Genomic DNA, 42,445 nt, shown 5'->3' on the forward strand with positions numbered 1-42,445 from the left:
TATGTTCTTTTTCACATTTATTCACAAATTTCATATTGTATTTTATCCTTTTGTCAAAATTTTATTTTTTAATTCAGTAACTTTTAGACTAAAAATTTCATTAGTTTGTATTAGCTCATTTATCTTTTTAATATTATGACTAACAGCACTGTGATCTTTCATACCAAAATAGTTTGCGATTTGTGGCATTGAGTTTGTTGTAAGCATCTTTGCAAGATATATGATTATTCGTCTTGCTTCTACGATATTTGTAACTCTTGATTTGCTTTTTATATCACTTTGTTTGATATTTAGCTCTTTACTAACTATTTCAACGATAGTATCGAAATTTATATTTTCACGTTTTTCTTTGATAAGATCTTTTAATATACTTTTTGCAAGATCAAGTGTGATCTCTTCTTTCATAAGAGTTTTAAATACGTTTAAATTTATGATAGCTCCCTCGATCTCACGGATATTATCTCCCATGTTTGTAGCTATGTAGTTTATAACCTCCTTATTTAGATCGATTTTATCAAATTCGCATTTTTTGATGATGATGGCTATCTTTGTATCAAGTTCAGGTGGCGTAATATCAGCCATAAAAGCCTTATCAAATCTTGAAATCATCCTATCTTCAAAGCCTTTTAGTGTCTTTGGAGGTCTATCTGAAGTCATAACTATTTGACCATTTTTTGCTAAAAGTTCATTATATGTGTTGAAAAATTCCTCTTGGATTTTATCAGTTTTACCAAGAAACTGCACATCGTCTATTAGTAAAACATCGCAGTTTCTATATTTTTCACGAAATTTTGGCATTGAGTGGTTATTTATATGACTGGTAAAATCTATCATAAATTGTTCGCTAGTTACGCAAATAACGGTTTTTCCTTTATTTAGGCAGTGATTTCCGACTGACTGAAGTAAGTGAGTCTTGCCAAGTCCCGTCGTGCCATATATAAAAAGTGGATTATAAAGTACGCCAGGCTTTTCAGCGGCTGCTTTTGCGCTTAAAAATGCGTATTGATTTGAAGCTCCACAGACAAAATTTTCAAATGTGTAGCTTGGATTTAAAATGCTACTTTGTGTTTTTATTTGCTTAACATTTATTTGATTTTGTTTTGATATCTTGCTACTTTTAGTAGATGAAATTTCTATATTTGGTTTTATGCCTGTTCTAACTTCATATAGATGAGCGATTTTATCAGCATATCTTGTATTTATAAATTTAGCCATCAACTCATTTGGTGCAGTAAATACGATAATATGATCGTCTGAAGCCTTTTCGTTAAATTTTAATTGCTTGATATAACTTTGGTATTCTTCAGGTGAAATTTGTGTTGAAAGATTTTCTAAAATTTCGTCTGCTATCAAATTTTTATGCCTTAAATTTCGAGAATTTTTATAGTGATACTATCTTAATTTTAATAAAACCTTTGTTAAACTCTGACAAACTTTTTCACATCGTGAAAAAGTCGTGAAAAAGTATTGAAAAGATAGTGATGAAAATTTTAGGAATCGACCCAGGTACTAAGAATTGTGGTTATGCAATACTTGAAAAAAATAAATTTAAAACTACTCTTCTTGAAGCAGGACTCATAAAAATAAAACCAAACACACTTCAATATCAGATTACCGAGCTTTGCGAGGGGCTTGATCTCATCTTTAAAAATTATAAATTTGACGAGGTCGCGATCGAAGACATATTTTTTGCTTACAACCCAAAAACGGTTTTAAAACTCGCTCAGTTTCGCGGAGCGCTCAGTCTTAAAATTTTACAGCTTCATGGTGATTTTGCTGAGTATACGCCACTTCAGGTGAAAAAAACTGTCACTGGCAAAGCCAAAGCTGATAAAGAGCAAGTGGCATTTATGGTGAAGAAAATTTTAGGTATAAACAAAGAGATAAAACCGCTTGATATCACCGATGCGATAGCGATCGCACTAACTCATGCGAATAATTTAAGAGTAAGCTAAATTTTGATAGGAAAAAAATGGCAATAGTAAAAGCATTACTAATCGGCGAGGTGAAAAACTATGGCTCGCAAAGTGCAACTGATAAGTTAAATACACCATGGAGTTCAGCTATATTTAAAGTAGCTCAAAATGGCGAAATTTTTGCAAATGAACTTGGCTTTATGTGTGATAACGTCGCTGATACGAAGCACCATGGAGGCCCAGAAAAAGCTATATTTGCAAATTCGTTTGCAAACTATGCCGAGTGGGAGAGTTTTTTAGGATTAAAAAATATGGCTTATGGTGCGATGGGGGAAAATTTATGCATTGACGGTCTTGATGAGAGTAGTGTCTGTGTAGGTGATATCCATAAAATAGGCTCACTAGTGCTTCAAGTCTCGCAGCCAAGAAAGCCTTGTTTTAAGCTCTCAAAAAGATGGGGCAATGAAAATATGGCTACTCACATCTTTGAAACCGGCTTAACAGGCTGGTATTACCGTGTCATCACTCCAGGATCGTGCAAGGCAGGTGATATCATAGAGATAGTCAAAAAGGATGAAGTTAGTATGAGTATTTTGGAGGTAAATAGGCTGTTTTACGCGCCAAATGAGAATTTAAAACTATTAGAAAAATTTAATGCTCTCACTACTATCACAAACGGCTGGCATGGTGATATAAAAAGACGCCTCCAAGGTATTTATAATACGGAATATATGAGAAATTTATAATAGTAAGTAAAAGTTTTGTTATTTTAATACCCACAAATACTCAAATATTATTAGGCTCGTGTAAATTTACATGAGCCTTTAAAATTTTAAACATTTTTTTCGCTAGAATTACCAAAAATTTAAAGGAGAATATATGCCACTACTTGATAGTTTTTGTGTAGATCATGTGAAAATGCAAGCCCCAGGAGTAAGACTAGCAAAAAGTATGAAAACGCCAAAAGGCGATGATATAAGCGTTTTTGATTTGAGATTTTGCAAGCCAAATGAAGAAATTTTGCCAGAAAAGGGCACTCACACTTTAGAGCATCTTTTTGCTGGCTTTATGAGAAACCACCTAAACGGCAACGGCGTAGAGATCATAGACATTTCGCCGATGGGTTGCAGAACTGGCTTTTATATGAGTGTGATCGGCACACCTAGTGAAGAAGCCGTAAAAAAAGCATGGCTTGCTTCGATGAAAGATATCTTAGAGGTCAAAGATCAAGATAATATCCCAGAGCTAAATAAATTTCAATGTGGCACTTACAAGATGCACTCACTTGATGAAGCGCACGCCATAGCAAAGAAAATTCTTGATCATAGCCTAGTCATCATAAATAACGATGAGATCAAGCTTGACGTTGATGCTATGGGACTAAAAAAGCACTGATTTGAAGCCAGTAAAACAAGAAAATAAAGCCTATCTAAAAGAGCAAATTTTAACCTATCTTGGTAACAAACGCTCTCTTTTAGGCTTTATAGATCTAGGCGTAAAATACGCAAAAGATGAGCTTAAAAAAGAGAAGCTTAGCTGCTGTGACCTCTTTAGTGGAAGCGGTGTGGTGGCTAGGTTTTTAAAACAAAATAGCGAATTTCTAGTCGCAAACGACTTGGAACTTTACAGCTTCATCACAAACTCATGCTATTTGCAAAACGCCACAAACGAGCTAAAAAATGAGATAAATTTCTGGCAAAAAAAGCTTGAAAAAGAGATAAAAAATAACCTTTCTGAGGGCTTTATAACAAGGCTTTACGCCCCACAAGATGATGAAAATATCGCTTTTGGCGAGCGGGTCTTTTACACAAGAAAAAATGCCAAATTCATCGATACTGCAAGAAGGCTCATAGATGAGCTAATGCCAGAGGAGATGAAAAAATTTTTCATAGCTCCGCTTCTTTATAATGCAAGCGTACATGCAAATACGAGTGGAATTTTTAAAGGTTTTCATAAAAATAAAGATGGCATCGGTCAGTTTGGCGGCAGGGGACAAAACGCCATCTCAAGGATCACTTCTGATATAAATTTGACTAAGCCAATTTTCTCAAATTTTAACGTGCCTTTTGAGGTCTATCAAAAGGATGCAAATTTGCTGGCAAAAGAGCTTGATGGGCTTGATCTAGTCTATCTTGATCCGCCATATAATCAGCACCCATACGGCTCAAACTATTTCATGCTAAATCTCATCGCAAGCAACACTGAGCCAAGTAAAATTTCAAAAATTTCAGGCATTGCAAAAGACTGGAACAGATCGGTTTTTAATAAAAAATCATCAGCAAGCGAGGCATTTTTCGAGTTGATAGCAAATTTAAAGGCGAAATTTGTGCTAATCTCGTTTAACTCAGAGGGCTTTATTAACCAAGATGAATTTGATAAAAATTTAAACAAAATGGGCAAGGTTCATCTGCTTCGTAAAAAATACAACGCCTACCGTGGTAGCAGAAATTTAAAAGCTAGAAACATCCACGTAGACGAGCTTCTTTACGTTTTACAAAAGTAAATTTAGCGCTCGTTTCATCACTTCTAAATTACAAACCACACTAACTCAAATGTTAGTTTTGCTCATCATCTGGCAAGCACTTTTCAAAGATAAATTTATGCTCTTTGGGCAAGGCATCGTAGATAGCATTTGCTAAATTTCTGATCTCCCAAAGGGCTGATTTTGAGCTTCTAAGAGAGATGAAATTTTGCAAGCTTCTAGCGTTTATGCTCCATGTAAGCTCGGTTTTATAGCACTCTGGCAAGCAGTATTTGACTATATCAAGGCTTTTTGTAGTTGAGGCTAAAATTTCACGCAAATTTTCAAGTGCTTTTATGCTTGCGTTATCAACTAGTTCGTCATTTGTTAGTACAATAAATTTCGCTGCACGCTCAAACTGCCCTACTTCAAATTTTTCCTCTTTTTTTAGCTCTTTTAGTGTGTAGCGAGTTGATTTGACACTTAGACTTGCCAAGCGGTGACGAGCTAGCTCTTGAAGTAGCGCGCGAGAGATGCCTTGGATGTAGAAGTTATAGTATAGGTGCTCTAAGGTCGAGGCATGCTTAAATTTATTGCCTACTCTATCTATTAGCTCAACATCTTTTTCGCCGCCGTTATCACCTTTTTCAAAGCTTTGCCAGCATGTGCGGATAGCGTGAGAGCAGATATTTAGTGGAGTGTGATTTAGTAGTGTTACTTGCATTTTTTCTCTTTTGTAAAATTTTTTAACATTTTACAAAAAGAAGGCTGATTTTATTTGTAAATTTAAAGCATAAATTTCAAAGGGAGACAAACGCTCCCTTTTGTAAAAGTCTTAGTTATTATTGTTTTAATTGAAGAAGTGTATTTAACATCTCATCGCTTGTTGTGATCGTTTTTGAGTTTGCTTGGAAACCTCTTTGTATGACGATAAGATCTGTTAGCGCACGGCTTAGATCGACGTTACTAGCTTCAAGTTTTGAAGCTGCGATCGTTCCTTTATCGCCTGTGCCAGCTGCACCGATGACTGCTTCGCCTGAGTTTGCAGTTTGTGAAAAGACATTTCCGCCCTCGCTTTGAAGACCCTCGTTATTTGTAAAGGTAGCAAGTGCTACTTTAGCTAGGCCAAAGCTTTGACCATTTGAAAATGAGCCTATTATCGTTCCAGTCTCATCTATTTTTATGCCGTTTAATGTGCCGCCTGTGTAGCCATCTTGTGAGATTGACTCAGTTGATGAGTCTTTATCAAAGCTTGTTAAGCCGTTAAAGTCAGTTCCAAGACCAAAATTTAAGCTAATGTTTTGGCCACTTTGTGAGCCGTTGTTAGCTGAAAATGTTATCGTTGCTGGATGAAAACTTGCAAGTGAGCCATTTGCGTTAAATCTAGCTGTTCCAGTTATAACATTATCTGGGCCTTCACCTGTGTAGTTTATCTTAGCTGGCTCTGGCACTTGTATAACCATGCTCCACTCTGTACCACCATCTGTTGTAGTGCCTGTCTTTGTCCATTTGATACTAACTGTGTGTTTTGAACCAAGTGAGTCAAAAATTTCTGCCGTTGAGCCGTGGCTTGACATCATCATCTTGCCACTTGCTCTTAGAGCTTGGCCTGGGCTTAATGCGCCATCAAGTGCTTTCATAATAGTTGTAAGTCTAACATTTTCATTTATAGCTGAATTATTTGTACCTTGAGCTGGCTTTGTAAGACCAGTTGTTGTCATATAAAGTGCATGATCTGCTACTTCATTTGATGGATTTTCTAGTTGAAATTGACCTAGCTTATTTACAGTAATCTTTGTGCCATCATTTAAATCATCAGCAAGTTTTTTAAGTGCTGCAATACCAGCTGCGTGCTTTTGATCCGGAGTACCAGCTGCAGCATTATAAGCATTATTATAAGCTGTTTGGCATGTTGTATCAGTTATAGCTGCTCCACCAGCACCCGGAGTTATATTATGAGTTTCTGTTGCTTGTTTTATAGCATTAGGTACAGCTGAGTTTACTCTTATTTGACCGTCGCCATTGTAGTCAACGTAACTCCTTGCATCTTTTTGCATAGCAGCACGAAGATCTTCTGTTGTAGTTACTTGTCTTTCTTTCGCATCATTATATTCGTGAACTGCTGTTGTTTGTGAACTCGTATAGACATATTGATAAGCTGTGATGATATCTCGATTTTTTAAACCGGCATCTGCTAGAGGTACTCCCATTGCTGTTGTTGCTGCTACTAATTCATCACCAGTATTGACAGTTAAGTGAATATTTTTTGTCTCTTTTGTAGTACCTGAATTATTTCTATTTATAAGTGTTAGTTTATTACCTTCTGAAATTTCAGCTCTAACACCAGTTTTATTATACTGAGCATTGATAGCAGCAGCAACATCACTTATGTTTGTTACATCTCCGGTTATATTTACACCATTTAATGTTATATTTAATTTTTTTGCAGTTCCATTAGTAAGTGAACCAACATTATTTGGTGATCTACTTCCTATTTCAAATTTTTCAGTTTTGGCATTTGCATAGCTCACCCAGATACCTTGCCCATCTCTTAGAGCAAGACCATTTCCAAGCTCGTCAAATGTAACGCCAAGATCGACGCCACGCTCTGTTAAGCTTTGCTCTTTTCTTGAGTTTGTATAAAACTGATCATTATTTACATCATTTTCGTTATGGACTTCGTTTGGATCTAAAATTCCGTCATTGTTATAGTCACGTCCGCCAGCAACAGAGTCTAGTGAATAAATAGGCGTGCTTCTTTGTCCTATGGTATTGCCTGAGTCAAGGTTGCCTTTTATCTTTACTTCTGTTGTTGCTCTTGCAGGAGTAGTAAGACCCTCTTTGATCACGATATTTTTTATCGGTCCAGTTGAGTCGATAGTGCCAGTCTCTTCATCTCTTGTCCAGCCTTGAACGATATAGCCACTATTGTTTACAAAATTTCCAGCTTTATCACGGACAAAGTCACCATTTCTTGTATAGTATCTTGTAGTTCCGCCATCTGGAGATACGACAAAGAAACCATTTCCTTGAAGTGCAAGGTCTGTTTGCTTATCAGTAGATGTTAGTGTACCTTGTGAAAAAATTCTCGTAGTTGAGTTTATAGTCGTTCCTAGACCTATTTGCATAGCATTTTGACCGCCTAGCTGACCTTGTGGAGCGGTAGCAACTCTTGGAGTTTGGCTTAGTATATCAGCAAAATTTGCACGGTTGTATTTATAACCATAAGTATTAACGTTTGCGATATTATTGCCTTCTACGTCCATGGCTATCTGGTGGGCTTGCAGGCCTGAAACACCAGACCAAAGTGATCTCATCATTGACTTATCCTTTTTGCATTTTAAATTTTTATATTTTTCAAAAGCAAAAGATGTTCCAAAAATTTATATTGATAAAAAGTAGAAGAAATAAAAAGAAATTTGGCGTAATTAACGCCAAATTTTATCCAAGTATCATTGCACCTACGACACCACCGATGATAAGTGGGATATTGAAAAATACAAATGTAGGCACACAAGTATCATATATGTGGTTGTGTTCACCATCAGCATTTAGACCGCTTGTTGGCCCAAGTGTGCTATCGCTTGCAGGACTTCCAGCATCTCCTAGAGCCGCAGCTATACCAACTAACAAGATGATGGCTGGTACGCCAAAACCAAGACTAACGCATAGTGGCACGTAGATAGAAGCTAAAATAGGTATTGTACCAAAGCTAGTGCCTATGCCCATCGTGACTAAAAGACCGATAAGAAGCATCAAAAATGCCCCACCTATCTTGCCGCCAGATACCAAGCTAGCGTATTTTACAAGCTCATCAATACCGCCACTCTCTCTTAAAATGGCGCCATATCCCGCAGCAACTAGCATGATAAAAGCGATAAATCCCATCATAGCAAGGCCATTGTCCATGATCTTATCTACTTTTTTATACTCGATACCACCAAAAACGACCATAACCAAAAGTCCAAGTAGTGCGCCAAGAGGTAGCAGCTCAGTATAAATTTGCACACCAAAAGCCACAACTGCACCAGCCAAAACCGCCCACTCTTTTTTAGTCATCTCAAGGCTTTTTGCACGCTCGATCTCATCAAGCTCTTCTTTTTCAAATTTTGAAGTTTTATAAACTCTTTTTTTACCATAAAAAAGTATGGCAAGGATAAGTCCAATAAGCATAGAAGCGCCACCTATCCACATAACAGAAGATATATCAGAAATAGATGTGGTTATGCCGTTATTTGCTAGCTCTTTTTTTAAGATATTGTGAAAAAGCAGACCAAAGCCAACGCTAAGGCTTACATAAGGTGCTTGAAGACCAAATGTCAAAGCACAAGCCACGGCACGTCTATCTATTCCCATTTTGTTCATAATAGCAAGAAGCGGCGGGATCAAAATAGGTATAAAAGCTATGTGAACAGGGATTAAATTTTGAGATAAGCACGCTATAAATGCAATAGTTAGTATAAAAATTACTTTATTTGAGCTAAGGAATTTACTCAAAGCATTTATCAAGATAGCAGTTAAATTTGTATTTGCGATGGCAGCTGCTAGAGCACCAAGCAAAATATAACTAAGTGATGTTTCAAGATTGCCTTGCATACCGCTTATAAGGCTTTGTGTAGTCTCTTTTAGGGCTGTAAAGAGGCTATCTATCCCATCTGCAATGCCACTTTCAAATCCACTAAATCCATGCTTATACATTACTCCCGCAACAAGAGCAGAGATAAGGATAGAAAGCAAAATGTTAAAACGCAATAGACAAAGTATCGTCATTACCAAAATGCTAAAAACAACAGGGTTAAATATAAGCATGAGCGTCCTTTTTGTGAGTGTTGAGAGATTATACAAATGTGTGGCTTATTAAATTTTAAAAAGAGTGGCTTAAGTGGGCTTGTGTTAAGATTTTGAGTAAATTTTAAAAGGAAAAAACGATGGATTTAGAGAAAATTTATAAAGAGGCTGGGGCATATTTAGAGGGACATTTTTTACTAAGCAGTGGCAATCACTCGCAGTTTTATCTCCAAAGTGCAAAGGTGCTTGAAGACCCAGCTTTGGCTGGAAAGCTAGCTGATGAGCTTGCCCGTGTGATAGAGAAATTTGGCATTAAATTTGATAGCGTTTGCTCGCCTGCACTTGGAGGAATTTTAGCTGGCTATGAGCTAGCTCGCGCAGCAAAGAAGCGTTTTATCTTTACAGAGCGAGTTGAAAAGGTAATGAGCTTAAGACGCGGATTTGAGGTGAAAAAAGGCGAGAAATTTATCGTTTGTGAAGATATCATCACGACTGGCGGCTCGGCACTTGAAGCAGCGCACGTGATAGAGAGCCTTGGCGGTGAGGTAGTTGGCTTTGCAGCACTTGCGAATCGTGGCTTTTGTAAGGTTACAAATTTAGACAATGAGGCCAAGCCAAATGCAAAACTGCCAAGCGATAAGCCATTTTTTGCTTTAGGAAATTTTGAGTTTGAAATTTATGAGCCTGAGCATTGCCCACTTTGTAAAAATGGAAGCAAAGCGATCAAACCTGGAAGCAGAGGCAACTAAAATTTATACTATAAATATAGCTATCTTTCTTTTTAAAAATTGATTGATAGCTAAAATTTTTAGAAAAATCCAAAAATAGTATTCATAGAAAATTTTAATAAAGGCTTCAAATCATTTCAACAAAAATTTATAGTTTAATTTTTAAAAGTAATCTGTTTTTTATATTGGTATGAATTATTTTTTAGATAATCTTATTTTTTAAGCTACCAAGTGATAATATCTGCTCAAAAAGCGAGATGAAGCTATGCAAGAATATGATATTTTAGACGTTTTATCAAATAAAAAGGTCCTTTGCCTTGAAGATGAAGAGGCGATTTTAAAAAATATTTGTGCGTCTTTGGAACTATTTTTTGCCGAGGTAAATGGCGTAACAGATGGCTATGATGCACTTGAGCTAGCGATGAGCGATACTTATGATGTTTTGGTGCTTGATATAAGCGTGCCAAACATCGATGGCCTAGAGATCGCTAAAAAAGTAAGAACTATAAATCAAAAAATTCCTATCGTGATCTTATCAAGCCACGTCGAGCAAGAGTATTTGTGGAGAGCAGTTGAGCTAAAGATCACAAGGTATCTTGCAAAGCCATATGATAAAAAGTCATTTATAAAAGCCCTAGAAGACGTTGCTTTAGAGCTTGTTGGACGTAAGCCGACTCTTAGACTAAATGATGAATTAGAATACGATTTTGGTAAAAAAGTACTTTATATAAATGGTGAAATTTCTCATCTAAGTAAGAGCGAAAGCAGGCTTTTGGAGTATTTTTTAAACAACAAAAATCAAACTATAACTTATGAACAAATTTTTGATTATATTTGGGAGTATGAGCAGCCAAGCAAAGAGGCGATAAAGACGATCGTAAAAGAGCTTAGAAGGAAGCTTGGCAAAGATGTGATTAAAAATTTATACGGCGTAGGTTACCTTTGTGAAATATAAATTTCAGCTAATCGTTAGTGTTTTTATCTTTGTTTATCTCTTAATATCCGCACTTGTTTTAAATTTTTATAATAATCTTGCAATGAAAGATGCCAAAAAAGAGGCATATTATGTGCTTGAGAGTATAAATTCTGTAAGAGAGTACATCGCAGGCGTTCAGCGTCCATTGATAGAGCAGCTAAAGCATGATGGCATTATAAAAGAGGACTTTTTTGACGAGAGATTGCTTTCATCTTCATATATAAGCCGTGAAATTTATAATATCCAAAAGAAAAAATATAATCTTGACTTTGACTACAAACTAGTCGCCATGGCACCTTTAAATAAAGCTCATGAGCCAAATGAATTTGAAGCGCAGGTGTTAAGAGGCTTTAAAGAGAATAAATTTAGTGAGTTTTCAAAGATTATAAAAGATGAAAATGGCTCACAATTTTTTGTAGGACTTCCTATAAAAAGTCAAAATACATCTTGCCTAGCCTGTCACAATAGCGAAAGTGCTCCAAAACAGATGTTGGATCGTTATGAAATTTCAAATGGAAAAATTTCTGAAGCAAGTGAGATGATGGCAATGCTATCTTTTAAAATCCCACTACGTGCCATTTTCTCTTACCATTTAAAAGAGGTTGTCATCATAATGAGCGCGATAGCCTTTGTATTTGGGATATTTTTGCTACTTGTTTATAAGATGCATAGGCGCGGAGAAGAGAGCAAAAGACAGACTGAACAGCTAATGATACATCAAAGCCGCCTAGCTTCAATGGGCGAGATGATAGGCAATATCTCACATCAGTGGAAGCAGCCTTTAGCTCAAATCAGCTCAGCTTTAATAAATTTAGAACTCTATCAGGAGCGAAAAAAGCTCGATGAAGCAAAAATTTATGAGTTTATAGAAGAGACTAGCAAGCAGATAAATTTTATGTCTGAAACGGTTGATGATTTTAAAAACTTTTTTAAGCCAAATACTTTAAAAAGGGAGTTTAGCGTAGAGGAAGTAGTAAATCAGACTATAAAAATTCTAAACGCCTCACTTAAGAAATATCAAATCGAAATAGAGATCGATATAAGAGAAAATTTTACGATTTTTGCAAATTTTAATGAAATAATTCAAATCCTAATAAACATTATAAATAATGCAAAAGATGCATTTAAACAAAGCTATGTAAAGCCAAGAGTAATAAAAATTTATACCTTTGTAAAAGATAATCGTAAAAATTTATGTATAGAAAATAATGCAGGCGCCATAAAGACTTCGTTTTTAAATGTTATCTTTGAGCCACACTTTAGCACAAAAGAGTCTGGCAGTGGGCTTGGTCTATATATGAGCCGGCTAATCGCTAACAAAAATAACGCGCTAATCTTTGCTAGAAATGTAGATGAAAATAGTATTACATTTACAATTAGTTTCGAAAATTTATAATTTATTAAAATTCCCCCTTTTCTACCCTTTTTTGGTGTTAGTATTATCAGTATGAAATCATTTTGATTTTAGGATAAAAAATTTAAAGGAGGGCACATGAGAAATCTACAAAAAGCCTTAGCTGGTTTGCTCATGGGTGTTAGCATCTTCGCTTCACAAGCCTGTTGCGAAGAGCATAATATGCAGATGTCCGATAAAGCACGTGATGTTATCGCAAATCCTAAAGGCACACTGCAAAGTAGAGGTGTTATCTCCTTGCAAGACTACGTTGTAGAAGAGCAAGAGATGTATAACTGGTTATTTAAAAACCACCCTATTTTTACAAAGTATGGTGGTAAAACCGTCGGTAAAATGGTCGTTCACGACCGTGGCTTAGAGTGGCTTGCCGAGGGACATGGCTTTGATATGTCAAAGCTTAGTAAAAGAGATGGCGGTAAGGGCTATAGCTCTATGATGTATAGAATTCCAGCCACTTCATCACTTCAGTTTCCTAACAAATTTGTAGGACCAGAAAAGTGCGGTGAGTGTCACCCAGCCCAGTATGAAGTGTGGAGCAGATCTCGCCACGCAACTACTATGCGTTTCCCTGGTGAGCACCCAGAGGTTAATAACAACCTAACTGAGCCAGTATTTGACAAAGATACCGCTTCTATCCTTCCAAAAGGTATCACTCCAGATGTTATCTACGCAACCGTTGGTCACTTAAGAACTAAGATGGGCTACGTTGATGCGTGGCTACTTCGTGGTACTTACTACGTTGAGGGTGGTTTGCTAAGAGATGGTACAGGTCAGATCGTAGCTGGTGGTAACCAATGGCAAAGAACATGGGCGTTAAATTTAGACGACGCTACTGTTAAGAAAATCAAAGAGCTTGTCCCAGAATTTCCTGGCACTCTTGAAGAGTATGGCGACAATGGCGGATATGTTAGAGGCCTAGCTTCATACGCTGCAAAACATAAAAAATCAATGTTTTTCCAAGCAAACTCATCATATTGTGAAGTTTGTCACCCAGTTAAATTTGATTTCAAATCAAAAGCAGAATTTTATGCAGCACTTGGTAATGCTAAAGAGCTTCAAAAACACACTATCTCAAAAGGCGTAAGCTGTGAGGAGTGCCACGGAGCTGGCGGTCACCTTGATGGGGCTACAAATTTTAGAACATCAAACTGCGAACGCTGCCACCAAAGATTTAACTTTAGCCCAGATCTAGCTCGTGCTAATCCTCTTAATAACGGTAAGCTTGATCTCTCACTTAGCTCTAAATTTAAATCAATGGGACCAGGATGTGGTTCTGAAGGTTCACAATCATACTTTACAGCTCACTATGACAAAGGTATGAGATGTGTTACTTGCCACGATCCACACGACAATACAGGTCCAGTTGTAGGCGATAAGAGCGTAACTGGTATGAACTATAACTCAGAGCAAGGCTATCTAAGCTCATTCTATACTAAACCAAAAATTAGAAAAGAGTGTAAAGATTGCCACGAGACTCAAGCATATATCGCATCTAAAGCAGATACTCACAAAGACAATACTTGTGCATCTTGCCACATGCCATTTATGATGAGTTGTGAGAATTTCTACGCTGTTCAGTTCCAAGACAACGCTGGCTTTGATACTCAAAGAAGATCTCACATCTGGAAGATTATGGTTGATCCAAAAGAGAAATCTCTAGTACCAGGCGATGCTGCTAAAGGTCCAAGAGATGCTAAAGATTGGCACTTTGAGAGAGATAAAAATGGCCATAACTACGTTGACTTGATGTGGGCGTGTGCTAGAACATCTTGGGCTGATAAGGATATGAAAGATACCAAAGGCTGCCACAGCCCAGTACTATCTGAGCTAAAACCAACACTTCACTTCAAAAACCAAAAACAAGTTTATGATGAAGTTATGGGATGGCAAACTCCAGTTAAGAATGAATTCTCTGAAGTTAAAATTGGTATTGAAGGACTTTACTCACTACTTGAGACTAAAAAACTTGATGCAAGTGATAAAGTAAGAGTTTATGAGCTTATCCAAAATGCTCAAGAGATCATCGATATGGTTGAAAAAGATGGTTCGTGGGGTATGCACGGATTTAAATTTACTAAACAAAAACTCGATGCATCAAAAGAGTATATAAAAGAAGCTCAAAGAATTTTGAATAAAAATTTATAGCATTTAGGGGCTAGTTTTAGCCCCTTTAATCTTAAGGGTTTGATATGAAAAATAAGGTTTTAAAATTTACGCTACTTCTTAGCTTAAGTGCTTCTAGTTTACTTGCAAATGTAGATTCAAATGAGTCTTATGCTATGGGAGCAACAAGTGGTGGATATGTTTTAAAAGGGTTACTTGAACAAAAACAAATAGGCATTAGCTACGATGCTGAGGCCGTTATCAAAGGTTTTAGTGATGCACTAAAAGGAGAGCTAAAACTAAGCGATGATGAGATAGCAAAGCTACTAAACAAAAGAACTGAAAATTTAGACAAGATAGTAAAAGAAAAAGAAGCTGCCATACTTAAAGAGAATTTAAAGCAGGGCAAGGCTTTTATGGATAAAAATGCAAAAAATAAAAATGTAAAAACGACAAAATCAAAATTACAATATGAAATTTTAAAATCAAGCAAAAAAGGAGCAACTCCAAAACAAGAAAGTATCATCATAGCAAACTACAAAGCTAGCTTTATCGATGGTAAGGTCTTTGATGAGACAAAAGAGGCTCCAGCTCATCTTTCTATGCTAAATTTGATCCCAGGTCTTGAAGAGGGCTTAATGCTCATGAAAGAGGGCGATAAGTTTAAATTTGTTATCCCGCCAGAACTTGCGTATGGCGATAGCGGCATGGAGGGCATACCTGGAGGCGAGACTATCGTTTTTGAGATAGAGCTTGTTAAGGTCTTAAAGCCAGGTGAGTTAGCCGAGGCTGCAAAGAAAATTCATGAGAAAGAACTAAATGAGGGCATCAAAAAGCCTCATTAAGATAAAAAATGGAGTTAAAAATGCAAAATCAAAAAAATAGAAGAGCCTTTTTAAAAAGCATGGTAGTTGTGGCTGCTGGTGCTGGTGCGGCAAGTAGTGGTTTTGCTTTTAAGAGTGAAGAAAGTGTAAAAAAACCACACTTTGGTATGATATTTGACCAAAATAAATGTGTTGGCTGTACGGACTGCGAGATAGCTTGCAGAAAGGTAAATTTAGTCCCAAAAGGACAGATGAGACTTTTTATAGAAGATAAGACTAATCCTAAAAATTTACTCGATAAAAGATTTGTAAGAGTATCTTGTCAGCAGTGCGTCGATGCGCCTTGTGTAGCTGTTTGTCCGACCAAGGCTTGTCATAAAGACGAAAAAACTGGTATACAAACTACAAATATAGATGATTGTATCGCCTGTAAATACTGCATCGTAGCCTGTCCATATGATGTGAGATATATCGATAAGGTTACGCGCTCAGCTCAAAGCTGTAACTTTTGTGTAGATACAAATTTAAAGGATGAAAAAGAGCCAGCTTGCGTAGAAGCTTGTAGATATGAGGCGATCGTTTTTGGTGATCTTAACGATGAAAATTCGCACATCAGTAAGCTACTAGCCGTAAAAGATAGCATAAGGCTAAGAGCAGAGCTTGGCACAAAACCAAGCCTTAGATATATTCCTAAAGTAAAAATGGGGGTGTAAGATGGATGGTGCATTAAATTTTACTGCAACATTTTCGCATGGAGTAGAGTGGGGCTGGCCGATCGCTGTTTATCTTTTGCTAGCTGGTATGAGTGGTGGAGCGCTAATCGCTGCTATACTTTTAAAACACTATAAAAAGCAAGAGAGCTTTAGCCCATTTTTCAAGGCTGCTTCGCTTTTAGCATTTGTTAGCATCATGCTTGGTATGGTTTGCTTGATAGCTGATCTTGAAAAGCCGCTTTTATTTTGGAAAATTTTGATTAATTATAATTTCACATCAGTTATGTCTATCGGTGTTGCTGGACTTTGCGTATTTATACCGCTTAGCTTTTTGATGTGCCTTTATGCATTTAATGATGAGATTTCAAATTTCTTAGCCAAAAGTTTAAAATCCTTTAGCGCTCTTTTTGCACTAATAATGAAAATTTTAATACCACTTTATCCATTTTTAAGTCGTATTTGTCTTATTTTTGCTGTAATAATTTGTGCTTATACTGGATTTTTGATCTCAGTTTTGATTAGATTCCCACTCTTAAACACAGCTGTGCTTCCAGCTTTATTTATAGCTTCAGGACTAAGTGCTGGTATAAGTGGCAGTAGCTTGGTCGCAGCAGCTTTATTTAAAGAAGATCCACATTCAAGCGACCTTCATTCGCTTCATAGCGTAGAATTTAGCGTTTTGGGAGCTGAAATTTTACTCATTTTAATGCTTTTTGTATCGCTTTTACTTGGTTCAAGTTATCAGCAAAATGCAGCTGTTGCTTTTTATAGTGGCGTTTGGGCAAATTTCTTTTGGCTTGGTGTTGTGCTAGTTGGCTTTATTGTGCCTTTTGTTTTAAATTTTGCATTTGGCAAAAAAGTAGCTAGTCTAAAATTTAGCTTTTATATCAGTTCATTAGCGGCCGTTATCGGTGTTTTACTGCTTAGGGTGTTTATACTTTATGCGGGACAAACTTATAGCATTTAAGGTAGAGGCGAGCGATGAGAATTTTAAATATCTACCGCTTGTCTTTGATATTATTATTTATTCTTGCTTTTGGTGCAGGGCTTGCGACTTTTTTAGAAAATTTTTATGACACACAAACGGCTAGAGTGCTTGTTTATGAAGCGCTTTGGTACGAGTGTGTTATGTTTGCTTGCACTATTTGTTTAGCCATTAGTATTGTAAAAACCAAGATGTATAAAAAATTTGGCGCATTTTTGATACATCTTGCTTTTATCGTTATCTTCATCGGGGCTGCACTTACAAGGTATTTTGGCGAAGAGGGCGTTATGCATCTTAGAGCTCTGCAAAGCTCAAATATAATGCAAAGCATTAAGCCTTATCTTAGAGTCGAAATGCTTGGGGAAAATTTTAGTTATCCATTAAAATTAAGCTTATTTGGTAAAAACGACTTTGAGTTTAAAAATTTCATAGTTGGCAAAGAATTTATAATTAACTTACTTGAGTATAAAAAAGACGAGAAAAATGCTCCAGCTACGCTTAGTTTAGAAATAAGCTTTAACGGCGAAAAAAAGAGTGTTAAGCTAAAAGGCGGAGCTGGATATGAGCTAGAGCCTAGTGTGCTAAGTTTTGGTGGGCAAGAGGTAAAATTTTACTTTAGCTCAAAGGCTTTAATTTTGCCATTTTCATTAAAGCTTGACGAGTTTATTTTAGAGCGATATGCAGGGCTAAATACTCCATCATCTTATACAAGTAAAGTAAGTATCGCTGGCAACAAGTACGACATCTCGCTAAATAATCCACTAACGATTGATGGCTATAAAATTTTTCAGTCTTCATACGATCCTGACGAGCTTGGAAGCGCTTTTGAGATCAGCCGTGATCCTGGCAAAATCCCAACTTACATAGGATATTTTTTGCTTTGCCTTGGCTTTGTGGCAAATTTATTTAGCAAAAATAGCCGATTTTTTAGGCTGCTAAATTTTATAAAAGGTTCCCAAATCGCATTTTTGGCTATCTTGCTTTTAAATGCTACTCCAAATTTTGCTAATGAAAATAATAAAAATTTAGACGCTCATGCAAGCAAATTTGCCAAAATTTTGACTCAGGCTGATAGCAGAATCGCTCCAGCTGGCTCTTACTCAAGAGCTGTGATAAGTAAAATTTCAACCAAAACTACGCTATTTGGGCTTAGTAGCGAGGAGCTAATGCTCTCTTTTGCCATTTCGCCAAAAGAGTGGATGGATAAAAGAGTAGTAAAGATCACAAGTGAGCGTGTGGGCGAGCTTTTGGGAGTTAATGAGAAATTTGCTAGTTTTAACGATGTCTTTAACGAAAATGGCGAGTATAAGCTGGCTAAATTTGTAGAAGTTGCAAATGAAAAATCCGCCTCAAAAAGAGATAAATTTGACAACGACGTGATCAAATTTGACGAGAGATTAAATGTCTTGTATCTTGCACTAAAGGGAGAAATTTTAAAATTTATACCAGCTAAAAATGGCGATAAATTAACGTGGCTAGGCGTAAATGAAGCCTTTGGCTCAAGTGAGATTTCAAGCGAGCTTAAAAGCGTTTTAGGCGCTTATATAGAAAATTTAAGCCTTTGCGTAAAAAGTGGTGAGTGCAAAGAGGCTGATAGGAGCTTGGAGAAAATTTCAAGCTATCAAAGAAGCACTTTAGGCTCTCTTGCACCAAGCGAGGCAAAGGTGGAGCTTGAAGTGCTTTATAACCAAATGGAAATTTTTAAATTTCTTATATATTTTTACATGATTCTTGGGCTAGTTTCGCTTGCTCTTGGCTTTTATAGGCTATTTTCTGGAAAGAAATTTAGATTTGAAAATGCATTAAGCCTTGCATTTTATTTTGGCTTTGCGGTGCATTTGTTAAATTTAGCTCTTCGTGCTTATATCTCAGGGCATGCGCCTTGGAGCGATGCTTATGAGAGCTTAGTGTATATCTCGCTTGCAAGTGTATTAGCTGGAGTTTTATTTTTTAAACATCAAAGCTTTGCTCTTGGAGCCGCTTCACTTTTTGCAAGTGTGAGCTTGCTTGTAGCTCATCTAAATTTTATAAATCCACAAATAACAAATCTAGTCCCAGTTTTAAAGTCATTTTGGCTTAGCGTGCACGTAAGTGTCATAACGGCAAGCTATGGCTTTTTAGGCTTTAGCTTTGTGCTTGGGCTTCTTGGGCTTCTTTTAATGGCTATAAAAAATAAAAAAAATGAGCAAAAGCTCAGCGAGCAGATAAGATACCTCGCCGCAACTAATGAGCTAAGCCTCATCATAGGACTTAGCTTGCTCACTATTGGAAATTTCCTTGGCGGCGTCTGGGCGAATGAGAGCTGGGGTAGATACTGGGGCTGGGATAGCAAAGAGAGCTGGTCTTACATTACGATAATTATTTATGCTATTGTGCTTCATTTAAGATTCATCCCAAGATTAAAAAATATTTTTACCTTTTTAGTAGCTAGCGTACTCTCTTTTGGTTCAGTTATTTTTACCTATTTTGGTGTAAATTTCTATCTAAGTGGACTTCACTCATACGCAAATGGTGATGGATTTAGCGTTTCAAATTTGCTTTATTTGATTTTAATGCTCTTGGCTTTGCTAATCGCCTTTGCTTATAGAGGTAAGGATATAAAAGAGATTTAGGAGATATGATGAAAAAGAGTTTGGCTTTATTGTTTGCTTGTTTGGGACTATTGAATGCTGGCTATATCAAAGAGGCTTTAAGCGCAAAAGACGATCACAATAAGCTAGCACAAATTTATGAAGATGCTTGTGATAAAGAGAAAAAGGCATCAGGCTGCTACAATCTAGCTGTGCTTTACAGCAGGGGCGACGGCAACGTCAAAAAGGACGAAGCAAAGGCAGCAATGCTTTATGAAAAAGCTTGTGATCAAAACTTCTCTATGGCTTGCAGCAACCTTGGCTACGTCTATGAAAAAGGCAAAGGTGTGGAAAAAGACCTAGCAAAAGCAGTTAAATTTTATGAAAAAGCATGTAGCGACAACGAGGGTTGCACGGAGCTAGGCTTGCTTTATGCAAATGGCACCGGCGTGACAAAGGATATTAAAAAGGCAAAAGAGCTTTATGAAAAGGCTTGCAAAGCAGGGGACGGCATAGGATGTAGTAATCTTGGCTATCTATATGCGCAAGGTGAAGGTGTAGAAAAAGACTATGCAAAAGCCAAAGCAAACTACGAAATGGCTTGTTCAAACGAAGCTGGCATAGGGTGTGATAATCTTGGCTTTTTATATGTTTATGCACAAGGCGTTGATCAAAACCTTACAAAAGCGACAAAACTTTATGAGCAAGCGTGTATATATGGATATGAAAAGGGCTGCAACAACTACGCTATTATGCTAGCTGAAGGCAAAGGCGTAAAAGAAGATGTAGAAAAAGCACGTGAAATTTTCACTAGAAGCTGCAAAAATGGCTTAAAAGAAGCGTGTGAGAATTTAGAAATTTTAGGAAAGCATTGATGCTTGATAAAGTTAGCCCAGTGGCATTTAAAGCTTATAAATATAAAAATACTAAAGGAGATAATATGATTTTACGTTCTATCTTGGGTTCAGCACTGCTAGCGACCCTACTCTTTGGTGCTTCGGCAAATGAACAAGCCGTCAAAATGAAACCGATGTTTCAAAGCGTGGATCCTAGCAAAGCTACACTAGTAGGAAGTGGCGAGGGCAAGGAGTACTGCGCCGTTTGTGGAATGAATTTGGTTAAATTTTATAAGACCAATCACGTATATAACGGCAAGCAAGTAGCATCACTCCACTGCTTATACGAGCTAACAGAAGGCAAGATCCCAAGCGACGCGCAGGTTGTCGATACTAAAAATCTAAATTTAATCGACGTAAATAAAGCTTTTTATGTCGTTGGTAGTAGTGTTAAAGGCACAATGACTAGAAATAGCAAATACGCCTTTTCAACCGAGGCTGACGCAAAAGAATTTCAAGCAGAAAATGGCGGCGAGATAATGAATTTTGCTAAAGCTTACGAGATCGCTGGACAAGACTTCGCAGGTGATAATAAAATGATTAAAGCTAAGCGTGAGGACGGCGTTTACGCACATGGTAAAGAATTTTATGAAGCAAACTGCGAAAAAACAGATCCAAAAAGCTTTAAAGCCATCTCTGAGCTAAAAGCTCATCTTAAACAAGTATGTGACTCAAAAGAGGCCAGCAAAGCCCCAGAGTATGATAAACACCTACAAGCTGCTGCTTTGTACCTATGGGATGCTCCGGCAAATTTAGGCGCTAGCAACCAAATCTCAAAACCTAAACAAGAAATAAAAAAACCTGAGAGAATAGTCGTACCAAAGGGCACAAGATGTGCGGTATGTGGCATGCTTGTCAAAAATTCTCCATGGGCAACACTCATCAAAGTAGATGGCAAGGATTATTATTTTGATGGCGTAAAAGATATGGCACAATTTTATTTTGCGGACGGTAAAATGAAAGATGCTTATGTGAGTGACTATTACACGCTAGAAAAGCTTGATGCAAAAGATGCGTTTTATGTTCACGGCTCAAACGTTTACGGACCAATGGGCGATGAGTTTATCCCATTTAAAGATGAAGCAAAGGCATGGAGCTTTTTAAAAGACCATGCTGGCAAAGGTGTCATAAGATTTGACGAGATAAAGAATTTTATCGGTAAATAGTGTGAAATTTCTAGTTTTTTTGGCGTTATTTTTTGGACTTTCTTATACGCTTTTAGCGGCACACTATCTTAGCTTTGATCATAAAGCAAAGCAAGATGAGCTAAGAGAAATTTCTAAGATAACAAGAGCAAATGCTGCTTTTAGTTTTAACCAAAAGGGGCAAAAAGGCTTTGTCTATGATAGGTAAAAATTTTATAAACTATGCTGTGGTTCTGCTTTTTAAAGATAGGAAGGATCACCTTTTTAGCTTTTGCCTCTTTGCACTCATTATCTTTGTGCTAAGCTCGGTACTTTTCATCTCTGGATCGATCCAACATGATCTTATAAATTTAGTAAAAGATAGATCAAGTATCGTAGTGAGCGCATTTCGTGCTGGCAAAAATGATCTCATGCACCCTGGCTATATCTACGACATCTCAAAGATTGATGGCGTAAGTGATGTAAGGGGTGTGGTTGATGGAGAGTACTACTTCGTTCAAAAGCGTGTTTGGTTTCATCTATATGAAGACGATAGCTTAAAAGAGGATGAGATGATCGTCGGAGAAGGTGTAAAGGCAGCGATGAATGAGCTTTACTACGATGAAAGCTTTAATTTTTTGACTGAAGAGCGCATGATACCAGTAAAGATATTAAAGACTATGCCGGCACAAAGTGGTTTAATCTCAAATAACGCTATATTTTTGCATCCAAATACGCTAAGGGCTATCTTAAATTTAAAAGATGAAGAGTATACAAAGCTCTACGTTGAGGTGCCAAATACCGATGAGATCAGTGAAGTAGCTTTAAAGATAGAGAATTTATATCCAAATTCTTTCGCTCTTAGTATAGAAGATGAGGTGGCTAAAGTTAGGCACCTTTACTATTATAAGGGTGGAATTTTTATGAGCATTTACGTTAGTGTTATGCTTATATTCTTTGTCTTGCTTAAAAACCAAATTTCACTCGCCTATGGTAGTAAAAAGCGTGAAATAGCTATTTTAAGAAGTATTGGTTTTTGTATAAAAGATATTATATTTTTAAAATTTATACAAAATTTCATCGTTAGTGTTAGTGCTTTTTTACTCGGTGTTATGCTGGCTTATCTTTTTGTTTTTTTATTTAACGCTCCACTTTTAAAGGGGATATTTTTAGGTGATGAGCTTTTAAATTTTACAAATTTCACGCCTATTTTAGAGTTTGACAAGCTCTTTTTGATCTTTGTTTTTGGTGTGATACCATTTTTGGCGTTTGTACTCATACCTTCATGGAGAGTAGCAAGTAGTGACATAAATGAGGGGCTAAAATGATAAATATAAGAGGTGTTAGCCTAGTTTATAACCAAAACAAACAAAATGAGTTTTGTGCTTTAAAAAATATAAATTTAGATATTAATGACGGCGAGCTAGTGATACTAAAAGGCATTAGTGGAAGTGGTAAAAGTACCCTACTTTCTCTTATCGCCCTACTTCAAAAGCCAACTAGTGGAGAAATTTTGATAGATGGCACTAACATTGCAAAGCTACCTGATGCTTTTTGCTCTGAGCTTAGACACAAAAGACTTGGGCTTATCTTCCAAAATTTTAACCTCATTGAGGGGCTAAGTGTATATGAAAATTTATTAGCTCCATTTGCTCTAACAAATTTTAAGGCAAATGTGCGAGATGAGATGATAAAAAAGGCTCTAAGCCTCGCAAATATCGCTCATAAAAAAGATGAGAACGTGTCAAATTTAAGTGGTGGAGAGCGTCAAAGATGTGCGGTAGCTAGGGCTTTATCTATGGATGCTAACATCATCTTGGCTGATGAGCCAACGGCAAATTTAGACAGACAAAATGCACGTGCATTTTTAGGCTTGTTAGAGTCTTTTAAAGCTCTAAAAAAGAGTGTTATCGTCGCTACTCACGATAGCATTTTTGATGAGTTAAGTATCACAGATAGGGTTGTCAGCTTGCAAAACGGAGAGATAGTATGAGTGTCTTTTTATCAAACGCCGTTATAGCCTTTTTGTTAGCGGAGTTTGTGCTTGTAGCTTTGATGAGTATTTCGCTCTTTTATGTAGTTAGGATCGTGAGATCGTGGGATTACAACGCACTAACATCGCTTCAATACTCGCTTGAAAAACAAAACTATCTTGTAAATACTATCTTGCTTTTTTGCGTCTGTATCAAGATCGTATTGTTTATATTCTTTGCACTTTGCCTAAATGAACTCTCTGACATCGTGCCTGGTGCTATGTGTTCAGCTGGCGTAATTGGCTCAAATAAATTTGGTGGCATATTGATGCTCACTAAAATTTTGCTGATCTTTGGACTTGGCATTTGGCTGGTTATAAATAAGCTTGACTTGCAGGCTCTAAATTTCCCTTATCTAAAGAAAAAATACGCCATTTTCATCTGCCTTTTTGTCATGATATTGATCGAACTTGGTATAGAAATTTCGTTTTTTTACAACATTCCACTAAAAGTGCCGGTCTTTTGCTGTTCTGTTACTTTTCAAGCTCCAAAGTTACCATTTGGCTATACAAATTTTGGCTTAGTAAGCGTCTTTTTCGTACTATTTTTTGTCATTTTGGTGCTAAATTTTTTAAAGCAAAGTATGGCGAGCTTTGTGGCAAATTTGTTGTTTTTGGTGCTTAGCTACTACGCCATTACCTACTTTTTTGGCCTTTATGTTTACGAGCAACCAAATCACAAATGCCCATACTGCATGCTAAAAAGTGACTATTTTTATGTTGGCTACCTCATCTGGGGCAGTTTGTTTCTGGGTGTTTTTTACGGCCTTATGCCATATCTTGTTGAGATCATAACAAAGACAAACTACTCACACAAGCTTAAATTTTCATCGATCTGGCTAGGTGTTTGCGTGCTGATCTGCTCGCTTTATGTCCTGAAATACTATTTGTTAAGAGGATTTTTATTTTGATAAAACAAATTTTTTCTTTGTGTTTGTTAGCTCTAGTTTTAGCTGTACTTGCCTATAATGCCGACATAAGCGACGATAAAATTTTAGTACTAAATAACGGCAAATCAGAGCCGATCGAGCAACTTACGCCAAATAAATTTATATGTTATGAGAGTAGGACGCTTATCGCTGATAACAACGACACAGCCCAAGCCATCATGCCAAATGGCGACATCTACTTTTTTAACGACATCACAAATTCTTTCATCTGGTATATGGCACAAAAGAGCAAAGATAAGATAAAGCTATATGTTTATTCAAGAGATACGAATCGCTATATTCTAGCGCAAGATGCTTGGTATTCAAGGGTTGATATAACTCCGATGGGATACGGCATAGGGGCGTATGAGTTTCACACTTACGGCATAAACGATAACTACTTTAAAGAGGTTTTGCTATACGCAGCACGTGGCGAAACGCTACTAAATCCATATATAAACATCTTGCTTTCAGAAAATAAGATATAAATTTATGTAGCTCTAAATTTGTTAGAGCTCGCTAGGTTGTTTTTGGTATTAAAAGCCTTTTTCATTTAGTTTTTTATAGGTGTCACATCCATTTTGATGCCCCAGATCACAAGATTCACCAAAATATTCTTTTGCAATGCGATAATCTTGTCTTACTCCTTGTCCTTTTACATACAAAAATCCTAAATTATAGCAACCTTGAGCATTTTCCCCATTGCAGGCTTTTTCAAATAGTTCTGCTGCTTTGTTATAGTCTTGCTTTACTCCTTGACCATTCATATATAGTATTCCTAAAACACCACAACTATCAGCATAACCGCTATCACAAGTTTTTTTCAAACTGCTCGACTGCTGTTTTATAGTCTCCTCTAATATAAGCTTCAGCTCCAAGCCGCAAAAGATCTTTGGAAAAACCAACAGATAGCAAAACTACAAACAAAAAGATAATTTTTTTTATTTTTACTCCATCTTTTACAAAATTCTTAAACAATATTTTGTCCTTTTAAAACTTAGATTATTGTTAATTATCTATTTATCTTTTGGTTAATATGTAAAATAAATTTACATATTATTTTATTAATTTTTGTAATTGTGGTGTGTGTTTTAAAGGTATATTTGACTTGCCTCCTTTTTTAGAGAAAGCAAGCCAAATTTAGTATCTAACGTTATTAACTTTTAAAAAGTCTCTTAGGTCTTCATATTCGCTGTTTTCAAAGTAGCGCCATTTGCCAGGTTTTAGCATATCAAGGCTAACACGCCCAAAACTAACACGTTTTAGATCCATCACTTCAAGGTCAAAGTATCCAAAGAAACGGCGAAGCTCTCTGTTTTGCCCTTCGTTGATGATGACCTTTAGTTTTGTATAGCCGCCGCTTGAGCCAAAGACTTTATAGGCTAAAAATGGCTTAAATTCCATTGATTTTATAGTGGTTTTTGCGTGAGCGCCTTTGGTGGCGTCCTTGGCAAAAAAGCCATTTGTCATCGCCTCAATTACCTCTTTTGTCACCTCGCCTTTTACTTTTAGATAGTATTCGCGCTCTAAGTCGCTATTCATGAGTGCTGTGGCGATCGCTGGGGCGTCAGTTAGTAAAAGTAGCCCTTCACTTGCATAGTCTAAGCGCCCTACGCTAACAAATTTTGCAAATTTCTTATCTAATGTGTCGTAGATCGTCTTTCGTCCGCGGTCATCTTTTTTGCTAACTAACTCACCCTTTTGTTTATGATAAACGATAACAGTAAATTCCTTTTTTAGCTTTATCAAACGACCATTTATACGCACTTTGTCATCTTCATCCACGCTTGTGGCAAGGTCGCTAACCACTCGTCCTGCTATGCTAACCTTACCAGCTTTTATCAGCTCATCTGCCTCACGGCGTGAGTAATTTGTGTTATGTGAGATAAATTTATTTAGTCTTGTTTTTTCCATTTTATAGTCCTAAATTTGCAAGATCGTGGATGTGTAAAACACCCACAGGTACGCCATCTTCCACAACGGCAAGAAGCTGAATTTTATGTTTTTCTATCAAAGCTAACGCATCCACAGCTAACATTCCCTTGTCGTTTATCTCTTTTGGATGCAAGGTTGCAAATTTCATTGCTGGCTCGTCTAGGTCAAAGTCCTCTCGCATAAGTGCACGTCTAAGATCGCCGTCGCTTAAAATAGCATTTAACACACCATCTTTATCGACGATAAGAACCGTGCCAAGTTTGCCATGCGTCATAGTATCGATTGCTTTTTTTAGGCTTGCATTCCAGCGAACTATCGGTAAATTTTCGCTTCTCATCACATCTTTTACCTTTAAAAATAGCCTCTTGCCAAGGCTGCCACCTGGATGAAAATTTGCAAAGTCCTCTTTTTTAAAGCCTCGCCTTTGCATCAAACAAACAGCCAACGCATCGCCAAGAGCTAACGTTAGCGTAGTTGATGCTGTTGGAGCAGCGTTTAGTGGGCAGGCCTCTTTCTCTACATCTATGCTAATAAATGCATCACTAAATTTACCAAGTGAACTTGTTTTGCTCCTTGCCATGGCGACTATTTTTACACCAAAACGCTTTACGTGAGGTAAAATTTTGATAAGCTCATCGCTCTCACCACTAAAACTAATGGCTAACAAAACATCATCTTTTCCTATCATGCCAAGGTCGCCGTGCATAGCCTCTGTTGGATGCAAGAAAAAGCTTGGCGTGCCGGTGCTTGCAAGCGTGGCGGCGATCTTTGCACCTACATGACCGCTCTTGCCCACGCCTGTGACTATGACTTTGCCTTTTGCGTTATATATCAAATTTACAGCATCTTCTATCTCTAAGTTTTTAGCATGTCTTAAAAGCTCGTTCGCTTCTATTTTTAAAACTTCGGCTGCGATTTGGTTGATTGTTTGCATAAATTTCCCTTACATTAGATAGATGATCGGCACGATAGTTGGGTACTTTTTGGCCTTTCTAAAGATATGCTTTCTGATCACTTGACGCACTTGTGACTCGAGCAGTCTGCCATCTTTTAAAAGCTCCTCTTTGACATTGCTTAAAAACTGCGTCAAAATTTCTTGCATCTCTTTGCTAAACTCCGCATCTTGTTTATTGCCCACAAGGCCGTAGCTAATGACACGAGGCTTGTTTATAAGTTTTGCGCCATGACGTGAAATTTGAGCGATTATCATGACGACACCTGCTTCAGCAAGGTTTTGTCTATCGATGACAACATCGTCTGAGATTTGTTTATTTATTTGATTGTCTATGAAGACTTTGCCGGTTTTTACTGTTTTTACACGCTTTAAGTATTTTTGACAGATCTCCATTTGATCGCCATCACTCATTAGATAGATATTTCTCTCATCTACGCCGCAGCTAATAGCTGTCTCTTTGTGCTTTGCGATGTGATTGTATTCGCCATGTACCGGTAAGAAAAATTTTGGTTTTATAAGACGTAGCATCAGCTTTTGCTCCTCTTGCGCCGCGTGACCGCTGACGTGGATCTCGCTAAAGTCTTGGTAAGCGACGTTCGCGCCTGATTTTATTAGGAAATTTAATACAGTTGAGATACTACTTTCATTACCAGGGATCGCCTTTGAGCTGATGATGATCTGATCGGTTGGCTTTATTTTGATGTATTTGTGCTCGTCGGTAGCCATTCGGTAGAGCGCGCTCATAGTCTCACCCTGAGAGCCTGTGGTAACGATCAGCACTTCGTTATCTTTAAATTTACCGACTTCATTTGCATCGATAAAAATTTTCTTATCAAGTTTGATGTAGCCAAGCTCCATTGCAGTATATAAATTTCTCTCCATTGATCTACCAATGACACAGACTTTGCGGTTGTATTTTAGCCCCCACTCGATCGCCTGATAAACGCGGTGGATGTTGGAGCTAAATGTACTCATTATGACGCGACCTTTGGCTTTTGAGAAAATCGCATCAAAGGTTTTGCCCACGCTGCTTTCGCTTTTAGTAAAGCCCTCTCGATAGCTGTTCGTACTATCGCTCATGAGGCACAGTACGCCGCGCTCGCCGTAGTATGCGAGCCTGCCAAGGTCAGTTGGATAGCCATCTATCGGCGTATGGTCGATCTTAAAGTCACCCGTATGTATGATAGTGCCAGCCTTTGTCGTGATGGCTAGCGCGCTAGCGTCGATGATAGAGTGAGTTATATGTATCCACTCAACCTCAAAGTCGCCTATTAGATATGGCTTTCTTTTTTCGACAGAGCGGAAAAGTGAGCGCTCCTGCTTTAAGCCGTGCTCTTCAAATTTATTATTTATCATACCAAGTGGTAAAGGCGTGGCGTAAATCGGAAATTTAAACTCTTTGTAAAAATATGGTACTGCACCGATGTGATCCTCATGTGCGTGAGTAATGATGACACCTTTTATCTTATCTTTTATCTTGCGTACGTAGTCAAAGTCCGGGATGAGGATATCCACGCCGTGCATACTCTCGCTAGGAAAGCTCATACCGATATCAACGATGATAGCGCTGGTTTCAGTTTCAAAGACGGTCATGTTGCCGCCGATCTCACCAAGACCGCCAAGTGGAGTTATGCGAATTTTATGTTCGCTTGAGTTTAGATACTTCATCGGCTCCAGACGAAGCTCGTGAACAGCCTTATTTGCCACCATTGCACTTGCGATATCTTGCTGCCACTGCTCATTACCGTTTAGTTTTGCAGGTAAATTTTTCTTTGGCTTTTTAGCTTTTTTAGGCTTTTCTTTTTGTTCTTGCGTTTTGGTTTTTGTTTCTTGTGGTTCTTGTTTTTGCTCTTTTGGCTTATTATTTTCGCCGTTTTTGTTTTGATTTTTATTATTTCTTGGCTTTTTTGGGCGAGAATTTTGGCTCTTTGGCTCGGCGTGCGTTTCAGTTTCAGCCTGCTCTGCTGCAAAGAAGTTATCTATTACACTTTTACTTGCTAGTGAAGCTTGCTCGGTAATTTCGCCCTCTTGTTTTGGCTTATTTTTTGGTCTAAATCTTCGTCTTTTGTTGTTTTTGCTTTGGTTAGTTACAACTTTCTCTTCGTTTTTGTCGTTCATTATCTTCCTTTAATCTTTCAAATACTTTTAGATAAGAATCGACATCTAGCTCGTGTGGACGTAAATTTTGGTTTAAAGCTAGGCTTTCAAAAATTTCTTCTAGCGCATTTTTGTCAAAATTTGTAGATAAATTTTTCAAAAGCGTTTTTCTTGGCGAAGCAAATGCAGCTCTTAAAAATACTTTAAAAGCCTCGTATTGTTTTGCATCTTTGAAAATCCCGTCTTTGCCAAAAATCTTTTTTGTTTTTTGTAGTTTGATGACTGAAGATGTGACCTTTGGAGGTGGATTAAAAAGCTTTGCATCCACGTCAAACAAAAGCTCACACCTGCCTTGAAGTGAAGCGAGGATCGATAAAGCGCTAAATTCTTTATCCTTGCTCTTTGCACTAAATTTAAGAGCAACCTCTTTTTGTATCATCACGATAAGGCCAAGGCATTTTTCGTCATCTATCGCATTTAGTATCATTTTCGTAGCAACGTAATAGGGTAAATTTGCGACCAAAAAGTAGTTCTCGCTACTTAGTCCGCCCTCTTGCTGCCACTGCTCTAAAGCATCTTTACAAAAAAGTTTTAATTGTCCATTTTGGATCTCATTTGCAAATTTGGCCTTTAAAATTTGAAACAGCTCACAATCTATCTCAAAACAGGTCGTCTTGTAAATTTGCAAAAGTCTAAATGTCAAATCACCTAAGCCAGGCCCAATCTCAACGATGTTTGCTACATCATTGGGTATCGCTTGGATGATCTTATCTAGTGTCGCTTTGTCCTGTAAAAAATTCTGTCCAAAGTGCTTTTTTGCCTTTATCATAGCCGCGATATTAGCCAAAAATTACTTATACAATGATTACAAGTTTAGTTTAATCATATATAAAATGGATTATAATCACTAAATAATAACGAAATAGGGCATAAATTTGAGCAAAGCAAATACCTTAAAATACTTTTTATTATCACAATATTTAGAGCCAAAAACCTTAGACGAGCCAAAAAAGACAAATACTAGATTTAAAAAATCAATAGACCTTGAGATCGCAAATTTCGATGAGAAATTTATGCAAATTTTAAGAGCGTTTGATAGCTCACTTTTAAAAAATGGTGTAGAAATTTCGATTTATGGCGGTATTTTTGAGACTGACTTGCTTGCCATTTATATCTCAAAGCTGGCAAAGGTGAAATTTGAAAAAGAGCAAATTTTAGATGAGCTACGATCTGAGCAAACGAGCTTTGAAAAGGCATTTTGTTATAAGCTTAAGCTCGCTGGTGATTTGGTATTTTGTAAAGATGATCAAAATTTTGCTTTAAAAGATGTAGATTTAGATGATGATTTAACTCCGTTTTTTACACCAAACTCATCTGATGATCTTTTCATCTCAACAGCTCCTTGGGCAACGGCTCGCCTAAATCATCTAAAAGATATAAGTCAAAGTGATTTTAGCAAAGAGTGTGAGCGTATAAAAGACAAGCTATCTATCTATAAAGAAAAAATGGAATTTGGCAAATATATAAAGCTTATAAACGATGCGCTAAAAAGTGCACTTAAAACACCATTTTGTAATGATTTCTTAAGGCTTGAAATAAAGATCATAAATCCAAATTTTAAAGAAAATGATAGCCTTTTAAATAGCTTTTTTATAGATGATATAAATTTGCTTATCAAATTTTACGAGTCAGGCAGGACGCACGAGCTAACGGATCAATTTCTAGACGAGGGCAGTGAGAATAAATTTGAAAGACTTGATGTAAGAGATGAGCAAAATAAAAGGCTTGTTAGAGATTTTCTTAAAGCAGAAGAGTATCCAAGATCGGCTTTTGCCAGCGACTTCGCTTTAAATTTCTCACAGCAAATTGCTGTTAATAACATCATTAAAAAATTTAAAGAAAAAAGTGGTGGAATCTATAGCGTAAATGGTGCTCCAGGCACTGGTAAAACAACGCTTTTAAAAGACGTAATGGCTGAAGTTGTTACGCTTAGAGCGATGAAACTCGCGCAAATGAGTAGACATGATATCTTTGCACCAGTTCGAGATAGTAGCGATAAGGTGCTTTATTTTACTCTAAATAAAGAACTCCAGGGCTATGAGATGGTTGTTAGCTCTTGCAATAACGGTGCGGTTGAAATTTTAAGTAAAGAGCTTAGCCAGTTAAAAAGTATTGGTAGTTATGCAGGCGAGATTGATTATTTTAAATTTATAGCTACAAGGCTTCTCTCGGCCGATGAAAAGACAAATTTTGGAGAAAAATCTTTTATCTCAAAACCTGCATGGGGACTTTTTTGCATACCTCTTGGCTCAAAGCAAAATAAGTCAAATTTTGTTTTTAACGCGATTAATGGCGTAAAGATCGAAAAAACGCATAGTCAGTTTGAAGACATTTCAAAAGAATTTAAAGAATTTATAGAACAAGATGGCTTTTTAATGGGGCTTGGCAAATACTTGGCTACCGGTGAAGGAATTGATGATTACGACGAGGCAAAGGAGAAATTTAATCAAGCCCTACATGAAGTAAATCTACTTTTTAGCGAGATCAGGATCAAAGAAGAGGAGCTAAAAAGTATAAATAGTGAGCTTATAAATATCGATAAAAGACTTGATAACTATAATTCAGCAAGGCAAATAGACGAGCTTTTAAGGCCACTAATAGATGAACTGGATTTGAGCAAAAATGAGCTAGAGCAAAAGGCTACGGAAGCTAACGAGCTAACAAAGCTTATCGGACAAAATGAAATTTTACAAGAGTATCTGAGTGCGCCTCCAAAGCCATCATTTTTTATTTTCCAGCAAATTTTAAAGACGCAAGCTTTTGAAAAATATAACAATGAAGCGCAAAAAGTTAGTGAGATAAATCGCCAAATAGCTGAGCAAAATTTGAAAGCAAGCAAGCAAAATAGTGAAAATAAAGAGAAGAATGAAGTAAAATTAAACGAACTAAAAGCTCAAATAACTCAGCTTGAAGAGAAAATTTTAGAACTTAACACCAAGATAGACCATCTAAACAAGCTTAATGATGACTTTATTAGACGTCAAAAATTAATTGGTAGAAGTGAAGAACTTGATGGCTTTTTAAATGGTAGTTTTAATCAGAGTAATGAAGAAATACAAAAGAGCATGCCATTTATGATGGAGCGTGATCTTGATGGGAAATCCCACAAGACAAAGCTTTTTAACGCAAGAATCAAGCTTTTTAAAGAAGCACTTAATCTGCATAAAGCTACTATTTTTGCTTGCAAAGAGGCTGTTAGAACAAATTTGCGAGCTCTTAGCGTTATATTTAATGATGAAAAAATGGCTGAGAAAAACGGGCTTGAGGCTAAAGATAGACGTGAAATAATAAAAGGATTATTTTTACTAACGCCAGTTGTTAGTTCTACTTTTGCATCTTTTAATAATAGCTTTAAAGAGCTACTAAATGGCGATATAGGCTTGCTCTTAATAGATGAGGCAGGGCAGGCAAATTTAACTAACGCATTATGTGCACTGCTTCGTTCAAACATGGCTGTTGTAGTTGGTGATCCACTTCAACTTGAGCCTGTTGTAACATTGCCACCAGCTTTAAATAACGCTATTTTACGCTACTGTGATGCAAAGGATGAGTTTAATCTACTAAAATCATCAGTTCAACTTCGAGCTGATAAAGTACAAAATATTGGTACATATATAAAAGGAGAGGGTAAGTCCATTTGGGTTGGTTCGCCACTTATCGTTCATAGAAGGTGCGCCAACCCTATGTTTAAAATTTCAAACGAAACAACATATGATAATATGATGATACTTGGTAGAAGTAGTGAAAGTAAACTTAGTGACCCTAACATCAAAACAGAATGGATTGATGTTAGTAGTGATGAATGGATAGGTAATTATAATAAAGCCGAAGGTATGATCGTTAAAGAGCTTTTAAATGGTAAGCTAGCCAAGCTAAAAGATAGCGTTAAAATAATAACACCTTTTAAAGATGTTTGTAAAAATTTAAAAGGGGCTGGTACCATTCACACCATGCAAGGCAAAGAAGCTGATGTTGTTATCTTTGTCCTTGGCGGTGCTACAAAAGGTGCTAGAGCATGGGCTGCTAGTACGCCAAATTTACTAAATGTAGCACTAACAAGAGCAAAAGAGGTTATTTATATAGTTGGTAACCGAGAAAATTGGTCTAATTTGCCATATTTTGAAGTAGCTGCTAGAAAAATAGATAAAGGACAGATTTGAATCATTTTGCAAAACGCATAATCCCATGCCTTGATGTAAAAGATGGCAGAGTTGTAAAGGGTGTAAATTTCGTAGGACTTGTCGATGCTGGAGATCCTGTCGAGATAGCCAAAAGATACAATGACGAGGGTGCTGATGAGCTTTGCTTTTTAGATATCACTGCCTCTCATCTTGGGCGTGATACGATAGTTGATGTCGTTAAAAAGGTCGCAAGCAAGCTTTTTATACCCCTAACCGTTGGAGGTGGCATACGCACGATCGATGATATCTCTCGCCTTTTAAATGCGGGCTGCGACAAGGTGAGCCTAAACTCATCGGCTATAAAAGATCCAAATTTGATCGACGAAGCGGCTAAGAAATTTGGCTCGCAATGTGTCGTCGTGGCGATCGACGCTAAAAAGATCGAAAATGGTTATAGTGTCTTTATAAATGGCGGCAGGATCGATACCAAAAAAGATGCCTTTTCTTGGGCGAAAGAGGTCGAGTCGCGTGGAGCAGGGGAGATATTGCTAACCTCTATGGACAATGACGGCGTCAAACAGGGCTTTAACCTTGAGCTAATAAAGATATTTAGTACGCTTTCTATACCAACTATCACAAGTGGTGGTGCAGGTAAGATGGAGCACTTTAAAGAGGCTTTTGAAGCTGGGGCTGATGCGTGTTTAGCTGCTTCGATATTTCACTTTGGCGAAATCGAGATAAAAAAACTAAAAGAGTATCTCAAGGCAAATGGCGTTGAGGTTAGGCTCTGATGTTGATTGTCTCTGCTGGAAAAAACGAAATTTTTGACTTTGCTTTGCCAATGGGTGTGGGGCTAGTTGATATGGCAATAAGTTTGACAAAATTTTTGCAGAAACGAGCATGTATTGGAGCGGATGAAAAGGGTATAAATTTAAAAAATATCGATCCGCGCTATCTTACAAAGATTGAAGCTAAATTTGCAAACTCATCAAATCCAGAGCTACAAAATCTAAGCCAAAATTTGTCAAAAAATCCTGAACGAAATTTGTATCAGATGCCAGAAAAAATAGTTTTCGTTGGCTCGGCAGGTCTTTATAAAGATGGTGAAATTTTACAAATTTATGAAAGCTCGGTTGGGGCAAATATTGAAATTTCTAGCGTAGAAAATAGATCTTATTCACCGATTGAGTGTGAAATTTCTTCTATCGTTTCACGTGGAACTATCAAAACAAATTCATCAAATTTCATAACTACAGACAAAAATTTGGCTCATAAGATGTTTGAAAAGGGTTATTTTTTAGAAAATATGGAGTTTTTTTCTGTTCTAAAAGTAGCTCAAATTTTTAAAATTCCAGCTTATGGAATTTTCGTAGCGACAAATTTTTGTGATAAAAATGCACATGCTGATTTTATAAAAAATCACGCAGAGGCCAAGAAAATTCTAACAAAATATATAAAGGAAAATATGTGATAAATTTGCTTGATCTTAGTATCGATGAGCTAAAAGAGTTAGTTTCTCCACCATTTAGAGCAATACAAATCTACGAGTGGATATATAAAAAAAATGCAACCGAATTTAGCCAAATGCTAAATTTACCTAAAGATATGCGTCAAGATCTGGCTGAAAAATTTTATATCGATCCTTTAAAATGTGTAAAATTTGAGCAAAGTAGTGATGGTTCGATCAAGTATCTTTTTGAGCTAAAAGATGGGCTAAAGATAGAGAGTGTCTTACTCCCAATGAAAGAGGAGATTAGTGATGAGAATGGAAAGATTAGTCGCCATGCTCGTTATACAGTTTGTGTTAGCTCACAGGTTGGCTGTAAAATGGGATGTGCTTTTTGTCTAACAGCAAAGGGCGGGCTTGTTAGAAATTTGACTGCAGGCGAGATTGTGGGGCAAATTTTATGGATAAAAAGAGAGAATAAGATACCTTATGAAAGACGCATAAATGTCGTTTATATGGGTATGGGTGAGCCACTTGATAATCTTGCTAACGTTAGTAAAGCGATCAAAATTTTAGCACTTAACGAGGGTCTAGCCATATCTCCGCGTCGTCAAACCGTTTCAACTAGCGGACTTGGCAGCCAGATAAAAAAGCTTGGCGAGATGGATCTTGGTGTGTTATTGGCCATATCGCTTCATGCTGTTACTAATGAGCTTAGAAGCCGTCTGATGCCGATAAATAAGGCTTATAATATCGAGGCTGTTATGGATGCTGTTAGGGGATTCCCTATCGATATGCGCAAACGCGTGATGTTTGAATACCTTGTTATCAAAGACCTGAATGACAGCGTTAGTGATGCAAAAAAGCTGGTAAAACTACTGCATGGTATCAAGGCAAAGGTAAATTTGATCTATTTTAACCCGCATGAAGGCAGTGAATTTGGACGGCCTGAGCTTGCTAGCATGCTAAAATTTCAAGAATATCTAAGAGATCATGGTATTACTTGCACGATCAGGCAGAGCAAAGGGCTTGATATAAGTGCGGCTTGCGGACAATTAAAACAACGCAATGAAAATGCAAAATTTAAAGCTATTTCCAGCGATAAAAATTTAAAAACACAGTCGCTTGAAAATAATAGCAAAGCCAGTGTGAGTTAGAATGAGTGTACTTGATATAGCCGAAATAGTCTTTGTTGCTGTTGTGGTTTTACTTGGATTAGGACTTATTTTAAAAGTTTTAAAAGATGAAAAAGATAGGCATAAATTCTAAGCCTTAACATCAAGATAAAGCCTAGCTCTCATAAAGAAATAAAATGGAGCATTAATTACATAAACTACAAAATTATCATTGTGGTATTTAAAAGTGATAAACTTTGGCAAAACGTAGGTAAAGGTTTATGAGAAATAGAAATTTATTAAAAAATTTTAGACTAAAGTAAACCTTCTTTTGCAAATCTATAAAACTCGCTTTCAGCGTCAAATTTACTTTTTATGTTATAAAAAATTTTATCAAATTTAAAAGAAATTTTATCCGAGTGAAGCAAGAGCCTTTTTGCTCCAGTTAAATTTATTCGTTCACGCTCGCTCATCTCTTTATCTAAAATTTTCTCGATCTGCGGACGTGACAAACCATAAAGTGGTTCGCCAAGTATCTTGTGTTTCACATGAAACAAATGTAAGCGAATTTGATGCTGTCTACCAGTGAGTGGGATAGCCTGAACCAAAGTCGTATTGATATCGTCAAAATATCTGATCGGCAAAATTTTAGTCACAGCACTCTTACCGTTTTCGCAAATTTGCATTCGCATTTTCACATCGTCGTAGTTGTTTGCTAGATCCATTTTGGCATCGATCGTAAATTCTCGTTCGATCTTGCCTTGTACCATCGCGACGTAGCTTTTAGAAACCTCTCTATTTTCAAAGATTTTTTTTAGTTTAATCGTAGAATTTCTATCTTTGCCCACGACTATCACGCCGCTCGTCTCAAAGTCTAGTCTATGTGCCACGCTCGCATCTCGCCCAAAAAGCGTGTAAATTTCATCATTTAGCGAGTATTCGCAGTGTCTGCCATTTGGGTGGCTAAGAACTCCGCTTGGTTTGTCAAATACAGCAAAACTCTCACATTCAAAGATTGGTTTTAGCCCCTTTGGCTCCGCCTCATAGTCGATCAAAAAAATATTACCACACAAAATGGCATTTTTCTCACTCACGACACTACCGCCACATATCAGCCTACCTTTATCTATGAGGCGTTGCGCTTCTCTCATACTAAAGCCAGTTTTCATTAAAATTTCATACGCTTTTTGTTTGTTTGCAGTGGCAATAAATTTATTTACATAGGGCAAGGTAATCCTTTTAAAAATGAGCGAGCTATCTTAAGCACAAATTTATAAGTATATAACCGATATTTCAGCACGGATTTTATATAATCCAAACTTAAATTTTATAAAAATTATACGATGTGATTTTTAGCTTTCAAGGCTAAAATTTACTTTTATGATAAAGAAAACTAATACAAAAAGGTTCAACAATGGTCGAAAGATACTCACGCAAAGAGATGGCTGAAAAGTGGAGTATACAAGCAAAATACGACGCTTGGCTCAAGGTAGAAAAAGCTGCCGTTAAAGCTTGGAATAAGCTTGGCTTCATAAGTGATGGCGACTGCGAGAAAATTTGCAAAAACGCTAAATTTGAAGTGGCTCGTATTGATGAGATAGAAAAGACGACAAAGCACGACGTCATTGCATTTTTAACAAGTGTCAGCGAGAGCCTTGGCGAGGAGAGCAGATTCGTGCATTATGGCATGACCTCAAGCGACTGCATCGACACAGCCGTCGCACTTCAGATGAAAGAGAGCCTAGAGCTCATTATTAGCGACGTTGAGGAGTTCATGCAGGCGGTCAAAAACAGAGCGATCGAGCACAAGCACACGCTTATGGTCGGTAGAAGTCACGGCATCCACGGCGAGCCGATAACTTTTGGCCTTGTGCTTGCCATCTGGTACGATGAGATCGCAAGGGCACTAAAGCTCATCAAAGACGCAAAAGATACGATCAGCTACGGCAAACTCTCAGGCGCTATGGGAAATTTAGCCCACGCTCCGATGGAATTTGAAGAGCTAACATGCGAGGAGCTAGGCCTTAAAGCTGCTCCAGCGTCTAACCAAGTGATCCAGCGTGATCGCTACGCACATGTGGTGAGCGCCATCGCAGTTCTAGCCTCTACTTGCGAGAAGATCGCAGTTGCCATTAGGCACTACCAAAGGACCGAAGTTTATGAGGCGGAGGAGTACTTTAGCCCAGGACAAAAGGGCTCAAGCGCGATGCCACATAAACGCAATCCAGTCCTTAGCGAAAACATCACCGGCCTTTGTAGAGTGCTACGCTCATACGTTACGCCAGCACTTGAAAACGTCGCACTTTGGCACGAGCGCGATATCAGCCACAGCTCGGTTGAGAGATTTATTCTGCCAGATATGTTTATCACGGCTGACTTTATGCTGGTTCGCATCAAAAATTTGATAGCAAATTTAGTCGTCTATCCAGAAAATATGATGAAAAATTTAAATTTAACAGGCGGTCTAGTCTTTTCACAGCGCGTGCTTTTACAACTGCCGCAGCGCGGAATCTCTAGAGAGGACGCATATAAGATCGTTCAGCGCAACGCCATGAAGGTCTGGGCAGACTTGCAAGAGGGCAAAAAAGCGATCGACGAGCAAGGCCACAGCCTATTTTTACAAAATTTGCTAAACGACGAGGACTTAACTAAGAGCCTTAGCAAAGATGAGATCAAAGAGTGCTTTGACTACAACTACTACACTAAAAATGTAGATAGAATTTTTGCCAGAGTTTTTGGCAAGTAAATTTAAATGCAAGAAGCAAATTTATGCTTCTTGCTTCAAGACATCGCTTCAAAAATTTTTACAATCATTTTAAAATAAGATCAAATTTTTTAATTTTTTAAAAATAAAATATTATTTTTTGAGTCAAATTTTATATTTAAAAGCACTTTTTTAACAAAGAGAGTTTTTATCTCCTTTTGGATAAAATCCCAAATTAAAATTTAACACGGAGAGATATTTTTGAAAGTTATAAAACGTAATGGTAGAACAGAAGAGCTTGATATCAGCAAGATCAAAAAATATACAAACGAAGCCGTTTTTGGTCTTAGCAACGTAAGCCTTAGCGAGCTTGAAGTAGATGCGAAAATCCAGTTTAGAGATATGATAACGACTGAGGAAATTCAACAGACTCTTATAAAAACAGCAGTTGATAAGATCGATATCGACCGCCCAAACTGGACATTTGTTGCTGCAAGGCTATTTTTATACGATCTTTATCACAAAGTATCTGGCTTTAACGGCTACAATCACCTAAAAGACTACCTAGTAAAAGGCGAAAAGGTAGGCCGTATCATCCCTGGGCTAAAAGAGAAGTACGATCTTGAGGATCTAAACGCCTATATCAAGCCTGAGCGTGACCTTCAGTTTGCATACCTTGGTATCAAGACGCTTTATGACCGCTACCTCATCAAAGACAAAAATGGCATGCCAATCGAGCTGCCACAGCATATGTTTATGGCGATCGCGATGTTTCTTGCGCAAAACGAGCTAGACAGCCAAGGCTGGGCTAAGAAATTTTACGACCTCATCTCTAAATTTGAAGTGATGCTAGCCACGCCAACGCTCTCCAATGCAAGGACTACACGCCACCAGCTAAGTAGCTGTTACGTAGGCAGTACGCCTGATAATATCGAGGGCATTTTTGATAGCTACAAAGAGATGGCGCTACTTTCAAAATTTGGTGGCGGTATCGGCTGGGACTGGAGCAAGGTGCGTGCCATGGGCGGCAGTATCGACGGACACAAAAACGCAGCTGGCGGTATCATTCCATTTTTAAAAGTAACAAACGACATCGCAGTAGCGGTAGATCAGCTAGGCACTAGAAAGGGAGCAATCGCTGTTTATATCGAGCCTTGGCACATGGACGTGAGCGATTTTCTCGATCTTCGTAAAAACTCAGGCGAAGAGAGACGCCGCGCACACGAGCTTTTCCCTGCGCTTTGGATAAACGACCTATTTATGAAGCGTGTCAAAGAAAATGGCCGCTGGAGCCTCTTTGACCCAGCTCAAGTAAGCGATCTTTGCGACCTTTATGGCGAGGCGTTTGAAAAGAGATACTTGGAGTATGAAAACGACGAAAATATCCAGAAAAACACCATCCTTGCAAAAGAGCTTTGGAAGAAAATTTTAACTAGCTATTTTGAAACGGGTATGCCATTTTTGTGCTTTAAAGACAATGCCAACAAAACAAATCCAAATGACCACGAGGGCATCATCAGAAGCTCAAATTTATGTACCGAAATTTTCCAAAACACAGCACCAAACTACTATAAGATCAAGATCACTTATGAAGACGGCGGCGAGGAGCTATTTGATGAAGAAGAAGACGTCACGGTCGATAGTGGCATAACTAAAAAAGCCAAAAAGCTAAGCGCGCTTGATAGCCTAAAAGGCAAGCAAATTTTTATCGTAGAAAAAGAGAGCATCGAGGGCAAAACAGCAGTTTGCAACCTTGCAAGTATAAATTTAAGTAAGATAAATAGTAAAGAGGACATCGAGCGTGTCGTGCCGATAGCTATTAGAATGCTTGATAACGTTATAGACCTAAATTTCTACCCACACAAAAAGGTAAAACACACAAACCTATCATCTCGCTCGATCGGCCTTGGCGTCATGGGCGAGGCGCAAATGCTAGCTGAGAAAAACGTAAAATGGGGCAGCTATGAGCATTTGGCGCTCATTGATAGCATAATGGAAAACATAAGCTTCAACGCCATCTACGCTAGCTCAAATTTAGCCGTAGAAAAGGGCGTCTATCCAAAATTTGAAGGCTCAAAATGGAGCAAAGGCATCATGCCGATAGACACCGCGAATGAGAACGCAAAAGCGCTTTTAAACGACAAAGGCGGGCTATTTGACGAAAATGTCTGCGACTGGGACAAGCTAAGAGAGAAGGTCAAGCGCGACGGTATGAGAAACGGCTACCTAATGGCGATCGCTCCAACTAGCTCGATCTCGATCCTCGTTGGCACTACTCAGACCATCGAGCCGGTCTATAAACGCAAGTGGTTTGAGCACAACCTAAGTGGCATGATCCCAAATGTCGTGCCAAATTTAAGCCCTGAGACGTGGCAGTTTTACACGCCAGCATATGAGCTTGATCAGAGAATTTTGATAAAAGCAGGCGCGATCCGCCAAAAATGGATCGATCAAGGTCAAAGTTTAAATATATTTATGAGCTTAGACAAAGCAAGCGGTGGATATCTAAGTGAAATTTACACGCTTGCATGGGAGCTTGGACTAAAATCAACCTACTATCTACGCTCTGAGTCACCAGACAGCGAAAAGCTAAACGACGTGGCCGACCGTTCGATCGAATGCGAAGGATGTCAGTAAAATTATTCAATATCTATGGCGTTTGCCATAGATATCTTTCTTGCTTCATATAAAAATAAAAGGCGATTATTTTGTCTAGTTTAACAGATATTGAAAAAAATATTTAGAAACACTTTTTGAAATGAATACAGGCTATGTTTTAGATTTTACTGATCGGACTTTTTACGATTTTATACAAAATATCACTGGAATCGATATACATGCTATTAAATATAACATTTATGGAAGTTCCAAAGCAAAAAAAATTAAGAGCCTTTTGGCAAACTGAAAGCGACGCAGTAAATGGAAGAGTATTAAAGAATTTATTGGAACGCTATAAATTTAATGTTGATAGCGGAAGGATTAAATTTAACAAAAAAATTTACAGTGAATGCATAAAAATCACCAATAGGCTTCTTGGTGTTAAAAATACTATAGATTCGGAAGATGAATTATTAAAGAAAAAATTTGATGACATTAATATTAAAGATTTATCTTTGGATTATGGACTAGAAAAGGTCTTGGAGTATAGAGTTACAGAGATAGATAAATGCTTGGGTATCGGTGCATATATGTCAGCAATTATACTATGTGGAAGTATCTTAGAATGTCTTTTGTTAAACTTTATGCTAAAAAATCCAAAACAATTTAATATATATAACGAATCTCCAAAAGACAAAACTGGTAAAGTGAAACCTTTTCAGGATTGGAAACTAGCAGAAATGATAGATGTATCTGGCGGGATAGGGATTTTGTCTCAAGATACTAAAAAATTTTCACACGAATTAAGAAATTTTAGAAACTATATACATCCTATGGAACAGATGGCTAATAATTTTAAACCTGACGACCAAACGGCTAAAGTTGCTTTTCAGGTTTTAAAAATGGCTATTTTAGATTTAAAAAAGCAAAGAGATACGAAACTATAATAGTATT

General features: G+C 37.4%; 37 protein-coding genes. 26 read left to right on the plus strand and 11 right to left on the minus strand.

Features of this window, described 5'->3' with window-relative positions:
* Window positions 1-42 precede the first annotated feature (42 nt).
* Window positions 43-1,353: a chromosomal replication initiator protein DnaA gene (gene dnaA, locus F3G69_RS06730; RefSeq protein WP_021090297.1), complete on the minus strand. Its 1,311-nt coding sequence runs from the start codon at window positions 1,351-1,353 to the stop codon at window positions 43-45.
* 122 nt (window positions 1,354-1,475) lie between these two features.
* Here dnaA and ruvC point away from each other — a divergent pair, with 122 nt between their 5' ends.
* The 4 genes from ruvC (at window position 1,476) to F3G69_RS06750 (ending at window position 4,419) form a co-directional block, all read left to right on the plus strand.
* Window positions 1,476-1,955 carry a crossover junction endodeoxyribonuclease RuvC gene (gene ruvC, locus F3G69_RS06735; protein WP_188115347.1) on the plus strand — a complete coding sequence of 160 codons (480 nt, stop codon included), beginning with the start codon at window positions 1,476-1,478 and terminating at the stop codon, window positions 1,953-1,955.
* A gap of 17 nt (window positions 1,956-1,972) precedes the next feature.
* Window positions 1,973-2,662, plus strand: coding sequence for an MOSC domain-containing protein (locus F3G69_RS06740; protein ID WP_149714779.1), 690 nt, complete (start codon window positions 1,973-1,975; stop codon window positions 2,660-2,662).
* Window positions 2,663-2,795: 133 nt separating this feature from the next.
* Window positions 2,796-3,311 carry an S-ribosylhomocysteine lyase gene (gene luxS, locus F3G69_RS06745; RefSeq protein WP_149714780.1) on the plus strand — a complete coding sequence of 172 codons (516 nt, stop codon included), beginning with the start codon at window positions 2,796-2,798 and terminating at the stop codon, window positions 3,309-3,311.
* 1 nt (window position 3,312) lies between these two features.
* The gene (locus F3G69_RS06750; RefSeq protein ID WP_149714781.1) at window positions 3,313-4,419 is read left to right on the plus strand and encodes a DNA adenine methylase; all 1,107 of its coding nucleotides are present in this window, start codon (window positions 3,313-3,315) and stop codon (window positions 4,417-4,419) included.
* A gap of 52 nt (window positions 4,420-4,471) precedes the next feature.
* Here F3G69_RS06750 and thyX read toward each other — a convergent pair whose 3' ends face one another.
* The 3 genes from thyX to F3G69_RS06765 all read right to left on the minus strand — a co-directional run bounded on the left by thyX (window position 4,472) and on the right by F3G69_RS06765 (window position 9,186).
* Complete coding sequence (gene thyX / locus F3G69_RS06755; RefSeq protein ID WP_149714782.1) at window positions 4,472-5,101, minus strand: FAD-dependent thymidylate synthase; 630 nt, start codon at window positions 5,099-5,101, stop codon at window positions 4,472-4,474.
* Window positions 5,102-5,219: 118 nt separating this feature from the next.
* The gene (flgE, locus tag F3G69_RS06760) at window positions 5,220-7,697 is read right to left on the minus strand and encodes a flagellar hook protein FlgE (RefSeq protein ID WP_149714783.1); all 2,478 of its coding nucleotides are present in this window, start codon (window positions 7,695-7,697) and stop codon (window positions 5,220-5,222) included.
* 121 nt (window positions 7,698-7,818) lie between these two features.
* The gene (locus tag F3G69_RS06765) at window positions 7,819-9,186 is read right to left on the minus strand and encodes a Na+/H+ antiporter NhaC family protein (protein WP_149714784.1); all 1,368 of its coding nucleotides are present in this window, start codon (window positions 9,184-9,186) and stop codon (window positions 7,819-7,821) included.
* A 119-nt stretch (window positions 9,187-9,305) separates the two neighbouring features.
* On the opposite strand from F3G69_RS06765, the gene pyrE reads away from it, so the two are divergent.
* From pyrE to F3G69_RS06840, 15 genes are all read left to right on the plus strand, one after another.
* On the plus strand, window positions 9,306-9,914 hold the full coding sequence (pyrE, locus tag F3G69_RS06770) for an orotate phosphoribosyltransferase (RefSeq protein WP_149714785.1): 609 nt from the start codon (window positions 9,306-9,308) through the stop codon (window positions 9,912-9,914).
* 244 nt (window positions 9,915-10,158) lie between these two features.
* A complete protein-coding gene (locus tag F3G69_RS06775; protein ID WP_149714786.1) occupies window positions 10,159-10,848 on the plus strand; it encodes a response regulator transcription factor in 690 nt (229 codons plus the stop codon).
* Window positions 10,838-12,265: an ATP-binding protein gene (locus F3G69_RS06780; protein ID WP_149714787.1), complete on the plus strand. Its 1,428-nt coding sequence runs from the start codon at window positions 10,838-10,840 to the stop codon at window positions 12,263-12,265. The genes F3G69_RS06775 and F3G69_RS06780 overlap by 11 nt, the downstream gene beginning before the upstream one ends.
* A 96-nt stretch (window positions 12,266-12,361) precedes the next feature.
* The gene (locus F3G69_RS06785; RefSeq protein ID WP_021090404.1) at window positions 12,362-14,428 is read left to right on the plus strand and encodes a multiheme c-type cytochrome; all 2,067 of its coding nucleotides are present in this window, start codon (window positions 12,362-12,364) and stop codon (window positions 14,426-14,428) included.
* Window positions 14,429-14,472: 44 nt separating this feature from the next.
* On the plus strand, window positions 14,473-15,231 hold the full coding sequence (locus F3G69_RS06790) for an FKBP-type peptidyl-prolyl cis-trans isomerase (protein ID WP_149714788.1): 759 nt from the start codon (window positions 14,473-14,475) through the stop codon (window positions 15,229-15,231).
* A 20-nt stretch (window positions 15,232-15,251) separates the two neighbouring features.
* Entirely contained in the window at window positions 15,252-15,923 is a 672-nt protein-coding gene (locus tag F3G69_RS06795; RefSeq protein ID WP_149714789.1) for a 4Fe-4S dicluster domain-containing protein, read from the plus strand.
* Between the two features lies 1 nt (window position 15,924).
* Window positions 15,925-16,890: an NrfD/PsrC family molybdoenzyme membrane anchor subunit gene (nrfD, locus tag F3G69_RS06800; protein WP_084109952.1), complete on the plus strand. Its 966-nt coding sequence runs from the start codon at window positions 15,925-15,927 to the stop codon at window positions 16,888-16,890.
* A 14-nt stretch (window positions 16,891-16,904) separates the two neighbouring features.
* Window positions 16,905-19,520, plus strand: coding sequence for a cytochrome c biogenesis protein (locus F3G69_RS06805; protein ID WP_149714790.1), 2,616 nt, complete (start codon window positions 16,905-16,907; stop codon window positions 19,518-19,520).
* A gap of 8 nt (window positions 19,521-19,528) precedes the next feature.
* Complete coding sequence (locus F3G69_RS06810; protein ID WP_087577369.1) at window positions 19,529-20,353, plus strand: SEL1-like repeat protein; 825 nt, start codon at window positions 19,529-19,531, stop codon at window positions 20,351-20,353.
* Between the two features lie 65 nt (window positions 20,354-20,418).
* A complete protein-coding gene (locus F3G69_RS06815) occupies window positions 20,419-21,540 on the plus strand; it encodes a nitrous oxide reductase accessory protein NosL (protein ID WP_149714791.1) in 1,122 nt (373 codons plus the stop codon).
* 1 nt (window position 21,541) lies between these two features.
* A complete protein-coding gene (locus F3G69_RS06820) occupies window positions 21,542-21,727 on the plus strand; it encodes a hypothetical protein (protein ID WP_054197437.1) in 186 nt (61 codons plus the stop codon).
* On the plus strand, window positions 21,717-22,826 hold the full coding sequence (locus F3G69_RS06825; RefSeq protein ID WP_149714792.1) for an ABC transporter permease: 1,110 nt from the start codon (window positions 21,717-21,719) through the stop codon (window positions 22,824-22,826). Before F3G69_RS06820 ends, F3G69_RS06825 begins: the two co-directional genes overlap by 11 nt.
* A complete protein-coding gene (locus F3G69_RS06830) occupies window positions 22,823-23,491 on the plus strand; it encodes an ABC transporter ATP-binding protein (RefSeq protein WP_149714793.1) in 669 nt (222 codons plus the stop codon). Before F3G69_RS06825 ends, F3G69_RS06830 begins: the two co-directional genes overlap by 4 nt.
* Entirely contained in the window at window positions 23,488-24,441 is a 954-nt protein-coding gene (locus F3G69_RS06835) for a hypothetical protein (protein WP_149714794.1), read from the plus strand. Before F3G69_RS06830 ends, F3G69_RS06835 begins: the two co-directional genes overlap by 4 nt.
* Window positions 24,438-24,947, plus strand: a complete 510-nt coding sequence (locus tag F3G69_RS06840) for a hypothetical protein (RefSeq protein WP_021090284.1) — start codon at window positions 24,438-24,440, stop codon at window positions 24,945-24,947. The genes F3G69_RS06835 and F3G69_RS06840 overlap by 4 nt, the downstream gene beginning before the upstream one ends.
* Before the next feature lie 48 nt (window positions 24,948-24,995).
* Here the strand turns inward: F3G69_RS06840 and F3G69_RS06845 are convergent, their stop codons facing one another.
* The 6 genes from F3G69_RS06845 to rsmA form a co-directional block, all read right to left on the minus strand.
* Window positions 24,996-25,286, minus strand: coding sequence for a tetratricopeptide repeat protein (locus F3G69_RS06845; RefSeq protein WP_223155889.1), 291 nt, complete (start codon window positions 25,284-25,286; stop codon window positions 24,996-24,998).
* Complete coding sequence (locus tag F3G69_RS09470; RefSeq protein WP_180997312.1) at window positions 25,270-25,437, minus strand: hypothetical protein; 168 nt, start codon at window positions 25,435-25,437, stop codon at window positions 25,270-25,272. The genes F3G69_RS06845 and F3G69_RS09470 overlap by 17 nt, the downstream gene beginning before the upstream one ends.
* A gap of 162 nt (window positions 25,438-25,599) precedes the next feature.
* Entirely contained in the window at window positions 25,600-26,373 is a 774-nt protein-coding gene (locus tag F3G69_RS06850) for a pseudouridine synthase (RefSeq protein WP_009295179.1), read from the minus strand.
* A 1-nt stretch (window position 26,374) separates the two neighbouring features.
* Window positions 26,375-27,328: a KpsF/GutQ family sugar-phosphate isomerase gene (locus tag F3G69_RS06855; RefSeq protein WP_149714795.1), complete on the minus strand. Its 954-nt coding sequence runs from the start codon at window positions 27,326-27,328 to the stop codon at window positions 26,375-26,377.
* 9 nt (window positions 27,329-27,337) lie between these two features.
* Window positions 27,338-29,467: a ribonuclease J gene (locus F3G69_RS06860; RefSeq protein WP_188115345.1), complete on the minus strand. Its 2,130-nt coding sequence runs from the start codon at window positions 29,465-29,467 to the stop codon at window positions 27,338-27,340.
* On the minus strand, window positions 29,433-30,275 hold the full coding sequence (rsmA, locus tag F3G69_RS06865) for a 16S rRNA (adenine(1518)-N(6)/adenine(1519)-N(6))-dimethyltransferase RsmA (RefSeq protein ID WP_149714834.1): 843 nt from the start codon (window positions 30,273-30,275) through the stop codon (window positions 29,433-29,435). The genes F3G69_RS06860 and rsmA overlap by 35 nt, the downstream gene beginning before the upstream one ends.
* Window positions 30,276-30,381: 106 nt before the next feature.
* Between rsmA and F3G69_RS06870 the strand changes: the two genes are divergently transcribed.
* Genes F3G69_RS06870 through rlmN form a run of 4 tightly spaced genes read left to right on the plus strand, consistent with a single transcriptional unit; the run spans window position 30,382 to window position 36,231 of the window.
* Window positions 30,382-33,666: an AAA domain-containing protein gene (locus F3G69_RS06870; protein WP_149714796.1), complete on the plus strand. Its 3,285-nt coding sequence runs from the start codon at window positions 30,382-30,384 to the stop codon at window positions 33,664-33,666.
* A complete protein-coding gene (gene hisF, locus F3G69_RS06875; RefSeq protein ID WP_149714797.1) occupies window positions 33,663-34,418 on the plus strand; it encodes an imidazole glycerol phosphate synthase subunit HisF in 756 nt (251 codons plus the stop codon). Before F3G69_RS06870 ends, hisF begins: the two co-directional genes overlap by 4 nt.
* Entirely contained in the window at window positions 34,418-35,098 is a 681-nt protein-coding gene (locus F3G69_RS06880) for a purine-nucleoside phosphorylase (protein WP_149714798.1), read from the plus strand. The genes hisF and F3G69_RS06880 overlap by 1 nt, the downstream gene beginning before the upstream one ends.
* Window positions 35,095-36,231, plus strand: a complete 1,137-nt coding sequence (gene rlmN, locus F3G69_RS06885) for a dual-specificity RNA methyltransferase RlmN (protein ID WP_103600590.1) — start codon at window positions 35,095-35,097, stop codon at window positions 36,229-36,231. The genes F3G69_RS06880 and rlmN overlap by 4 nt, the downstream gene beginning before the upstream one ends.
* A gap of 272 nt (window positions 36,232-36,503) precedes the next feature.
* Here rlmN and F3G69_RS06890 read toward each other — a convergent pair whose 3' ends face one another.
* Window positions 36,504-37,418, minus strand: coding sequence for a pseudouridine synthase family protein (locus F3G69_RS06890; protein WP_103600589.1), 915 nt, complete (start codon window positions 37,416-37,418; stop codon window positions 36,504-36,506).
* A 185-nt stretch (window positions 37,419-37,603) separates the two neighbouring features.
* Between F3G69_RS06890 and purB the strand changes: the two genes are divergently transcribed.
* The 3 genes from purB to F3G69_RS06905 all read left to right on the plus strand — a co-directional run bounded on the left by purB (window position 37,604) and on the right by F3G69_RS06905 (window position 42,438).
* A complete protein-coding gene (gene purB / locus F3G69_RS06895; RefSeq protein WP_149714799.1) occupies window positions 37,604-38,935 on the plus strand; it encodes an adenylosuccinate lyase in 1,332 nt (443 codons plus the stop codon).
* Between the two features lie 219 nt (window positions 38,936-39,154).
* Window positions 39,155-41,530, plus strand: coding sequence for a ribonucleoside-diphosphate reductase subunit alpha (locus tag F3G69_RS06900; protein WP_149714800.1), 2,376 nt, complete (start codon window positions 39,155-39,157; stop codon window positions 41,528-41,530).
* Window positions 41,531-41,751: 221 nt separating this feature from the next.
* Window positions 41,752-42,438, plus strand: coding sequence for a hypothetical protein (locus F3G69_RS06905; RefSeq protein WP_141089794.1), 687 nt, complete (start codon window positions 41,752-41,754; stop codon window positions 42,436-42,438).
* The last annotated feature ends 7 nt before the right edge of the window (window positions 42,439-42,445 follow it).

This window comes from Campylobacter concisus, assembly GCF_902460625.1.
Classification (GTDB): domain Bacteria; phylum Campylobacterota; class Campylobacteria; order Campylobacterales; family Campylobacteraceae; genus Campylobacter_A; species Campylobacter_A concisus_AD.

Excerpts from the sequence above, each read along its gene's own strand:
- F3G69_RS06790 (WP_149714788.1), top strand. The coding sequence starts at position 14,473 with ATGAAAAATAAGGTTTTAAAATTTACGCTACTTCTTAGCTTAAGTGCT.
- F3G69_RS06835 (WP_149714794.1), top strand. The coding sequence starts at position 23,488 with ATGAGTGTCTTTTTATCAAACGCCGTTATAGCCTTTTTGTTAGCGGAG.
- flgE (WP_149714783.1), bottom strand. The coding sequence starts at position 7,697 with ATGATGAGATCACTTTGGTCTGGTGTTTCAGGCCTGCAAGCCCACCAG.
- F3G69_RS06740 (WP_149714779.1), top strand. The coding sequence starts at position 1,973 with ATGGCAATAGTAAAAGCATTACTAATCGGCGAGGTGAAAAACTATGGC.
- F3G69_RS06905 (WP_141089794.1), top strand. The coding sequence starts at position 41,752 with ATGGAAGTTCCAAAGCAAAAAAAATTAAGAGCCTTTTGGCAAACTGAA.
- F3G69_RS06855 (WP_149714795.1), bottom strand. The coding sequence starts at position 27,328 with ATGCAAACAATCAACCAAATCGCAGCCGAAGTTTTAAAAATAGAAGCG.
- thyX (WP_149714782.1), bottom strand. The coding sequence starts at position 5,101 with ATGCAAGTAACACTACTAAATCACACTCCACTAAATATCTGCTCTCAC.
- F3G69_RS06850 (WP_009295179.1), bottom strand. The coding sequence starts at position 26,373 with ATGGAAAAAACAAGACTAAATAAATTTATCTCACATAACACAAATTAC.
- nrfD (WP_084109952.1), top strand. The coding sequence starts at position 15,925 with ATGGATGGTGCATTAAATTTTACTGCAACATTTTCGCATGGAGTAGAG.
- F3G69_RS06825 (WP_149714792.1), top strand. The coding sequence starts at position 21,717 with ATGATAGGTAAAAATTTTATAAACTATGCTGTGGTTCTGCTTTTTAAA.
- F3G69_RS06775 (WP_149714786.1), top strand. The coding sequence starts at position 10,159 with ATGCAAGAATATGATATTTTAGACGTTTTATCAAATAAAAAGGTCCTT.
- F3G69_RS06795 (WP_149714789.1), top strand. The coding sequence starts at position 15,252 with ATGCAAAATCAAAAAAATAGAAGAGCCTTTTTAAAAAGCATGGTAGTT.
- F3G69_RS06805 (WP_149714790.1), top strand. The coding sequence starts at position 16,905 with ATGAGAATTTTAAATATCTACCGCTTGTCTTTGATATTATTATTTATT.
- luxS (WP_149714780.1), top strand. The coding sequence starts at position 2,796 with ATGCCACTACTTGATAGTTTTTGTGTAGATCATGTGAAAATGCAAGCC.
- F3G69_RS06815 (WP_149714791.1), top strand. The coding sequence starts at position 20,419 with ATGATTTTACGTTCTATCTTGGGTTCAGCACTGCTAGCGACCCTACTC.
- F3G69_RS06765 (WP_149714784.1), bottom strand. The coding sequence starts at position 9,186 with ATGCTTATATTTAACCCTGTTGTTTTTAGCATTTTGGTAATGACGATA.
- purB (WP_149714799.1), top strand. The coding sequence starts at position 37,604 with ATGGTCGAAAGATACTCACGCAAAGAGATGGCTGAAAAGTGGAGTATA.
- rsmA (WP_149714834.1), bottom strand. The coding sequence starts at position 30,275 with ATGATAAAGGCAAAAAAGCACTTTGGACAGAATTTTTTACAGGACAAA.
- F3G69_RS06830 (WP_149714793.1), top strand. The coding sequence starts at position 22,823 with ATGATAAATATAAGAGGTGTTAGCCTAGTTTATAACCAAAACAAACAA.
- F3G69_RS06860 (WP_188115345.1), bottom strand. The coding sequence starts at position 29,467 with ATGAACGACAAAAACGAAGAGAAAGTTGTAACTAACCAAAGCAAAAAC.
- pyrE (WP_149714785.1), top strand. The coding sequence starts at position 9,306 with ATGGATTTAGAGAAAATTTATAAAGAGGCTGGGGCATATTTAGAGGGA.
- F3G69_RS06880 (WP_149714798.1), top strand. The coding sequence starts at position 34,418 with ATGTTGATTGTCTCTGCTGGAAAAAACGAAATTTTTGACTTTGCTTTG.
- F3G69_RS06810 (WP_087577369.1), top strand. The coding sequence starts at position 19,529 with ATGAAAAAGAGTTTGGCTTTATTGTTTGCTTGTTTGGGACTATTGAAT.
- F3G69_RS06785 (WP_021090404.1), top strand. The coding sequence starts at position 12,362 with ATGAGAAATCTACAAAAAGCCTTAGCTGGTTTGCTCATGGGTGTTAGC.